This window comes from Cytobacillus dafuensis, assembly GCF_007995155.1.
GTDB lineage: Bacteria > Bacillota > Bacilli > Bacillales > Cytobacillaceae > Cytobacillus > Cytobacillus dafuensis.
The window spans coordinates 4840763-4898433 of record NZ_CP042593.1 but is presented as its reverse complement, the minus strand read 5'-3'; the positions used below and the strand labels follow the sequence as shown (position 1 = coordinate 4898433).

The following is a 57671-nucleotide window of genomic DNA, read 5'->3' as shown; positions in this document are numbered from 1 at the left end:
CATTAACAGTGGCATCAACTGGTTTGGGTACATTTGCTCCAAGAGCAGAAGCGAAAGGAGTAGAGGCAGCATCACATCTTTTTGGATTCCAAAAAAAGGTATCTGGTCTGAATTTTAATCCAATTACCCCAACTGATAAGGATGATCTTGTTCTTGCAAAGGGGTATAAGTATGATGTTGTCGCTGCCTATGGTGATGTCATTAACAAAAATGGGGATACATTTGGCTTTAACAATGACTTTACTTTGTATTTTCCGATTGATGGAGATAATAGAGGTCTTCTATGGGTGAACCATGAATACTCTAGTGAACTATTTGTTCATGGAGCAAGAAACGCAAATGGTAAGTACACACCAGCCCAAATAGAGAAAATGCTATATACTCAAGGAGGTTCTATTATTGAGGTATATAGAGATAAGGACGGCGTCTGGAGAATGGATACGAACTCTAAGTATGCTCGTCGTATTACTGGGCTAACACCATTTCAGTTAACAGGTCCTGCAAAGGGATCAAATACAGTTGGTTCAGCAACTAATGTACAAGGTACATTTGCTAACTGTTCGGGTGGAATGACATTATGGGGAACAGTTTTATCAGCAGAGGAAAACTTTGAGGACACAGCGAAGGATGCTGGATTGAATGATACGCATTATGGATGGATCGTTGAAATTGATCCATTTGATCCAAACTTTAAACCACGCAAGCATACAGCATTAGGACGTTTTAATCATGAAAATGCGGCTGTCGGCTTAACGAATGATAATCGTGTAGTTGTCTATATGGGTGATGATAAAAAAGATGCATGTGTTTATAAGTTTATCAGTAAAAATAAATATGTTGCATCAAGAGGAAAAGCGAATGCGGATTTACTAGAAGAAGGAACATTATATGTAGCGGATATGGGAAAAGGAACATGGGTACCATTAACAATCGATAATGTTCGCAAAGCAGCAAAGGATAAAAAGGAGATTTTAGACAAGTATAAGACGCAGGCTGATGTTGTTGTATACTGTCATGAGGCTGCACTATTAGTTGGTGGAACTCCAACAGACCGTCCAGAAGATGTGGAAATTAGTCCTTTTGATAAGACTGTCTTTATTGCTCATACTAATAACGATAAACATGGAAATTTCCATGGACATATTACTAGATTCCTAGAATCCAACGATGATCTCGGAGCTCTTACTTTTGATTTTGAAATTTTTGCAGCAGGTGGAAAACAAAGTGGATTTAGTGCACCGGATAATTTAACATTTGATAGTTTAGGAAACTTATGGACGGTTACTGATATATCTTCAAGTAAATTAAATAGTGGAATTTATAAGCACTTTGCAAATAATGGAATGTTTGTCATTCCGACTATTGGTGAGAATACCGGAGAAGCCTTCCAATTTGCTTCAGCCCCTAGGGAAGCAGAATTAACTGGTCCAAGCTTCACGCCAAATGAAACAACGTTATTCATATCTATCCAGCATCCTGGAGAAGAGACAGATGACTTAAAAAAACCAACAAGTATGTGGCCGCATAGAAAAGGAGATTCCATTCCTCGTCCAGGTGTTGTAGCTATTACTGGATTTAAGTATTAGGAGGATACTATGCTATCAAATATCGGTATTCCAGGACTAATCCTGGTTTTAGTACTAGCACTTATCATTTTTGGTCCATCAAAGCTACCTGAAATAGGAAAAGCATTTGGGACGACATTAAAAGAGTTCAAGAAATCAACTCGTGAACTTGTTTCAGACGAAAATCAAAACGAAGATAAAAAATGAGATAAAAAGGAAGGGAATTTCAATTTCCCTTCCTTTTAATATTGCAGTATTCTTCGAAATGAATCATCCTTTGATAAAGCTTGTATTTTGAAGTAAAGCATGCATTGCAAAAATGGTTATTATATGCTATAATTTCATCTTGTGAGTAATGAACAATTGCTCCTTGCCCTTTTGAAAAGGGCCGCTTAGACCAAAAGGAGGTGAAAGTGATGAGAAAGTACGAAATTATGTACATCATCCGCCCAAATATTGAAGATGAGGCTAAAAAAGCTCTAATTGAGCGTTTTAACTCAATCTTAACTGAAAATGGTGCGGAATTGAATGAAGCAAAAGATTGGGGTAAGCGCCGTTTAGCTTACGAAATCAATGATTTCCGCGATGGCTACTACCAATTAGTAAATGTTAATGCTGAAGCTACAGCTGTTGACGAGTTCTCTCGTTTAGCGAAAATCAGCGAAGACATTATCCGTCATATCGTAATTAAAGATGAGAAATAATAGATAAACACTTTTAACTATGAGAGTTCAAAAAGGAGGACAACCTGACTTTTTGAACATTCTCTAAAATGTTCCATGTGAAACAATAGTTGGAAGAAAGGAGTTGATTCTGATGATGAACCGCGTTGTTCTTGTCGGACGTTTGACAAAGGATCCTGATCTACGATACACACCAAATGGAGTAGCGGTTGCTTCATTCACTCTTGCTGTTAATCGTACATTTACGAACCAACAGGGTGAACGAGAAGCTGATTTTATTAACTGTGTTGTTTGGAGAAAGGCAGCTGAAAATGTAGCGAACTTCTTAAAGAAGGGAAGCCTTGCAGGTGTTGATGGAAGAATTCAAACTCGCAGCTTTGAAGGTCAGGATGGAAAACGTGTATATATAACAGAGGTTATGGCTGAAAGTGTTCAATTCCTCGAGCCGCGTAATAGCGCTCGAGCAGAAGGTGGAAATTTCGGTGCACCTAGAGATCAGGATTTCCCATTTGGAAATAACAATAATCAGAATCAACAAAATAACAGAAATAATCAAGGGTATACACGTGTAGATAACGATCCATTTGCAAATGACGGTGGCCAAATCGACATTTCAGATGATGATCTGCCGTTCTAACCTGATTTATTTTTGAACGAAATAATCAATAAAGGAGGGAAAACACAATGGCTATGGGAGGACGTAGAGGCGGCCGTGCAAAGCGCCGTAAAGTTTGCTTCTTTACTGCAAACGGAATCACTCACATCGATTACAAAGATGTAGATTTACTAAAAAAATTCATCTCTGAGCGCGGTAAAATTTTACCTCGCCGTGTAACTGGTACAAACGCTAAATACCAACGTAAATTAACTGTTGCGATTAAGCGTGCACGTACTATGGCATTATTACCATATGTTGCAGGTGAATAATCTCTAATAATCAAAAGCACAACAAGGATATAAAGTCCTGTTGTGCTTTTTTTATTTCTCATGTTTTTTTGACACATCAATAAATATATCGGCAATGAATTAGGATAAGGGTGGAGAATGGTATCCCCAACCCAATTATCATACTCCTCATATTACCCTTCCTTTACTCTGCTATAAGAAATCCATTAAAAACCATATATATATTACTCTGATTATTCTCGAAATTAAAAATTTTGAATCAAAATATAAAGCTTTGTTTTTATGTTACTATTATCATGGTAAAAATGTAGGTGTGTTTATTGACAAACTCAAGGCGGCGTAAGCGAATTATAGTCTTTCTTAACTATAAATAAGTTCATGTTTGCAAAGTCCCCACCCTATTTATCATATTTTATACATATTAGTGGAGGAAGGGTATGCTTAAATCAATTAAAGCCAAAATTATTTTATTATTTGTCCTGCTCTTAATTGTCACTTTGTCAACTGTTTCGGTTTTTGTCGGCTACCAAACAAAATCACAGTTCGAAGAAGATGTTGTTCAGCAAACAAAAAGTATTGTCTCAGAAATGAATAATACAATTGAATTATTTGCTAAGTCTTATTCAAATAGCATTCAGTATTTAGCTGCATCTCAGCAAGTATTAGATTTTGTAAAATTTGCAGAAAATACTGAGAACAGCCAAGCATCAGCAGATTTAGAAAAAGAATTTAAAAATTTCATTGATAAGTATGAGAGTGTCACTTCCATTTATGCAGCAAGCGAAAATAATTTAAAAATCATTCCGGCTGCTGATTTAGGCTCAGATTTTGATCCAACAACAAGAGATTGGTATAAAAATGCAGCCGCTAACCCAGGTGAAATTATTTGGAGTGAGCCCTATGAGGACCCAGCTTCAAAGAGTTATGTGGTGACTGCTTCCTATGCTGTCAAAGAAGGCTCTAAAGTCATTGGGGTTGTTGGATTAGATATCCAACTAAAGAATATTACGAATATGATCAGTAAATTGGAAATAGGCTATAATGGCTATCCATTTATTTTTTCAAAAGAAGGAGTAGCAATTGTTCATCCTTCTAAACAGAGTGAAAACCTTTCGGACCTTCCTTTTATTAAGACTATGTACGAGGATCAGGACGGGGAGGGCGTTGTTGACTATGAATTTGAAGACGATGATAAGCTACTTGTTTATCATACGGTTCCAAGTACTTCATGGAAGATTGGAACAGCTTATTCCTATAAAGATCTGCTCGAGAGTGCAAAGAGCATTCAAATAGACATCTTGATTATCTCTATCATTGCGCTCGTTATTGCAGTTGTTGTTACCTATTATGTATCAGCGAAGATTACGAAACCAATTTTCATCTTGAAAAAGGCTGTTAAGCAAGTGGCAGATGGAAATTTAACGGTGAAAGCAAATATCTCTTCTAAAGATGAGATAGGCGAATTAAGCCTCGATTTTAACGATATGGTTGATAATATGAAATCATTGCTGACAGTTGTTCAAACATCCGTTAATAATGTAACCATATCAGCTGAAAGCTTAAGTGCTGTATCTGAAGAAACGAATGCTTCCAATGAGGAAATTGCAGCTGCCATTAATGAAATTGCCAAAGGGGCTACACAGTCTGCAACGGAGGCGGAAACAGCCCATACGTTATCAGGTCAATTAAATAATCAAATTAATGATATTAGTCATCATACAGGTCAAATGAATTCTTTGGCTGAGAAAGCGGATGAAATAAATCGTTCTGGTATCAATCAAATTAGCCAATTAAAAGGATCGTTCGAAACATCGAAGGGCTTCCTTGATTCAATGGAAAATGTTATTCATGACTTAGAGAATAAAATAAAACAAATTGAAATGGTATTGTCCACAATTACAGATATAAGCTCGCAAACGAATTTATTAGCGTTAAATGCAAGCATTGAAGCAGCTCGCGCTGGCGAACATGGAAAAGGGTTTGCAGTTGTGGCTGAAGAGGTTAGAAAGCTTGCAGAGCAGTCTGTTGTAGCAACAGATGAAGTGAAGAAAACGATCACGGATATTCAAAATGGTGCACTCTTAGCCGTGGATTCGATGAGCAAAACAATGGAAACCTTTGATCAGCAATCAAAGGTTGTTCATGAAACCGAAATGAATTTCCACTCTATATCTGATCTAGTTGAGAAAATGAAGAAGTCTATCATCTATATTTATTCTCAGGTTGATCAAGTGACTGAAAATACGGGTGAAGTTGTAAGCAGCATTCAAAGCATGGCAGCCATGTCAGAAGAGGCTGCAGCGTCTTGTGAGGAAGTGAGTGCCTCTACGGATGAGCAAGTCAAAGCCTTCCAAACAGTTGCAGAATCAGCAGAGAAATTAACAGAGCTTAGTAATGAATTAGAAGCAGTAGTGAATAAATTTAAGCTGAAATAGTAGATGAAGGGGTATCGATTAGATATCCCTTTTTCGCTGCTTAGGGAAGTTTGGTGTTAAAAGTTGAATCGAACAATAATACTAGCTAAAATAGATTTTATGGGTGAAAAATCCCGGTTTAAGGGGTGAGATATTGAGAAATGTACATAAGTTAACAGAAGGTGCTGTTTTATTAGCTGCTTTCGCTGTTTTATTGTTAATAACGATCTATATTCCATTTTTAGGAATCGTCAGCAATTTATTTTTAGCCGTTCCTTTTATTTTATTTGGCACAAAAAATACGCGCATGTATGCAATCGTTTTTCTCATTGCTTCTCTCATGATTTCGTTAATCGTGGGAACAGTTCTAGCCATTCCGCTGACCCTTTCCTTTGGATTGACTGGGCTCGTCATAGGGCAATTAATCAAGGAGGGAAAAAGTCGAACCGTCTCGTTTATTGCATCTACTCTTGTTTTCCTCATAACTCTATTATTACAATATGCAGTTGCCGTTGTTTTTTTCAACATAAACTTTATTGAAGACATTATGAGTATGATGACGGAAGCATTCAATCGGTCGAAGAGTATGCTAGAGGCTTTTGGCCAAAATTCAACAGGAGACGTCATGGATCAATTTGAAGCAGCGTTAAAGATGCTTGAGTCACTGACACCAAGCCTGTTTGTATTAGCCTCCTTATTTGCTGTCATATTGATCGAACTAGTTTCATTTCCAGTTGTCAAAAGATTTGGCGTCAAGGTGGAGAGCTGGAAGCCATTCAGAGAGATCGTCTTTCCTAAAAGTATTCTATGGTATTATTTAGTCACTATTTTGGCCTCTTTTGCCATTAAGCCTGAGGAAGGAAGCTATTGGTTTTTAGCGTTAGTCAATATTAGCTTTATCCTTCAGCTTTTGATGGTGCTGCAAGGCTTATCATTTATTTTCTATATTTGTTATAAAAAAGGCATGTCAAAGGGAATTCCTATTATTGCAACAGTCTTCACTTTCATTCTTCCAATTTTTCTTTATATTGTGCGGATATTAGGTATAATTGACTTAGGGTTTGATCTAAGAAAGAGATTAGAAAAGAGTGAGTAAATGTATGTTCAAGAGGAGGACTATTTCCTTAGACGCTGACCATCCTCTAAACACTATTGTTTGGGAGCTGAAAGCATGCCTTCATTTTTAGAAAAGCGGTCCATTCGTTATCCAATCTTTGGATTGATAGGCATTATTGTGGTGCTTCTCGGAGTATTGGCGTATTTTAACTGGATTATTAGTATCATTGGGGTTCTTCTAGCTGTTCTGCCCTTTTACTTTATTTTTAAAATGGACTATAAACAGAAAAAGGAGACCGAGGAGTATATATCCACTTTATCTTATCGGGTAAAAAAAGTCGGTGAAGAGGCTCTCTTGGAAATGCCGATTGGAATTATGCTGATTAATGATGATTATTACATCGAATGGACAAATCCATTTTTAACGTCATGTTTTGATGAAGATACGTTAGTAGGAAGATCTCTTTATGATGTGGCCGATTTGCTTATTCCATTAATCAAGCAAGAAGTGGAAACGGAAATCATTACTCTTCATGATCGGAAATTCCGTGTTATTCTAAAGCTTGAAGAGCGCCTGCTTTATTTTTTTGATGTGACAGAACAAACAGAAATTGAAAAGCTGTATCAAGAAGAAAGAACTGTACTATCCATAATCTTTTTAGATAACTATGATGAATTAACGCAAGGAATGGATGACCAGACAAGAAGCAGCCTGAATAGTATTGTGACATCTATTTTGAATAAATGGGCGACAGATAATGGAGTCTTTCTAAAGAGAATATCTTCTGAAAGATTTATTGCTGTCTTTAATGAACATATTCTTCACCTACTTGAGAAAGGGAAATTTTCCATTCTTGATGACGTTAGAGAGACAACATCTAAGCATAATGTTCCATTAACCTTAAGTATTGGAGTCGGTACAGGTGTATCCTCGCTTCCTGAACTCGGTGTTTTGGCACAATCAAGTCTTGATTTAGCCTTAGGGCGTGGTGGGGATCAAGTGGCCATTAAACAGACAAATGGGAAGGTAAAGTTTTACGGAGGAAAAACAAATCCAGTCGAGAAGAGGACACGTGTGCGTGCCCGTGTAATTGCTCATGCTTTAAAAGAGCTAATCACTGAGAGTGATAAGGTTATAATTATGGGTCATCGAAATCCAGATATGGATGCAATTGGAGCGGCCATTGGAATTCGAAAAATTGCTCAAATGAACCAGCGAGAGGGTTATGTTGTCCTTAATCCAAACGATAATGATACGGGCATTCAAAGGCTAATGACAGAAATTCAAAAGAATGAATCGATGTATTCGAAGTTTATTACGCCTGCGCAAGCGTTAGAAATAGCAACAAACAATACGTTATTGGTCATTGTGGATACGCATAAGCCATCTATGGTTATTGAGGAAAAATTAATTCAAAAAATAGATCATGTTGTCGTAATCGATCATCATCGCCGAGCGGAAGAATTTATTCATAATCCATTGCTTGTATATATGGAGCCATATGCCTCTTCAACGGCGGAGCTAGTGACGGAGCTGCTTGAGTACCAACCTAAATTTGCAAAGGTTGAAATGCTTGAAGCGACTGCTCTATTAGCAGGAATAATCGTCGATACAAAGAGCTTCTCATTAAGGACTGGTTCAAGAACCTTTGACGCGGCATCTTACCTACGTGCTCTAGGGGCTGATACAGTACTCGTGCAGAAATTTTTAAAAGAGGATGTAGATACGTACATCAGACGAGCGAAATTAATTGAAAAGGTGTACTTTTATCGTGAGGGTATTGCGATTGCAAAGGGGCAGCCGGATCAGGAATTTAATCAAGTGTTAATCGCACAAACGGCTGATACTTTATTAACAATGGATGGTGTTCTTGCTTCCTTTGTCATTTCGAAACGATCAGAGCATTCTGTTGGCGTTAGCGCCCGATCATTAGGAGATATAAATGTTCAAGTTATTATGGAAAGTCTTAATGGCGGAGGACATTTAACGAATGCAGCCACCCAGCTTACAGATCTTTCAGTGGATGAAGTGGAAATGCAATTACAAGCTGCTATTGACGAATATTTGGAAGGGAGAAAAAAGGAATGAAGGTTATTTTCTTAAAAGATGTTAAAGGAAAAGGAAAAAAAGGCGAAGTGAAAAATGTAGCAGATGGCTATGCACAAAACTTTCTTGTTAAACAGGGCCTAGCCGTAGAAGCAAATCAGGCAAATGTTAGCACATTAAATGCTCAAAAGAAAAAAGAAGAAAAGCTTGCTGCAGAAGAGCTTGCTGATGCGAAGAAACTAAAGGAAAAAATGGATAAAATTACATTAGAATTCTCAACAAAAGCTGGAGAAGGCGGTCGTTTATTCGGTTCTATTACGAGTAAGCAAATTGCGGAGGAGCTCCAAAAGGCTCACAATATAAAAATTGATAAACGAAAAATTGAACTGCCTGATGCAATCCGTTCATTAGGCTATACAAAGGTTCCTGTTAAGCTTCACTCAGAAGTAACATCTACATTAAATGTCCATGTAAAAGAAGCAAACTAAATTTGGAAGTTCCATTTCCAAATAAACATGATAGAATGAAATAGCATGAAAAAATGTGATCGGTTCTCGCTGGTCACTTTTTTTCTAAGCTTATTAATTATTGGTGAAAGCTACCAACATGAATAGATTACTTGTACAGGATGTGCTGACGTCGATGTTCGCCACAGGACGTGGCGGTCCTTAGTCGATGTTCCATTAGGCGCTTCTGCATTTCTAATAAGGAGGTTAATAAGATGAGTGAATTGTTAGCTGATCGCCTTCCACCGCAGAATTTGGAAGCGGAGCAGGCGGTTCTTGGTGCTATATTTCTTGAGCCATCTTCCCTCACTTTAGCTTCTGAAATATTGATTCCTGAGGATTTTTACCGCGCAGCCCACCAAAAGATCTTTAACGTCATGTTAAAGCTGAATGATGAAGGGAAAGCGGTAGATTTAATTACAGTTACGGAGGAGCTTGGAGCAGCAAAGCTTCTGGAGGACACTGGCGGCGTTAGTTATTTAAGTGAGCTGGCTGGGTCTGTTCCGACAGCTGCGAATATCGAATATTACGCAAAAATTGTTGAGGAAAAATCTTTGCTGCGCAGACTTATCCGTACTGCAACAGGGATTGCTCAAGATGGATATGCTCGTGAGGATGAGGTTGAGGCTCTTTTAGGTGAAGCGGAAAAGAGTATCCTAGAAGTGGCTCAACGTAAAAATGCAGGAGCCTTTCATAATATTAAGGATGTACTTGTTCGCACCTACGATAATATCGAAATCATGCATAACCGCAAGGGCGATATTACCGGAATTCCAACAGGATTTACGGAGCTTGATAAAATGACAGCGGGCTTCCAGCGCAATGATTTGATTATTGTCGGCGCCCGTCCTTCCGTCGGTAAAACAGCCTTTGCCTTAAATATTGCTCAAAATGTTGCCACAAAGACAGGAGAAAATGTCGCGATTTTCAGTCTTGAAATGGGTGCAGAGCAGCTTGTTATGAGGATGCTCTGTGCGGAAGGAAATATTGATGCACAAAGACTCCGGACAGGTTCGCTTACAGACGAAGATTGGGGTAAGCTGACAATGGCGATGGGCAGTCTTTCAAATGCCGGTATTTTTATTGATGATACACCAGGTGTACGGATTACGGAAATCCGTTCGAAATGCCGCCGCTTAAAACAGGAGCATGGTCTGGGTATGATTTTAATCGACTATCTACAGCTAATTCTCGGAAGTGGGCGGTCAGGAGAAAATCGTCAGCAGGAAGTATCGGAAATTTCACGTTCATTAAAACAATTGGCTCGTGAATTACAGATTCCGGTCATTGCTCTTTCTCAGCTTTCCCGTGGAGTGGAGCAGCGTCAGGATAAAAGGCCAATGATGTCAGATATTCGTGAATCGGGAAGTATTGAGCAGGACGCTGATATCGTTGCATTTTTATATCGTGATGATTATTATGACAAAGAATCAGAGAATAAAAATATTATTGAGATCATCATTGCTAAGCAGCGTAATGGTCCTGTTGGTACTGTATCGCTTGCATTCGCTAAAGAATATAATAAATTCGTAAACTTAGAGAGACGGTTTGATGATTCTGCTGTTCCTCCTGGTGCGTAGAGAACTAGTTTAATAGCTAGTTCTTTTTTTATTTTCATAATTTGGAATATTTACGAACAAATTTTCATATTTTCATTGGAAATGTTCGTGTTTTGTTGACTTTTGGTTGTATAAATTGATAAAATGAGAATGTTTGAAATGGATATAAGAAAACACCACTTATTGTGGTGATGCATGAAATAGAACGTTTTGTACATGATAGAGCTGGACAAAATGATTAGGAAATTCGGAGGTGCTTTTAATATGTCATCAGTAGTTGTAGTTGGAACACAGTGGGGAGACGAAGGGAAAGGAAAAATTACCGATTTCTTATCTGAGAATGCTGAAGTTATTGCACGTTATCAAGGTGGAAATAATGCTGGTCATACGATTAAGTTTAATGGTGAAACTTACAAGCTGCATTTAATTCCATCAGGAATTTTTTACAAAGATAAAATAAGCGTAATTGGAAATGGAATGGTTGTAGACCCGAAAGCTCTAGTTAAGGAACTTGCCTACCTTCACGATAAAGGAGTTACAACTGATAACCTTCGTATTAGCAATCGTGCCCATGTTATCCTACCATATCATTTAAAATTAGATGAGGTTGAAGAAGAAAGCAAAGGCGCGAATAAAATAGGAACGACTAAAAAGGGAATTGGCCCTGCTTATATGGATAAAGCTGCTCGTATCGGAATCCGAATTGCCGATTTATTAGATCGTGAAGTTTTTGAAGAGAAGCTTGCCCGTAATCTTGAAGAAAAGAATCGATTATTCGAGCGCATATATGAAACACAAGGATTTACGAAAGAGGAATTTTTAGACGAATATTATGAGTATGGCCAGCAGATTAAGCAATATGTGTGTGATACATCTGTTGTTCTTAATGATGCTCTTGATGAAGGCCGCAGAGTCCTTTTTGAAGGAGCACAAGGTGTCATGCTTGATATTGACCAAGGTACGTACCCATTCGTTACCTCTTCAAACCCTGTTGCTGGAGGTGTCACAATCGGTTCTGGTGTGGGTCCTTCGAAAATTAAGCATGTTGTCGGAGTATGTAAAGCTTATACAACACGTGTTGGTGATGGCCCATTCCCAACAGAGCTTGATAATGAAATCGGTCATCAAATCCGTGAAGTCGGCCGTGAATATGGTACGACAACAGGTCGTCCGCGCCGTGTTGGCTGGTTCGATAGTGTCGTTGTTCGCCATGCTCGCCGTGTAAGTGGTCTTACAGATTTATCTTTAAACTCAGTCGACGTCTTAACAGGCATTGAAACACTGAAAATCTGTGTCGCTTATCGTTATAAAGGGGAAGTGATTGAAGAATTCCCAGCAAGCTTAAAGGTTTTAGCTGAATGTGAGCCTGTATATGAAGAACTGCCAGGATGGACAGAGGATATTACTGGCTGTAAATCATTAGACGAGCTTCCTGCAAATGCCCGTCATTACATTGAGCGTGTATCTCAATTAACTGGTATTCCGCTTTCAATCTTCTCAGTTGGTCCTGACCGCACACAGACAAACGTAGTGAGAAGCCCTTGGCGTCAAAACTAAGAGGGATAAATTGAAAAAAAGCTGTTCATAGAGCAAAACCGCAGTGCAATTCAAAAGAGAATATGCACTGCGGTTTTATTTTTATTCTTTGTAAATGTTGATCTATGCTTAAAGTTTGATCGTTTCCGAATAAGGATTAATCGTTCCTGTGAAAAAGAAAAAAGAGAGAAATCGGTCACAAATAAAGAATAATCGTTTCCGTGAAGAAAAAAAGGGGAGATTTCAGTCACAAATAATGCCAAATCCTACCCATAAATTAGAAAAAAAAGATACCGTGCATGATGAAAATATCTCTCTACCTCTTAATTATGGATACAAGTTGAATGCTAACCTACATGTCTGGTAAAAAATTATTTGGTGGAAAATGAGAATACAAGGTCAAAAAGAAAATAGGACATTCAAATGAGATGCCCTACTCTTATTAATTGTTATTAATTTATTTTTTAAAAAGGCATTGCACTCTTATATAACTCTATGATAATATAAAAAGCGTCGTCATAAAAGTATACGAGCCATTAGCTCAGTCGGTAGAGCATCTGACTTTTAATCAGAGGGTCGAAGGTTCGAGTCCTTCATGGCTCACCATTTTTTTAGGCCCGTTGGTCAAGCGGTTAAGACACCGCCCTTTCACGGCGGTAACACGGGTTCGAATCCCGTACGGGTCATGGCAATGACAAATCAGTAAGCGGCTGGCAAGGACGGCCTCCTTGCTGATTGGTCATAATATACATAATTGGCTCAGTAGCTCAGTCGGTAGAGGATTGCGAAAGATTGCAGTCCAAAGCATAACCTCCCCGAATAGCAAGCTGTAGCAATCTGCGACAAATCACGCAGAGATTTGAAGCACAGTACGACTACAAACATCATTTAGGAAACAATATTATATTGGCTCAGTAGCTCAGTCGGTAGAGCAAAGGACTGAAAATCCTTGTGTCGGCGGTTCGATTCCGTCCTGAGCCATCAAATAACGCAAACAAAAAGGAGTATGATAAAATTCATACTCCTTTTTGTTACAAAAATGTAATAGATCTAATAGTTTTTCATAGTCAGCTTTCTCTCTACTTTACAATCTTCTCTACAATCTCCGTCCCAAAAAAACCTTATAAACCCAATAGTATTAGGATTAATTTACTATTATTCTTCTTTTTTCTGACAAATAACGGCATTGTTTTTTTGGAAAAATGGTAATAAATTGTCATCAATTATACATTTCTGTTACATTATCAAGTCTACTAGTCAATTGGAATCGATTTATGGTAGAATATAGAAGTGTCAAATTTTTCTTGAATTAAAAAATAGTTACATAGCACTATATGAAAGTGTATTTGTTGCCGTAGTCTAGGAGGATGTAACAATGCAAGATTCATCTAATAACTTTACAAAAATAAAAAATCATACATATAAAAATTTTAAATTCGCATTAAAAAAGATTGCAATTACGTCTATTGCTATAGCTGGGATCACATTTGCTGCGGGTGCTTCTGCTCATGCTAGTACCGAAAATCTAACAACTGTCTATTATGTTTATGTAGATGATCAATATATAGGCACCGTTACAGATAAAAGCAAAATTGAAAGCTTAATAGACCAGAAGGTAGAAGAGGAGCAATCTCTTTATCAGAATTTGAATCTATCATTGAATTCAGAAGTGTCTTTCATTCCAGAGCAAGTATTCCATGCTAACTCTGTAGCAAATAATTCACAAGTAGCCGAAGAGATTGTGAAGGAAATTAATGTACAAGCAGATGCTACAGCTCTAGTTATTGGTGGAAAGCCGGTTGCCTATGTTGAAAATAAAGATAAGGCAAAGGAAGTTCTTGATCAGCTTAAATTGAAATATGTTTCAGAGGCTGAATTGAAAGCAGTAGAGGCAAAAAAAGCCGCTGATACGGCTACATTACCACCGTTAAAGGAAAATGAATCTCGTATTTTAGACGTTCGACTGTCTGAAGAAGTTTCAACTTTCGATGAAAAAATTGAACCAGCTAAAATTATGTCTGTTGAAAATGCGGTCAAGCTTCTCGAAAAAGGCTCATTAGAAGAAGTTAAGTATAAAGTAAAAGAAGGGGATGTGCTTGGTGGAATTGCCCAAGCTCATAATCTAACTACGAAACAGCTTCTATCTATTAACCCTGGATTAACAGAGGAATCAACTCTGCAAATTGACCAGGAATTGAATGTGACGGTTTTAAAACCATTTGTTCAAGTTATTGTTGACAAGGAATACTTTACTAAAGAAGTCATGCCATTTGAAAAAGAAGTAGAAGAAACTGAATCTATGTTTAAAGGCGATACAAAAGTAAAGCAAGAAGGGAAAGATGGGGTGCGTGCAGCAACCTATCGCATTTCTGAACAAAATGGACAAGTCATTACGAAGAAATTATCAAAAGAAGAAGTTCTTCAACAGCCAGTTAAACATATTGTTCTAAAAGGGACGAAGGTTATTCCGTCTCGAGGTGATGGCAACTTTATATGGCCAACAGGTGGCGGATATATTTCAAGCGATGTTGGATATCGTTGGGGAAGAATGCATAAAGGACTCGATATTGCAAGGCCGAGTGATCGTACAATTAAAGCAGCTGATAATGGGGTCGTTGTTTCTGCAGGCTATGATGGCAGCTTCGGAAATAAAATTGTCATCGACCATCAAAATGGCTACCGTACCATTTACGCTCATCTTGCATCAATAAGTGTGAATCCAGGCCAGGTCGTATCAAAGGGTTCTAAAATTGGGGTTATGGGATCTACAGGAAATTCAACAGGTGTCCATCTACACTTTGAACTTTATAAAAATGGAAGCCTACAAAATCCATTAGATTATATTCGCTAATTTTTAACCATCCAAGTCTCTAGTTTCGGAACTAGAGGCTTTTCTTTTTCAAAGCAATCCCTAAATTTACCTTGACTTATTGAAGGCTCTGCCATCTAAAATAGATGAATTCACATTTATAACATGTTAAAGTAAAATTGAGAACATACATGGATAAAACGAAAATCTAATAGATCCAAATAAATTAATATATTTGAAAAGGAGAAACCTATGGAAAGAAAAATTCTAGTAGTAGATGATGAGAAGCCAATTGCGGATATTTTGCAATTTAACTTGAAAAAAGAAGGCTTTGAAGTGTTCTGTTCGTACGATGGAAATGATGCGCTAGAGAAGGTAGAAGAAATTAAGCCAGATTTGATTCTGCTTGATATAATGCTTCCGCAAAGAGACGGAATTGAGGTTTGCCGTGAAGTAAGGAAAAAATATGATATGCCGATCATTATGCTGACGGCAAAGGATTCAGAGATTGATAAAGTCATTGGGCTAGAGCTTGGTGCCGATGATTATGTGACGAAGCCATTTAGCACGAGAGAGCTCATTGCTCGAATTAAGGCTAATTTAAGGCGACACTCTCAAATTACTGCAAATACAGCTGAGGAGGAGGAAACAAACGAAATTACGGTTGGCTCCTTGATCATTCATCCTGATGCCTATATTGTTTCCAAGCGTGGGGAATCGATTGAGCTGACTCATCGTGAGTTTGAGCTACTCCATTACTTGGCTAAGCATATTGGCCAAGTGATGACACGGGAGCATCTGCTTCAAACTGTATGGGGCTACGATTATTACGGAGATGTTCGTACAGTCGATGTAACGGTCAGACGCCTTCGTGAAAAAATAGAGGATAACCCAAGTCATCCCACATGGATCGTCACGAGAAGGGGAGTTGGGTATTATTTAAGAAATCCTGAACAGGAGTAAGGACATTCAATGAAAAAAGTTGGTTTTTTTCGTTCTATTCACCTAAAATTTGTCATTATCTATGTGCTGCTTATTTTAATTGCTATGCAGATTATTGGTGTATACTTTGTTAGGCAATTAGAATTTACGCTTAAAGATAATTTTAAGACAACCATCCAAGATCGGGTGAATTTGCTCGCTTATTATCTAGAGGAACAGATGATGAAGGTGCGAGTGCCAGATGAAGACCCGTCTCTTGAGGAGGACGTATATAAATTACTGAGGGATTATTATTCTGAGGATATTAAGGAAGTTCAAGTAATTGAAGCCGATACGTTAAAAATTCTTGGTACCTCAGACCCTGATAATCAAGGCCTCGTAGGTCAACGAACCACGGATAATTTAGTAAGGATGACGATTGCTACAGCTCAGCCAGTAACGGAGGATTTGATCGACCGTAATACCGGCAATAGAATTTGGGTTCTTGTCACACCCATTAAGATAAATGGGGAAGTGAAGGGTGCGATTTATCTCGTTGCAAAAATTGAAAATGTATATGATCAAATGAAGCAGATTAATAATATTTTCATTTCTGGAACAGCGATAGCCCTTGCCATTACAGCTATTTTAGGTGTTCTACTTGCTCAAACCATTACCCGTCCGATGTCAGATATGAGAAGGCAAGCCCTTGCCATGGCAAAGGGGAATTTCTCACGGAAGGTTAAAGTGTACGGAAATGATGAAATAGGTCAATTAGCGATGACCTTTAATAATTTAACGAAGAAATTGCAGGAGGCACAAGCGACAACGGAAGGGGAGCGGCGCAAGCTGTCATCTGTCCTTTCGCACATGACAGATGGTGTGATTGCAACAGATCGTAAAGGCAGGGTTATTTTGATCAATGAGCCGGCTGCTGAGATGCTGAATGTTTCACGTGAAACAGTATTGTCAATACCGATTGTGTCTCTGCTTGGTCTTGACGAGGATTACACGTTTGAAGAATTGCTCTCTGAACCCGACTCCGTTATTTTAGATTTCAGCAAGCCAGCAAACACGTTAATATTACGGGCAAATGTATCTGTGATTCAAAAAGAAACTGGATTTGTTAATGGACTTATTGCCGTCCTCCATGACATAACTGAGCAGGAAAAAATTGATATGGAGCGTCGAGAATTCGTTGCGAATGTTTCCCATGAGCTAAGAACGCCATTAACAACAATGAGAAGTTATTTAGAGGCACTCGCAGAAGGAGCATGGCAGGATGATGAGATTGCTCCAAAATTTCTTGAAGTTACTCAGACTGAAACCGAGCGGATGATTCGTCTTGTTAATGATCTGCTGCAGCTTTCGAAAATGGATAGTAGGGATTACAAGCTTAATAAAGAATGGATCGATATTATCTCTTTCTATAATCGAATTATTGACCGCTTTGAACTTTCAAAACAACAGAATGTCACATTTGAGCGCAAGCTTCCTACTCATTCAGCATTCGTTGAAATCGATGGAGACAAGCTTACTCAAGTCATTGATAACATTATTTCGAATGCCTTGAAGTACTCCCCAGAAGGCGGCAAAATTACGTTCCGTCTTGAAGAGAAGAATGATATCGTCGTGATCGGTGTTTCTGACCAAGGAGTAGGGATACCGAAAAACAATATTAATAAAATCTTTGAGCGTTTTTACCGAGTGGATAAAGCAAGAACGAGGAAGCTAGGCGGTACTGGTCTTGGGCTTGCCATTGCTAAGGAAATGGTGGAAGCACATGGCGGTGAAATATGGGCAACGAGCAAGGAAGGAAAAGGGACGACCATTTCTTTCAGCCTGCCTTACCTTCGTACTGAAGAGGATGATTGGGAATGACTTATGAAAATATTAAATCACTCATATTAGTCATTTTAGTAGGCTTTAGTGTGCTTTTAACATGGAGCATTTGGACGTACCAGCCAAATTATGAAATTATGGAAAAAGCAAAAACGGTTCAGGAAGTAGAAATTAGTGCGAAGAAAGAAGCAAAAGAAATTATTAAACCGGATCGGATTTATTACCATTATGATAAAGACAGGCATTATGGGACGATCGATCCAAATGAAATAGAAAAAGTAATGGCAGAGATTAGCAGATGGAATTTTTCAGATTTTGTCAATATTTCAAGTCAAATAAAAAATTATTCTTCTTTCATCCATAATCCTGGGAATGCGGTTATTCTATTTCCTGATTCGATTCCATTTGAATTTTTTCGAACCATTATTAATACGAAGGAAAAAAAGATCCCTGAATTCTCTTTCGATCGAATTGTCATCAATCTAGAAGAAGTACAGAAGGATCATGGCTTTGTCTATTTTGTTTCTACAGAAAATGAGGAAGTTTACAGAAGTCATGTACCAGCATCGTTCGTGCATAACTTCAAGAATAGCTTCTTTAAAAATGCCGAATACAGTCTAAACTTTGCAAAGTATTTCCCTTATAAGATTGCAAATGATCGAGTTCTATTCTTGCCTGTGGAAGAGACGAAAATGCAGCGCTATCAATATTTATCAACACCCTTAGATTCTGAGAAATTTATGAATGCCTTATTTAAAAACCCAAGTGTCGTTCAGAAAAATGATCCAACCTCGGGAGAAGAATATACGAACGGATCAAGCATAATGCGTGTGAATTATGATGAAAGCACCCTTTCCTATATCAATCCTGTTGAAAACAATGAGAGTTCTTTTATTTCTAATAATCTTTTAAAAAGAAGCATTGATTTCATTAATGAGCATGGCGGCTGGACAGATGATTATAATTATCAATTTGTATCCATGGATGAACTGGATCACCAAGTGCTTTTCCGCCTTTATGACGACAAAGGGTATCCTATTTTTAGCGAAGGCAGCGGCATTTCTGAAATTAGCCTAACATGGGGTCCAAATGAAATCTATAAGTATTTACGCGGTAATTTTTCGATCGGTTTAGAGATGGAAGCGTCAGACACGACGTTAAGCTCTGGGGAGGAAGTCATACAGTTTTTGGAATCGGAAGGATATAACATGGATAACGTAGAGGATCTTGTAGTGGGATACACCATGGAGAAAAATGCAAGGATCATCTACTTAGAGCCTTCCTGGTATTATCGATACAATCATACATGGAATAAATTATCGATGGATGATATAGAAGGAGGGCAAAACCGTGGATTGGAGTAGGATCAAAACTATTTTCATCTTAACCTTCCTTGTCCTTGATATTTACTTAATGTATGAATTCTTTACATTGAAGGATTCGAGTCAGTATGAATATATAACGGAAGCATCCTTTGAAAAGCGGCTTAAGGCTGACGAGATTGAGTATAAAGAGCTTCCGAAAAACCATACGAAAGATATGTATTTAAGTGCGAAACCGAAGAATTTCAATAATGAGCTAATCGAATCGCTAGAGAAAACAAAGTTAAAAGGCCAGGAGCTTGAAGTGAGCTCGGACAATGCCTTAGTGTCTAAGCTTGATAAACCGTATGAGCTCAAAGATAAGTTTGAAGTGGCAGATGTCAATTCCTTTGTCAAAAATAATGTTTTGAATGGAGATCAATATCGTTTTTGGAAGAAGAAAGATAATGTAATTTATTATTATCAGCAATTCAACGATAAGGTTTTTTACCATAATAATAGCGGTCAATTGGCCATCTACTTGACTGATGGAGAAAATGATATTGCATCCTATCGGCAAACGATGCTTGAAGATATTGAAGAGCTATCTAAAGAAGAGAAGATTATTCAACCTTTAAAGGCCATTGAAGCATTGTATGAAAATGGTTCTCTGGAGCCTAAGACTAAAATTACAAAGGTTGAGCTAGGGTATTATACTTTTGTTCAAACGAACACGTCACAGGTTTTGACACCTGCATGGCGATTTGTCATTGACGGTAAAGAGGATTTATTTGTCAATGCCTTCGAGGGTCAGATTTTCCAATTAAACACCGAAGATAAAAATATAGTGGAGTGAGAGAATATGTCTTTACAATTCAGCGTTCTCGCGAGCGGAAGTACGGGGAATGCCGTCTTTGTCGAGACGGAGGACCATTCATTTTTGGTTGATGCGGGATTGAGCGGAAAGCAGATGGAAGCTTTATTTCAAAAGATTGATCGAGATATGGGGAAACTCTCCGGATTATTAGTGACACATGAGCATAGCGACCATATTAAAGGAGTCGGGGTGCTTGCCCGCAAGTATAAATTGCCGGTCTACGCAAATGAGAAGACATGGAAGGCGATGGACAATTTAATCGGACAAGTCCCTGTGGAACAGAAATTTACCTTTGAGATGGAGACAGTGAAAGCATTTGGCTCTTTAGAGATTGAATCCTTCGGCGTATCACATGATGCTGCAGATCCGATGTTCTATGTCTTTCATCACCAAGGCAAGAAGCTTGTCTTAATTACCGATACAGGCTATGTCAGTGATCGGATGAAGGGACTGATTTCTAACGCGGATGCTTATGTGTTTGAAAGCAATCATGATGTTCAGATGCTCAGAATGGGACGTTACCCATGGAGTATTAAGAGAAGAATTTTAAGTGATGTCGGCCATGTGTCCAATGAGGATGCAGCAATTGCGATGGGCGAAGTGGCTGGGGATCGGACGAAGCGGATTTATTTAGCTCATTTAAGCCAGGATAATAATATGAAGGATTTAGCGAGAATGTCTGTATCACAAACACTCGAAAGCAAAGGAATTATTGTAGGAGAGCAGTTCGAATTGTATGATACAGATCCGAAGATTCCGACTGCCTTAACAGCGGTCTAAGGATTGAATGGTTAAAAGAGTACGGATGAGAAAGTCTATAGGGTACACGGACAGAAAATTGATTTGTTTATTGAATCACTTTCTGAACGCGTACCTATAGGCTTTTTTTAGTACGTTAAGAAAGTATAAATTGCCAGCGCAGAAGATGATTCGACGTATTTGCCAATTTTAGGAATTAAGTATAAGTGCAACTACGCCTCTGTCTTCGCCTTTCCAAGGCTCGCCAATCGGCGAGTTTTCTTTATGGATTTTTAGTAGATTCTTTAAAATGATGGATTATAATATTGAATTAGGAGGAAGAATAAATCTTAGCACTTATTTCTTACACCATTAGTTAAGAATGAGGAAAGGAATGGTCCAGTATGGGTTACTATGATCAAGATTATGAAAACAGTAATAAGAAGCAAAAGGGAAATAAGGGCGGTTATTTTTTGGCGAGCCTTGTTGGGGTAATTTTAGGTGCCATTCTTGTCATTATTGCCATCCCGATAATTTCAGGTTCTGATGTTTTTCCATTTTCTGCGCAGCCGGATGAGCAGGTGCAGGAAAACGCCGGTAATAAAGGGAATCTTCCTACACAAAATGTATCCTTAAATGTAGTATCAGATGTGACAAAAGCGGTGGATAAAGCAGGAGATGCTGTTGTTGGAGTAACCAATATTCAAACGACCAGCTTCTGGGGAGAAGGCGGCAGTGTGAATGAACCGGCTGGGACTGGATCAGGCGTGATTTATAAAAAGGCTGGTAACAAAGCGTATGTTGTGACAAATCATCATGTGATTGAGAACGCCAACAAGATCGAGGTTACTTTCGCAGATGGGACTAAGGTGCCCGCTGCGCTTAGAGGCAGTGATATATGGACGGACCTTGCCGTTCTTGAAATTGATGAAAAAAGTGTGAAAAAAATTGCTGAGTTTGGCAACTCGGATGCTTTAAAGCCTGGCGAGCCAGTTATTGCAATTGGAAATCCTCTTGGCCAGACATTCTCAGGTTCTGTTACACAAGGAATTATTTCCGGAGTTGAGCGTACAATCCCTGTAGATATTAATGAAGATGGGGTTGCGGACTGGAACGCAGACGTATTACAAACTGATGCTGCGATCAACCCAGGAAATAGTGGAGGAGCTTTAGTCAATATTAAAGGCCAAGTCATCGGCATTAACTCGATGAAAATTGCTCAGCAAGCGGTAGAAGGCATTGGATTGGCGATTCCGATTAATTCTGCTCAGCCGATCATCAATGATTTAGAGAAATTCGGAGAAGTGAAAAGACCTTATATGGGCGTAGAATTAGTATCAGTGAATGAGATTTCTAGGTATCATCAGCTTGAAACCTTAAAATTGCCAAGTGATGTCAATTATGGTGTGGCGCTAAGAAGGGTTGTACCGAACGGACCAGCTGCTCAAGCAGGATTAAAGGAGCTTGATGTCATCGTTGAAATGGATGGAGAAAAAATCTATGATGTTGTCGATCTTAGAAAGCTTCTCTATAATAAAAAGAAAATTGGCGACCAATTAGAGATAAAATATTACCGTGGTGGAAAGATTCATAAGACAACCATGAAGCTAAGTGAAGAGACGTTATAATTAAATCGTTTTGAGGGGCAGGAAAGCGAAGAAAGTGCTTTCCTGTTTTTTTAACGCCAAGTTTTTCTAATAGGGAAAAAGACGGATATTAACATTGTGCATAACATTGGATAGGGGTCGACACTTTCGATTTAGGTTCTGTTTTGTTAAGATGTAGTGTGGATAAGTGAAAAAAATAAAATTAATAGAAATTATCCACAATTCGAATAATGAGAATAGGTGTATTTTTATATGAAAGGATTGGAGAAAATGATTTATAGTTGTGAGGAACACATTGATATAGCAATAGATACAGTCGTTGACGAGCACGAAACCTTCCCGATTTTAACCAAGATTTCAGAGGAGGAAAAGTTATCAACAGCCTGTGAATATTGTCGAAATTCGGCAGTATATCTTGTGGCGAACGAATGATCCCACACAATATGTGGATAGAAAATGTGGATATGTGTATAACTTATGTGGATATCTTGTTTGTAAAGTGAGGATTACGTGTGAATATCTCCATTATTACCGTTGGAAAACTAAAAGAAAAATATTTAAAGCAAGGAATAGATGAATATTTAAAGAGACTTTCAGCCTATGCCAAAATGGACATTATCGAAGTTCCGGATGAAAAAGCGCCAGAAGAACTTAGCGAATTGGAAATGCTGAAAGTCAAACAAAAGGAAGGCGAACGCATCTTAGCAAAAATCAACCCAGATGCCCACGTCATTGCCCTTGCAATTGATGGGAAAATGAAATCATCAGAAGAGCTGGCTGATGGAATGGATAAGCTAGCCACTTACGGAAAAAGTAAAGTAGCGTTTGTAATTGGTGGATCGCTTGGGTTGAGTGAGGAAGTGTTGAAGCGGGCGGATGAGAAATTAAGCTTTTCGAAGATGACATTTCCGCATCAGTTGATGAAATTGGTTTTGGTGGAACAGATTTATCGGGCGTTTAGGATTATTAGGGGTGAACCGTACCATAAATAGAGAAGAATTAAGCGTTATTAAAAAACAAAGTAAAAAGGATCGATTCGTCAGATCCTTTTTACCTACTAGATGGTTCTATTTAGCTATATCTCAAATAACCCTTTTGTTCATACATTTGAATTATTACGATTTTATTTTCTATTTAAAGCATTTACTGCATTAATAGAACCAAATCCAGATTCTCCATCATATCCCGGCTTAAACCAGTCATCAGCAGAGCTTTGGATAATATGTTTAACTTGAGAAGGACTTAAAACGTCCTTTCCATATTTTGCAATAATTACACCAGCAAGTCCTGCCGTTTTAGGAGCAGCCATGGATGTTCCTGCATAAAAAGCATATCCACCTGGAACAGTAGATAGACATAATTTATTTCGATCTCTTAATGCTGGATCGCCTGTTTCTAGCCAAGCAGTACCATAATCACCACCAGGAGCGATTACATCAATTTTACCTACACCATAGTTCGAATAGTAAGTTAGATTCTTCTCAGCTCCGCCGGCAGATACACGAATCAAAGACTGGCTACTTGGGCTTCTATGTGTTGCTCCCTTATCATCTCCTGAAAGCTTCCCTGGACTTGAAATGTCCACTCCTGCATTTCCAGCTGAGCCCACAACTGTTACTCCCTTTTTAATAGCATATTGGATTGCACGGTTAAATAAACGAACGTCTGCAACAATTTCCTTGGTTGCATATTCTGGATTTTGGAACCAATCATATCCACCTAATGACATGTTTACGACATCAACATTATCATCAGCAGCAGTCATTAGAGCATTGGCAATATCAGAAGTGGCAGCTCCACCATCAGGGCCAAATACTCGATACGCAGCGACCTTTAGTTCAGGACCGATTCCTAATACTCTACCATTGCCTGCAATGGATCCAGCAACATGCGTACCATGACCATCTTCATCCATTGGACTCTCTATACCAGGAACAAAAGACTTTCCGTATGCATAGTTGTCCTTTATATCTGCATGAGTAAAATCGATACCTGTATCTACTACAGCGACTATAATATCTTTATTATTAGTAGATTTTCCTGTTCCTCCTGTCATATTCCAAGATGCACCATTGTTTGTTACTTGCTTTATATCCCATTGGTAGGTGTTATAAAGATCATTTGCAGATGAGGCAGAGAATCCTTCTTGGAGAAATTCAACATCTACAGGTGCTTCGGGATAAATCGTACTCTCAAAACCAGCATCCAAAACATTTGAACTTTTTTGGATTTCAGACAAGAAAGTAGGGTTTTCTGAAGTTACCTTAACAGCACCCAAATTAGGTAAAGCTTTTTTTACTTTACCACCAGATTTTTGAATTACTTCTAAATAGTTTGATGGGAGATTCGTATCTGATTTAAAGACAACTATGTAGTTCTTGTCCACTGATTGAGCATGTCCAACCCCAAAGCTACCAAGAAAGGCAGCAGCACTCAATGTTACCGTTAATGCACCTGCAATGAATTTTTTTTTCATTAATATCCCCCTTTTGTTTTGAGAATTTTCTAACAATTATTATTATATAATTCCCTAATTTATACTACAATGGGGTGATTTTGTTTGATTCTGTCATTATATAGAATTAATTTACAAAAATTTTCGACAAGCTTTGCATACGCATCTATTAACGTATTTTGCAATCTTATTATTAGGCGCTTCAATCCAACAACTTATAATAAGGGATTGGCATGGAATACAATTTGATTATGTTGTAAGTAATACTGAAGAATAAAAATCGCATTTAGAGCAGTCACGGAGAACCATATCATAAGTAAATTAGTTTTTTAATTCCTATTATGATAGCATTTAATGAGATATTGAAAGAGGAAGTGAACGTAAATGATAAACATAACGATTCCAAAACCAAGTGTGACCATTACGAAACAGAAGAATCCTGAGCTAAGTAATATCTATGGGTTTACTGATTTTCATCTTATCCCTAGAGATAAGGGTGGTATTTTTATGTTTTATAACAATAAACATGAGCTATTATTTGTTGGGAAAGCAAGGAAGCTGAGACCAAGAATTAAAAAGCATTTTGAGGATACTGTATCCCCAATCAAAATGCATAGAGATGAAGTCACTAAAATTGAAGTTTGTGTTATTGAAGACCCTGTACATAGAGAAATTTACGAAACGCATATTATTAATGAATTAAAGTCTAAGTACAATATCGATAAAGTGTTTTATAAGTAAAGCTTCGTCAGGAGAGGCAATAGGTGTAGTCAAATTAGATCATACCTATTGCCTTTTATCATTAGATCGATTAAAGGATGAGAACTGTTGGGTAGTAAAGACAAAAAATTAACGACCTATATATATACATACAACTGTTATGAAGAGGAACGCTCATTATGTGCTTTGGAAATGCGTTCATTATTTGGGCGTGAGCCTCAAACTAGCATTGTGGAAAGTCATGTAAAGATTGATCCTAGTCGAAGTCCGTTTATTAAGGAAAGAATTTCTGTCATTTATGAGGAGGAAAGCCTTCAAAATCTCCTCAAACAAGTAGAATCCTTACAAGTGACTGGTGAAACGTATAAAGTAGTATATGTAAAAAATGGTGATCGTTCAAAAACGGAAAAGGCAGGATTTGAAAACCGGCGTGCCATTGAGAAGGATATTGGATTACATATTAACGGTGTGGCTGATCTTCATCACCCAGATCGATTGTTTGGCGTCATGGTAGTAAACGGAAGATGGGTATTCGGTGACTATGTTAAGAGTGAGCCTGTTTGGTTGCGGCATCAACAGAAGCCACATAGTTACTCTACTGCGCTTAATACACGTATGGCAAGAGCTGTTGTAAATATCGCTGTTCCTAATCCAAGTGGGATAAAGGCCATTGACCCTTGCTGTGGAATTGGAACCGTCCTAGTGGAAGCTTTATCAATGGGAATTGATATAGTGGGGAGTGACAGAAACCCTCTTGTTCTTGGTGGAGCAAGAGAAAATATCGCACATTTTGGGCTGTCTAGTGAAGTGAAACTAGCAGATATCCGTGACGTCACAAATCAATATGATGTAGCGATAATCGATTTACCCTATAATTTGTGTTCTGTCATCACGCTAGAAGAGAAGACTGAAATGCTCCAAAGTGCGCGTAGGTTTGCTAAAAAAGTCGTAGTGGTAACCGTTGAACCAATTGATGAAATCCTCGTAAATACGGGATTTGTCATTATGAACCGGGCTGCCGTTAAGAAAGGTTCATTTACTCGCGAAGTGATTGTATGTAAGTAAATTCTTTTAAAAAATATGTCAATTTGAAAGAAACCATTACACAAACCTAAATAACTCATTTTTCATCCATTGATAAACAGCAACAATATTTCCTGTTTATTAATGGATAAAACTAAAAAAGTATTTCCAAAATAACATCTCTATTGGAAGATCTAGTTAAAAAGACATCCTCTTACGTTTAATCATTCTGCTTTAACCTCTGTTATTTAATGGAATTCCTCTGCTTCTTTTATCCTTATATTCCATGTTGGAAATTAATCCTAATCTATCATTTTTATTCGATTTACATATATTTTACAAAAAGTTCAAATTCTACATACAATTAGAGCCTAAACTTTTCCATGAACGCAAAAGGAGGATGAATATGAGAGAATTTGACAATAATCGTAGAACATTCTTAAAAAGCACGGGAAAGGGAATAGGAATTGCTCTTGGTGCGACTATTGTGAGTTCGTTGCCTATCGGGACGGCGTCAGCAGAAGAGAACAACAAATCTAACAAACTACAATATCCCTTTACATTAGGGATTGCTTCTGGCGACCCGCTACCAGATGGGGTTGTCTTATGGACAAGACTTGCGCCGGATCCATTAAATGGGGGCGGCATGGATAACCATCCATACCCAGTCCATTGGGAAGTCTCACTTGATCCCGATTTTGAAAAAGTCGTCAAAAGAGGAACTGAACTTTCCAAGCCTCAACTTGGCCACTCTGTCCATGTAGAAGTTGAGGGCTTGAAACCTTCCACATGGTATTATTACCGATTTACAGTACGCGCTGAAGTCAGTCCAACAGGCAGAACAAAGACGGCACCGGCCAATAATAGCGAGGTTGATCAGCTTAACTTTGCCTTTGTTTCTTGTCAAAACTGGCCTACCGGCTTTTTCACAGCCTATCAACACCTGGCCCAGGACGACTTGGATTTGGTCGTCCATCTTGGAGATTATATTTACGAAGGAAGTGTTAATTCAAAGGTTCGTCCATTGAATTATACTGCTCCTGAAATCTATACGATTGATGATTATCGTAATCGTTATGCTCTGTACAAAATGGATAGCGATTTACAGGCTGCCCATGCTAATTTCCCATGGATCGTGACATTTGATGACCATGAAGTGGATAATAACTTTGCGGGGGATATTCCGCAGGATCCAGACAAACAACCAACTGAAGAATTCTTGAAACGGAGAGCTGCTGCTTTCCAAGCTTATTACGAACATATGCCGCTTCGCCGTACATCGTTTCCGCAAGGTAGTGATATCCAAATGTATCGCCGTTTGTCATTTGGTAATTTAGTAGAATTTAATGTTTTAGATACTAGGCAGTACCGAGACGATCAGGCAAATGGAGATGGATGGAAACCCCCAACCTCTGAATCTGAGGATCCAAGCCGTACCCTTTTAGGTGAGGAACAGGAACAATGGTTATTAAATGGATTGGCTGTATCACAGGCCAAATGGAAAGTACTCGCTCAACAAGTCTTCTTCGCTCACCGCGATGGTGATTTTGATCCTGACGAAGAGAGTGTAAGTATGGATGCCTGGGATGGATATCCTGCCGCACGCCAACGTATTGTGGACTTTATAGCTGAAAACGATATTAAGAATGCCGTTGTTCTTACCGGGGATGTTCATACCAGCTGGGCAAATGAAATCAAGGTAGACTTCCATGACCCTGATTCAAAAAATGTGGGGGTTGAGTTTGTTGGAACTTCTATTACTTCCAATGGAGACGGATCTGATGTAAACAGCAATACACCTCAGTACCTGAAGGAAAATCCGCATATTAAATTCTTTAATAACTATCGTGGATATGTGCGCTGTAAAGTGACACAAGACATTTGGCAAACAGATTATCAGGTCGTTAAATATGTAACAAGACCAGGTGCCTCAATCAACACACGTGCCTCTTTCGTTGTGGAAGATGGAGTACCTAGCTTGAAGCAATTAGTATCGAATCCAGTGTAGAGTTGAGAATCTAATTTACTTTTGATAATTGAATCTATGACTTTCAAAAAGAGAGTGATTGAATGGAAATTTGATCATTCTCTTTTTCTATGGGGGCTACTATCCTTGAATTCGCCTTGTAGGTTATCCAATAATAATGTCTCTCATCCAATCTTTCCTTTCCTATATATAAATCTCCTATTATAAATAAAAATACGGACCTTTTTATTCTGTCATCATACATCTCCTTCCATAATGTGTAATTATATAAAGGGCTAGTAACTGGATATATAAACAAAAAAGTAGAGAAAAAATAGCCGTTACTATTTTGTCATAACGGACATAAAATAAATCAATGATAACAGGATTTAATGGAAATCAACTGGATAGAGGTGATTTTTGAATGGACGATACCAAGATAACTGGGAGGCCGATCATTGCGATTACTGGAAGTGCAGGGAAAACGACAACAAAAGAAATGATCGCTTCTATATTGCAAAATCGTTGGAAAACATTTAAATCTTTTGAAAACGGGAATGACGTTTGGTTTACATCTCAGTATGCAAAACAACTAGATCCATCTTATAATGCAGTTGTTTTAGAGTACGGTATGAGATACTCGGGTGATATCACTAAACATTGTAATCTGATCCAACCCAACATAGGGATTATAACTAATGTAGGAAGTGCTCATATTGGGAATTTCAATGACCAGGGAATAGATGGGATAGCTACCGCAAAGTCAGAATTGATTTTAAACATTAAGCCGCCAGGGATGTTGCTATTAAATGGGGATGATATCAATTCAAAACTATTAAATATTAAAGGGTTTAAGGGTGAAATAATAACAGTTGGTTTCACAAAGGAGGCCAATTACTATGCTAGCCAAATTGCTTACACCAAAACTGGTATGATCTTTCAAGTTCCTATTAATGGAATAGATTATACCTATAAAATCCCGGTTTTTGGGAAACACAATGTTTATAATGCTTTATTTGCTATTGCGCTTGCACATCGGTTAGGATTTACATTTAATGAGATTATGGTTGGGTTAGAAACCTATGGTAAAAATTATCCTGACTATTATAAGTTGGATGTTCAACGCTTTAAAGATGAAATTACATTAATTTCTTACACTTATGATGCAAAGCCAAGTGCAGTGAAAGCAGCAATTGATGTTTTAGTTAATATTGGAGAAGGGAAAACTATTGCATTCTTAGGGGATATGGTTGAATTAGGAAACTATTCGATCGAAGAACATAAAAAGGTAGGCAGATATTTAGCCGCCCAGAAAAATATTAATTACCTTTACACTTTTGGAAAAGATGGAAAGTACATTGGACAAGAAGCTGTAGAATCAGGTTTTCCAAATGATAATGTTGTAAATATTTCCTCTATTGATCAATTTGTTAACACCATAAAGGAATCCTTGACACCGAAAACTACACTTCTGTTGATGGGTTTTATTTATGATAAAGAATCAAACCAAATAGAATTATATGAAACGGTAAAATATATATGTAGTATATTATCAAAGTGATGATAAAGTTTGGGTAAATCGCCGATAACCGTAAGCCAGATTTTTTTCCTACATTCACTTGACCATACTAAAACAAAACCCCCTAAGTTGAGATTCTAGTCCAACTTAGGGGTTCACTTCAATTCTGGTTTTCTTCAGAAGGTGTTTTTAGTCTACAATTGGAATAAGAAAAAACCGTTTGAACATACTCCCGAGTTTCTTCAATTGGAGGGATACCACCATACTGTTTTACTTTATCAGGCCCGGCATTGTATGCAGCAACTACTAATTCCCAATCCTTAAACTCATCAAAAAGCTCTTTTACATACCTGGCCGCCCCATCAATCGATTGAATCGGGTCACAAGGATTGACAGACAACCAATTGGCGGTTTGTGGCAATAATTGCATTAATCCAATGGCTCCTTTTTTTGAAACTACATAGGGGTCACCACTACTCTCAGCCAACATAATACCAAATAAAATTGGAAAAGGAATTTCGTATTGTAGTGAAAATTTTTTTATGGGTGTTATCCAATTTAAGATCCGATCATTATTTATTAAATCTGGAGGCAGAATGATGTCATCTATTTCGGGGAATTCTTTAATTCTTAGTACCTGATCGATAAAAATGGTATCAGAAGAAAGATTGTTAAGTTCTTTCAATTGACTGAAGGTGACTCCAAATTTTTTTGATAAGCCCCATAAAGTATCTCCTTCTCTCACAGTGTAATGTGTAAATTTTCTATTATCGTTTTTGCTCACTGTTCTACTCCTCTCGGGTAAAAAATAAGGATTTCCCTTTAAATCTTTAATATCTCATTTATGCTTCCTATTTTTAACTTTTTATCCAAAGCTTTTTCAATTAAATATGGAAGTGCTTTAAGCGAGGATTCAGTTGGGTGCATCAAAATGATTGAGCCATTTTCGATGTTAGGAGCAATATTATTAATGATCTCATTGGGATTTTCAATCTTCCAATCGAATGTATCCAGTGACCATAAGATCGTTACCATATTCTCTTGTGCAGCTGCTTCAATGACTCTTGTATCAAATGATCCATATGGAGGGGTGAAGTATTTAGGTTGCACTTCTAATACTTCGTTTATTATTTCATTGGTTTTAGTAATCTCCAAACGAATTTCTTCTGCCGATAGGCTTCTCATATCCTTGTGAGAATAGGCATGATTTCCAATCTCATGATTCGAATCTTTAATCATAAGGGCTAATTTAGGATGCTGTTCAACCCACCTTCCTTCGAGAAAAAAAGTAAGGCTAATATTCCTTTTCTTAAGTAAATCTAACAAATTTATTAGATGCTCATTTCCCCAAGCTACATTTACTATAAAAGAAATCATTGGAATGGCTTCATTGCCATAATAAATAGGCATCAAGAATTTATTTTCCATGTAGAACCCCTTCTTGCTGTTGATGATTATTTAATATATGTACAAACCAAATAAAAGGTATACATAGATATCATAGTTTTTAAAATAGGACTCTAATAATTTTTCAGTAAAACACATTTTTGTTAAAGTGGGCCAACTCCCTATACATCTTTCTAATAGAGACATATCATATTTTCAAGGCTCTTTTAATATCAAAATAAAATGGGTACTGGCAGTTGGTGAGAAAGATAATGAATGTACAGAAAATGGATATTTATGTTGATGGCTATAAGGTTCAGTGCAATTACTATGAAGATAATGGATATATTATGATTCCAGCATTATTTTTTAAGCATACTTATGTTTTAGTAGACTGTGATAGGGAACAACAGTCAATAACACTGAAAAAAAATAACCTTACAATAACATTCTATAAAGAGCAATTTGTGGTCTTATTAGAAGAAGAAAATCAAACAAAATACGACACTTTAGTGGTTATGCCTTTTGAGTATGATGAAAAAATCTTTGTCCCGTTTCAATATGTCAGTCAAAAACTAGGAATGTCTATTTTAGAATGTTCAAATTCCCATACAATAAAGTTACTAACCAACCTTTCTTTTAAAAATGATGAAACTGTTTTTTATAAGGGACGGGCAAATAAAAAAAGGGCAGCATTAACTTTTGATGACGGACCAGATATTATTAATACTCCTAGGATATTAGACATCCTCTACGAAAAAAAAGTTCAAGCAACTTTTTTTGTAATTGGTCAACAAGTTCGTTACTATCCCGAAATATTTAAAAGAATTATTAATGAAGGACATGAGGTAGGCAACCATAGCTGGAGCCATCCAAATTTTATAGAACTAACAACTGCTGAGATTAAAAATGAAATTGAATCCACCGAAGAGGTAATTAGGTCACACATGGGAAGATCGACATCAATCCTTCGTCCCCCATATGGTTTTTTTGCTAAATCGGACATTCAAATAATCAATGAATTAGGCTATAAGGTAATTTTGTGGTCAGTAGATACACTGGATTGGTTTGGATTAACAAATGAAGAGATTATTTCAATTGTAGATAGAGATTTAACAGAAGGGGCAATTATTTTACAGCACTGCTTTCATTCAACAACAGGTAGGCTTGATGGAACAGTTAAGGCTTTACCTAAGATTATTGATAAGTTAATAAATGAAGGATATGAAATTGTTACGGTCTCGATGTTACTGGAATAACGATTAAATTAAAAATTTTTATCAACCAAGAGTAGTAAGGAGTGATTTAATGCGCATTTTATTCTTGGAAAGTCATCCAATGTGGATTCATGGATTACCAAACGGATTTATCGATGCGGGGCATCAAGTAAGAATTTCTGGTCCATTAGATGATCTGGACATTCCTAAACTGATTTCAGAATTTCAACCAGATTTAATTATTACAATGGGATGGGGTCCTGAAAATTCAACGATAGACAAACAAAATAAAATTTATGAAGGTACCAAAAATGAAAATGTTCCACATGTATATTGGGCAACAGAAGATCCGACATCCACTGAAATTTTTACGATGCCTTATATTCGTCGAACCCATCCGGACTTTGTGTTTACCATTTGCCGGGATCAGGTAAAGTACTACAGAAATTTGGGAATCCCTTCGGATCATTTAGATTTTGGATATCATCCAAAAGTTCATTTTCCTGTAGAGATTGATTCTCAGTTCTATTCTCCTGTAGCCATTGTTGCGAATGGCTATCCAAAAAAGCTTTCTTATTTCCCAGGTCACTTCCGTCATCAATCAATGAAAAACTTAATTAAACCATTATTAGAGAATAATATTCGTATAGATTTTTATGGAACCAATTGGGAACATATGGGTCCGCATTTGGGTGTAGAAATCCCCAAGGATTGGATTCGTGGATATATTGATTATAAGAGTGCTAATAAAATATATGGTTCTTCTGATATCATAATAGGTTTGCAAAACCTGCCGACACAATTAACGCAGCGAACATATGAAGTACTGGGATCTGGAGGATTCTTACTAACAAACAGCACATCCGAAGTCAATCGGGTCTTTACGGCGGGACGAGATTTAATTACATCATCATCCCCTGAAGAAACTCTTGAAATGGTTAATCATTTCCTTCATCAGCCGAAGGACAAGCAAAAAATTAAAAAGCAGGGCCTTGAAGCAGTACAGATTCACTCTTATAAAGTTAGAGCCCAATATATGTTAGATGTTTTAGAGAAAAATGGGGTCTTTAAAAAAGGGAAAAGTGTTTACAGTTTAAAAATGGAAAAAAGAACTACTTATCAACAGGGTGAATTTGAATATTATAAAGTTCAAAATGGGGATACGCTGTATCGAATATCTAAGGAATTTGGTGTGGCCATTGATCAGTTAAAGCAGTTAAACGGATTAACTTCAAATATCATTGATACGGGCTTACCTTTGAAAATTAGATTACTAGAAAAGAAAATGAAGGATGTTATAGATAATAAATACGATTACTATACCATTTGTCATGGAGAAACGTTGGGAAAGATTTCAAAAGAGTTTGGCATTCCAGTAGAAAAACTTAAAAATGATAATCATTTAGTAACAGATTATATTTACGCTGGTCAACCCTTAAAGATTGATAGGGAGTATACCAACTCAATACCATTACCTTCTGTTCTCATTTCTAAAGGTTTAAAAGATGACAAAATGATTTCCTTAACATTTGATGCTGGCGCTAGTGCAGAACATACGGAAATGATTTTAGATGTTTTAAAAAGTAATAATGTACAAACAACAATGTTTTTAACGGGGAAATGGGTAGAGAAATATCCACTTCTTGCGAAAAGAATCGCTTCTGACGGCCATGAAATTGCAAATCATACGTACAATCATCCGGACCTGACGAAATTGACTAAAAATGAAATCATATTAGAATTAAAACGGACATTTGCTTGTTTTGAAAAGGTTCTTGGTGATAAGGGGAGCCCTTTTCTTCGTCCACCATATGGAAATTGGAATAAGAACGTTCTGGAAGCAGCAGGTCAGATCGATATCCCTTTTACAATATATTGGAGCATAGATACGATTGATTGGCAAGAACCGACTGTAGATACCATTTATAAACGTATTTTGTCCAAGCTTACAGGTAATGACATTGTATTAGCCCATCTAAATGGGAAACCTACTGCAGCTGCTATAAATCTAGTCATACCAGAACTCAAAAAACAAGGATATAAAATAGTAAAAATAAGTGAAATGCTAAAAAACTGAGTTTTTAATTAATGAGGGAAAATTATGCGTGTATTGTTTTTAGAAAGTGATCCAATGTGGATTTATGGTCTTCCAAATGGATTTTGCGATGCTGGACATTTCGTCATGGTTTCGGGTCCTCTGACTGAAGATAGTATTGTTGATATACTATCAAGTTTTCAACCAGAGTTAATCATTACGATGGGTCACACAACTGAACATACAAAAGAAAAACAAAAAATGATCAGAGAGTATGTTACGTGTACAAATATTCCCAACGTCTATTGGGCAACAGAAGATCCAGGGTATACGCTGAACTTCTCACTTCCTTTAATTCAAACAATTGAACCTGACTTTGTTTTTACCATTTGTCCCTCCAGAGTTGATTTTTATCGGAAAGAAAACATTCCTTCGGCACACTTAGATTTTGGATATCACTCAAGTGTTCATTCTCCTTCCGAAGTTCATGAAAAATATAAGGTATCTATTGCAATTGTAGCGAATGGTTATCCAATGCTTTATGAAAAAAGGCCGGATCACTATCGTTTTAAAGCACTTCGTTCACTCCTCAGTCCATTTCTGGAAGAAAATATAAGAATTGATTTTTGGGGCCGATACTGGGACCAAATGGAGCAAATCCTTGGTAAGAAAATTCCCGATGAATGGATTCATGGGTTTATCCCTTATACGGAAGCAAATAAAGTGTACAGCTCTGCGGATATTGTTTTAGGTGTACAAAATCACGATACCCAATTAACTCAGCGTACCTATGAAGTGCTTGGATCAGGAGGTTTTTTGCTTACAAATGATACATCTGAAATTAGGAGATTATTCTCGCCAGGTCAAGATCTTATCGTTAGTAATTCTTCTGAAGAAACGATTGACCTTGTAAGATACTATTTAAGTCATCCTGAAGAACGTATGAAAGTAAAGAAAGCGGGTATGGAATCCGTAAAAAAATACTCATACGAGCAACGGGCGAACTATATAATTGAAACACTCATCGGTGCTAGTATTCTTTCGAGCAGTACGAAAAACAATGGAGCAGGAAAATTAATTCATTATGTTGATACATTAAAGGAAAATTATGAGGTTTATGTAATTCAGTCAAATGATACTTTATGGAGTATATCAAGAAAATTTGGGGTAAGTATTGACGAAATTAAGAAGTTAAATAGACTTAATTCGGACATTATTGAAGTTAACCATTTTTTAAAAATAAAAAAGAAATAACTAAAATTGTAAATTCTATTAGATAAAAAAAGAGGTGAAAAAATGCGTATTCTCTTTTTAGAGAGCGGGGAAATATGGAGTAATAATTTAGCTAGAGGATTTACTGCCAATGGGCATGATGTTTTAATTTCAGGTCCGATTAATAAAGAGAATCTATCCAACATGATTGAAACCTTTAAACCTGATTTTGCTATTACCATCGGGTGGGGAGAAGAACACACAAAGGACAAGCAGAATCTAATACGACAACAGATGGAATCAAATAAAATTCCTCTAGTTTATTGGGCTGTAGAAGACCCTGCTTATACAGAAGTTTGGTCTATTCCATTAATAAAGACTATTAAACCCGACTTTGTTTTTACTATAAGCCCTGATAAGGTAGATACCTATATACAATTAGGTATTCCTTCGGATTATTTAGATTTCGGATATGAAGAGACTATCCACCATCCAATTGATAGCAATTCCAAATTTGAGTCACAAATTGCAATTGTTGCAAATGCATATCCCAATATTTTAGAAAACTATCCGGAACATTTCCGCCATAGGTCTTTAGATATCTTAATTCGGCCACTTCTTAAGGAAAATATTCGTATTGATTTTTGGGGTAGAAATTGGAGTGAAATGGGTGAATATTTTGGCGTTAAAATACCGAAAGAATGGATCCATGGTTTTCTTAATTATGCAGATGCCAATAAAGTGTATTGCTCCTCAAAGATTATATTAGGTTTACAAAACTATCCTAACTTATTGACTCAACGAACCTATGAAATTTTAGGATCGGGCGGCTTTCTCTTAACAGTAGATACACCTGGCGTTAGGAAAATGTTTACACCAGAAAAAGATTTAGTTGTCTCTTTAACCCCGGAAGAAACCATACAGAAAGTTAATTACTACCTTAATCAATCCGAAAAAAGATCCCAAATCCAAATACAAGGCCGTAAATCGGTTGAAGTACATTCATATAAATTTAGAGCAAACCAAATAATCAACACATTAATTGAAAATGATATTCTAAAAACTCGTTTAAAAGAAACTAAAGGAAAAGGAGAAATTTTATATTTTAGTCCAAATAATCATTACGAAACCTATGAAGTTCAAAAAGGAGATACTTTATATAAAATTTCTAGAAAATTTGATGTATCCATTGAGGAATTAAAAACTTTAAATGTGTTAACCTCTGATTTGATAGTTGAAAATCAAATACTAAGAATAAGAAAAAGCTTTTTTAGTACATGCACTAATCCATTTGACTGTTAATGCCAACGGAGATGTCACGGCAATAATCAGTGAATTAAAAACCTCATTTTGATATGTTATGGAGAACCATATCATTAGTAAATGAGGTTTTTAATTCCTGTTATAATAGCATTTAAAGAGATATTGAAGAAGGAAGTGTTTTATAAGTAAAGCTTCTATTCCGGAGAGGCACTAGGTGTAGTCAAATTAGATCATACCTATTGCCTTTTATCATTAGATCGATTATCCGTTTATTAAGTAAAGAATTTCTGTCATCTATGAGGAGGAAAGCCTTGAAAATCTTCTCAAATAAGTTGAATCACTTACAAGTGACTGGTGAAAAGTTTAAAGTAATATATGTAAAAAATGGTGGTCGTTCAAAAACGGAAAAGGGGCTGTCGTTAAGAAAGGGTCATTTACTCGCGAAGTGATTGTATGTAAGTAAATTCTTTTAAATATAGGTTTATTATTAAAGCATTCTATCCTAGTTAAGTTTGAATAAATCAGTAACGATCACTCAACTATGTAGTTTTTTTGCCTTGCTATACTTATAATAAGAAAAAATAGCTGGATTAGAGATAAATTTTCTTAAAAGTTTTATTAAAATAAACACCAAGGAGATTTTAATGATGAAAGTGGGATTTATTGGGACAGGGAATATGGCAAGTGCGATTATTAAAGGAATGATTAATAATGAGCATACAAAAGCGGAAGATATTTTTGTATTTGATGTAGATACAGAAAAGATGCATCTGTTTGCTTCTGAAACTAAAATGAATGCATGTGCATCTAGCGAAGAGGTAGTAAAACTGACAGACATTTTGATTTTAGCGGTTAAACCAAATCAATTTGAGGTGGTTTTGTCGCCATTGAAAGAATTGATTAAAGACAACAAACCGCTGATCGTTTCAATTGCAGCAGGTACTTCTATTGAAAAAATTCAAAAGCTTATAGAAGCAGGAAATGACCAGGCGATCATTAGGGTAATGCCAAACGTCAATGCCATGATTGGTGAAGGTGCTGCAGCTGTATGTGGAAATAAAGCAGCTAGTAAGGAACAAGTGAACTTTGTTTTAGGAATGTTTAATGCGATTGGTATGGCAATTGAATTACCTGAAAATCATTTCAGCACCTTTACGGCCATTGCAGGCAGCTCACCAGCTTATGTGTATTTATTTATTGATTCATTGGCTCGTGGGGCTGTAAAAAATGGATTACCGAAAGATTTAGCAAATAAAATTGCAGCACAAGCTGTTTTAGGAAGTGCTAAGATGATTCTTGAAAGTAACGAGGATCCATGGGTGCTGATTAATAGAGTTTGCTCTCCTGGTGGAACAACGGTTGCAGGATTAGTGGCATTAGAAGATCAAGCTTTCATCTCAACCGTGATCAAGGGTGTTGATGCTACGATTAAAAGAGATGAGGAATTAATGAAAAAATAATTCTAGCTGGTGTTCCGAATTTATAAGTGTTCCGAAGGACATAACCATTAGTATTAGAAGAGTAGAATATGAGAGCATCTTAATCTAGGATAACTCTTTGATTATAAATTATTAGGCATGATTCGACATATAATTGAATCATGCCTAATGTATTAATAGAAAGTAATGCTAAAAGAAAAATAATACGTAAAACATTACCATAAGTAGATGAGGTTATAAGCTGAGTTTTTTTGCTAGATGAGGAATTCCGGCAGTAGCCACCGTAAGGGCTATGAAGAATTAATAGATTTAAAGTGGATGTTTTGTCAAATAAAGTAGTTTAAAAAATAATAAAGTTGTTTAATTTTCTTGTTATGTTAACGAGGGTACTTAATCCTCTTGACATCAAGAAACAATTACCATACAATTTAATTCGAATTCTAACTAATATAAGAGGGATACACATGAATAGTCATCTGAACACATCAAACTGGGATTGGGAACAGGGGCCAATCGGACGAATGACCAAAGTAGCTTATATCACCTTAAGGCGTGAAGTTGAAGAGCATCTTAAGCAAATCGGACTTACACACACTCAATGGAGCGCATTAGGTATTCTTAATCACTTTCCAGGAATCACTTCATCGGAGTTAGAGATAATCCTCATGATCGAACGCCCAAGTGTAACAAGTCTTATGAATGGTTTAGAAAAGAAGAAGTTAATTATTCGTAAGAACCATCCAGACGACGCACGCTATAAGCAAATCTTCTTGACGGATGAAGGAAAGAAGATGGCAACGGAGACGCAGCAGATTACGCACCTTGTTGAGGAACGGGTTAAAGAAGGTTTCTCAGCTGATGAATTTGAAACGTTTAAAAAGTTACTCATCAAATTGGTTAACTTGTTTGAGAAGAAGTAAGCCTAATTTTTTTTAAAATATTAGTTAGAATTCTAATTATATTCATCAAAGGGAGTGAATTTTCATGAACAATGAACAACAGAAAGAACAGAACCCTAAAATATCATCGTGGAGGGGATTTCATCATATAGCTTTAATAACACGGAATCTAGATGAGACGATACGTTTTTATAAGAATGTGTTAGCGATGCAGGTTGGGACTGTTTATCCGGCGTTTAAGAAAAGGGGAAGACATTGTTTTATTAGGCCCGGCAACGTAGAAACGTGGGGCATTCATTTCTTCGAATATCCGGACGCACAAATTTTCCGAAGCGACGAGGAACTTAAGCGTTTGTCCAAGAATCCAGCGGCAACGGAGCTATACAGCTTTTTGCCGGGTGCCCTTCAGCACATCGCATTTGCGATTCATTCTGAAGAGGAGGGGCTTACTTTGAGAGCAAAACTATTGAGCGAAGGTATTATCATGACTGATATTTACGATCAGGGCAAAATAAGAAATTTTATTTTCACGGATAACAATGGAATTCAATTAGAGGTGGCGTGGCCGAAAGCGATTACTAATTGAGAGTCAAGTGTTTGTTTAGCTAACTGGTTCGTTAGTTGCCTTACTAAAAGCAGCAACCGCCAGTATAGATCAATAATTATGAATGACATTGTTATACATGGTAGATAGATTTGGTTCTTGAAAGGAGTGGATATCTTATGAAGTTCATGAAATCGCAAATGAAACAATTTGTCAAAGATAATAAGGAATTGCAAAAGCGTTTAAAAGAGTTGATGGAAGAACACGGCCTTGAGAAAAACTTTGCACTTAAGGCTTTGTATCATTCAGATGTTGCTGACGGAGGAAAGTATCAGTTAAAATACCAAGCACTAGACTTGCCAAAATCGAAGGAGTAACAGGGGAGAAATTGGCATTATTACAATACTAGTAGATTTTAAACAGAAAGGGGGAAGTAATTATGCACTTGATTGAGAAGATTGGTAAGCGGTTTTGGTATATGACTCCAATATCGGAGACCGACCGGCCCATTCTTGGGATGGTTGTTGGGAATCACAAGACATTAATGATTGATGCGGGTAATTCGGAAAAGCATGCCCAATATTTTCTTGATGAACTTTCAAAAAGGCAAGTCTCCCATCCTGATATGGTCGTACTTACTCATTGGCACTGGGATCATATATTTGGTCTAGCAGCTTTAACTAAGACTGTATCTATTTCTTCCAAACAAACTAAAGAGGAAATGGAGAAATTAATCCATCTTTCGTGGTCAGACGAGGCATTAGCTGAAAGAGTTAAAGAAGGAAAGGAAATTGAATTTTGTGCGAATGCAATTAAGAAGGAATTCACGGGTCGGCGAGATATAACCATTGTCTTACCTGATTTAACCTTTGAAAATCAATTGGAAATCGACCTTGGAGGAGTAACTTGTATCGTACAGCATGTTGGAGGGGACCATTCCTTAGACTCTGCAATTGTGTATATTAAAGAAGAAAAGATTCTATTTTTAGGAGATTGCATTTACCCTGATATTTATTCTGAAAAAAGAAATTATACAATCAAAGGAATACTTCCGCTTTTAGATAAACTAGAAATGTTTGATGCAGAAACATATATCCTTTCCCATTGGAAGCCGATTTCAAAAGAGGAATTTAATCAGGAAGTTACCCTGCTTAGAACCATTGCAGGATACACAGATATTTTTAAAGGGGATAAACAGAGAATAATAGAAGAATATGAGAAATACACAGAGAGGGAACTTACAGAAGATGAAATGGCAATAATAACCGAGTTTGTAAATGGATATTAAAATGGACTAAGTGAGGTTATTTTTTAGTTGGAAATTCCAGTATGATAGCATTTTAAAAATCAAAAAAGAAGGAGAAAGCTTGATATATAAAGCCTTCTCCTTTTTTAGCTATATAAAATTGTTGTATAGTTGTGCTTGAATAATTATTTAAAAACAGGAACCTTTTTCAGAACAACACAAAGAGGAATGGCTACACAGATTCCCACAACGATCTGAGTTATATTTCCCGGAATGGAGGCCAATGGTGCAATCCAACTACCATATAGAACCCCTTCACAAATGTAATAACCCGCTAACATCACGGGGACTGAAATGATAATAGCTAGTAGATTGAAGGGAACACTTTTACCATTGCGGCCATTCGACCAAGCGATTTTTCCAACGATATACCCTTGTAATCCCCGAACCACAAAGGTGAAGGGTGCCCACAATGTCCAACCAGAGATTAAGTCGAATAATCCCATCCCAATAGCACCAGCCATAGCTCCTTTTTTAGGACCAAACAAGATGGAGGCGGTAAAAAGCATAGCTGTTCCAAGATGAACTAAACCACCATTTGCCGCAATCGGTAATCTGATATTCAAAAAGAAAGTAGCAACGAATACAAGTGCAATTAACATGGATGTTAGAATCAAATCAAAAGTTTTTGTACGTGGTCTTGCATAACTTTGTGTAGTTTGCATAGTCATAAATCTTCCTTACTTTTTTAGAATTTATTGATAACATTAGCAAAGGACTGGCCTTTTTAAAAGTATCACTTTAGAGTAAATGGAAGGGGTCAGTTTGTGGTAAAAAACGGACAAGTTTATTTTTTATTTGTAAAAATCATATGAAGTGCTAGAAATCTATATTAAAATAATTCTATCAAAGGGAGAGAAGGATTATTAATGTGGATTGTAGCAGCAGTACTGACGATGTTTTGCTTTGGAATCAATAATATGATTTTTAAGTTCACGTCAGGAAAAGGACTATCAAAGGTTCATATGCAGTTTTTCTTTTATCTTATCGCGTTTTTATTAATGCTTGGCTATGGAACAGTCGTAGGGTTTGCACCATTTAATGGATTAACAATTGTACTAGGTACGGTCATCGGAATATTGAATGCAAACGGTAATATTCAAATGTCAAAGGCGTTTGAAAAAGGACCTGCGAGTTTAACGGCACCGCTTATTAGCACAAATACGGTTATTCCCATACTAAGTGCGGCACTTATTTTCCACGAGAATATTACACTCATTCAGTGGATTGGCATTATTGTAATGCTTGCTTCTGCAGCTATCATTCAATATGTACCAGGTAGTGATATTAAAATGGATAATAAGCCGTGGATGTACCGCGTTTTATTATCGATTTTATCGTTTGGTGTACTCGGTGTGCTGATGAAGACGTCTTCGCATTTACATATTGATTCAATCAATACGCTTGTTTGTATGTATGGTGGCGGTGCGGCTTATTTAATCATTAATAGCTTTATTATGAAGGAAAAATGGCAGCGTACAGAGCTGAAATTTGGGGCAATTATTGGATGTATTAGTGTTGTAGGTTATAGTAGCTACTTTTTTGCTATTGATACAGGAGTAGCGAGTATTGTATTCCCAATCGTTAGTTTAAGTTGTTTAGTGGTTGTTCTCGGCAGCTGTTGGCTATATAAAGAAAGACTTAAAATGTATCAAGTCATCGGGATTATCTCCGCACTAGCGGGTATTGTGCTAACAAAAATTTAACTAACTATAACGTTATTTTTTCAGAGGAGGGGAGCCTATTGAAGTGGATTTCTAAAAAGAATAAGAAACCCCTTTTATTATTAATCATTATTATTTTTATTATTGCTGGTCTACTTGATATCAAATACGAAGGATTATTCTTTCAACTATTACCTGAATCGATTCAATCCTATTTAGCTGATATTTTTTAAAGAAGTGGATTGGATCTTATAGAATACCCAAAAGGGTTAGTTCCACTTGATTAACAAGATAACTCATATAGATTCAATGTGGTGAACCGTATCATAAGTATAGGTAAAAGATGGATTCTTCAAAGATATCGAAATTTACATCCAATTCTATTGAAAAGGTAGGTCTTACCTCAAGTCAAGGGTCATGTACGGAAGTAAACGAAGTGGTCACTTGCAATTTAGTTACGATCATGAACGGGGGATACAGCGACAGTTACTATAAAGGTCAAACCTAAAACCACAGGCATTAGAATTTGTGTAAAAGTTACTTGTAAAGAATTTACACGTGAAGAATGCTTTACTTTTTCCAAAACTGTGACCCTGAAATCTTCTCCCGGTACAGAAGTAAAGTGCCAAGTCAAAGACTCCGATTGCACCTGTACCAGAATAGCAAAAAATAAATTACGCTGTAACTTAACCTTTACAGTTCTAACTTAGTCGGTACAAACTCTCCAGCTTAACATCCCTTTCATAGGAGATTGTAATCCAAGAAATTGTAATGGTTAAGCATAAAAGATGAAATACAAGAATGGACATTATCGTTAGTCTATTCTTTTATTTCTTTAATCTAAATAATTCGCCCCTTGTCACTTTTCATTTAGTTTAATTAAAGAATAACTCCACATTTCTCCCGCATCTATTACCCGAATGACTAAATCTACTAAACAAAGAATAAGAAACCCCTTTTAATATTAATGTTACATTATTTATCATAAGGACAGAATAGGACCGAATATTTTTACCTTGAAGGTCTGTTTAAGCTAATAGGGAAATTTAAGTTTATTAACGTACTAAAGTAAAGTGTGTGTTCAATTGAATATCTGCTAATAAGATCGCATAAGAAAAACTAAGGCATTCGCCAAAAAGGACTTGGCGAACGCCAAGTTTTTCTAATGAGAAAGGGGAAGTTCGGTAAAAAAGGGGGGTTATTTTTGAATTTGGGGAGTAGTCAGTGGAATGGTTATCTTGATGCGATAGATTCTGCTTTAGAGAAAGGGATGGCTGCAAAGGAAGTGGTTTGCTCCATTACGACTGGCTTTCGTCAGATATCTTCGTTACGGAATGCACCGGGGTTGAACACGTATCATGCTACTGTAGCTGACATTGGCTACGGTTTTGATGCTGTAAGAGGAACGATTGAACGGCTTCGTAAGGGTGAAACGATTTCTCTTGGAAAAGAAATGCTTGTTTTTGATCTAGATACTTTGCGAATTAGCGAAATTCAATTGCATCCCAATTTTGAGCTAGTAGCAAAGGAAGAGACTCCGGATACCCATTATTTAATTGAGCAAAGTCGGCTTTTGAACCAGCAAATCGCTAAAAGAATTAACGAGGCCAACCGGTTTGGCAAGGCTCTTTTGGATTCTGAAACGTGTCCAGAACGTTCAAGCCATTCCACGCCTTTAGTAGACTAAGTAAAGGGAGAGAAGGGAATGCCGCAACAATCTTCCGTTCATATGACTGAAGAGGAACAACAGCGTTTAATAGAATGGTGGGAAGCGATGGAGCGAGGGACAGTAGTGGTTAAGCGCTTAGTTTCGTACATTACGGAACTAAGGTTGCACCCTGAATCAAGCCGTGCAGACGGGATGATTTTGTTTTATCGGGCTGCATCGGAGATTTCCTATGGTTATGCAGGGATGAGGGGCTGCATCCGGCGCGCTTTCACACCTGAATATTCCGAGTTTCTCCGCAATAATATCGTTAGGTGCCATAGCTTTGCACGGAGGTTTTCTGTTGATACAAAGGTTCTTCTGGAACGAGTCGCTAAAGAAATCACTGGGGCAAACGCGATGCAGATTGTAGATAGAATCCGCGAAACACTTCGTGAAAATGACGCAATGCTAACAGAAATAGAGAATAAAGCGGATGCATTTTTTGGTAAGAAAACCTTTCAAGCTTTGCAAACAAGTCTTATGCAATCTATTACCATGCTTTCTTCTCAATAGGAAAAAATGCCTGTCACTCCCTGAGAAATGTCGAAGCTGCAAAGTTCATTCGACATTTCCAGGGCGATGACAAGGGATCATTTATCATAATTCTATTTCCTGGTCGCCACGTTTTTCTAGATTTTTAGCCGTTTTACTTTGGGCAACATCCTTTTGGTCTTTAAAAGTGCCCATGAGAAAATCATAGGCTGGGTTCGTAACACCATACCAGTAATTTTCATTTTTGAAGTGATGCCATAAATGAACCTTTTTCATCCAACGCCCCCATGGTGATATTGGTTGAAGGGGGCGGTGGGCGATATAATGCTTCCACTCATAAAATAATAAAAAGAGCATGATACCTGCAATAAATGCGTTTGTCATGACAAAGCTGGATGAAAGAAAATAAAAAATGGCTCCTGCAATCGCAATGTTTGGCACACTATACCATATGGGCAAAAATAATAAATGTAATTCGTTCGGATTTGTATGGTGGTCATAATGTAGGCGCTTAAGCATTTTTAACAAAAATGCATTCTTTGGTGGCTTCAGATGAAAAAGAAACCTGTGTGTAAAATACTCAGCTAAGGAATACATAATCATTCCCAGAATAAAAGCACCCCAAATTCCGATAGAGGTTAAATGAAGAATCATAAATCCGAAGCTAATGAGGAATAGACAGCTCATGATTAATATATCAGGGTAGGAAAAATATTCTTTAAAATATTTCATTCATCACGCCTCCAGCTTTCTTTATTTTTTTCTATCTTTCCAGAGAGCCAAGCTTTTCTCCATTGTTGTCTTAGACAATCTCTCCGCTTCCATTGCATCTCCCTTTAATGAAGCTTTTAATAGGTCTTGGTAATAGTTGAACGACAACTCACGATGTTCTTTTATAGAAAAATATCTTTTTGCCATATCTACATAAATGGAATCGAAGCTATTTAAAATGAGTAGAAAGATCGGATTGGCAGCAAGGCCAGCACATCTTTTTTGCAAATCCCAATCAAATTTTGCGTAGCTTTCTGCACGATCTTCCAGCTGCTCTAGATTGGCAAGGAGAGCAACCACTTTAGGTTGATTACATGTAACAGCATCACGAATATAAGTCGGAGTTAACGAACTTCTTACTTCTAATAAGTACTTGATAAATTCATCTGTAACGGATTGATGATTCTCAACAATGTTGACAAGTGTCGTTAGATTCCCATTGCTCCAATAATCATTAACAATCGCTGGCATTCCTTTTCTCCCTGTTATCCATCCACCCCTTCCTAATCGTTGAAGTGCCTCTCGAATAGTTGGGCGACCAACACCAAATTCTTTCGCAAGCTCTCTTTCTGGCGGTAAAGTACTCCCTACAGAATAAACACCAGACAATATGGATCTAATTAATTCATTCTCAATTTTATCGGAAGAGCGTTCCTTTTCTTTCAAGCCATCGTCTCCTTTATATTATGGTAATACATGTTAAAGACAGTGGTAATACCAAAAATTATATATTAGGTTTGAATTTTCTGTCAATAAAAGTGGCAAATTTTTATGTGGACGGACTTCTCACTTTTACCAACTATTTAAAAGCTTAATAACTTATCAAAATAATAGTAAATATTTTAATCTACTAATAATAGTGATACACTATAATAAGGTTATAATTGATCCAGAAAAGGTGTGTGACTGTCGAGCCCTGGCTTGCTGTGATGCCTAAGCAGGAGCGCCTACATCCTTTCTGTAAATCTTAGGATATAAGGATGGTAAAAATGAGTAACAGACAAACTAAAACAGACGTTATCTTAATTGGTGCCGGAATTATGAGTGCCACTTTGGGAACACTCTTAAAAGAATTAGTACCGGAATGGGAAATTACAGTGTTTGAGAAGCTCGAAAACGCAGGTGAGGAAAGCTCTAACGAATGGAATAATGCGGGAACGGGGCATGCTGCACTGTGCGAGCTTAACTACACGGTCGAAAAACCGGACGGTTCTATAGATATAAGTAAAGCGATTAAAATTAATGAACAGTTTCAGGTATCAATGCAGTTTTGGTCTCATCTTGTAAACAGCAATCTGATACAAAATCCACAGGATTTCATTATGCCATTGCCTCATATGAGCATGGTACAAGGAGAACAAAACGTAACGTTTTTAAAGAAACGTTTTGAAGCGCTGTCAAACAATCCCCTATTCCAAGGGATGGAATTTTCCGATGATCCGAAAAAACTGATGGACTGGATTCCGCTTATTATGCAAGACCGCTCATGGGATGAACCGATAGCGGCAACAAAAATTGACTCTGGAACGGATGTCAACTTTGGTGCTTTAACGCGCTTGTTGTTTGAGCACTTAGAGAATAAAAATGTCAATATAAATTACAATCATAGTGTTAATAATATTAAACGTACTAGCGATGGCTTGTGGGAATTGAAAGTGCAGAATACCTTTAGCGGTACTGTCGAACGCCATACTGCAAAATTCGTCTTTATCGGAGGCGGGGGAGGAAGCCTGCATTTACTACAAAAATCAGGTATTCCTGAGGGAAAACATATTGGCGGTTTCCCGGTAAGCGGAATATTTATGGTGTGTAATAATCCAGATGTTGTAGCGCTGCATCATGCAAAAGTATACGGCAAAGCTAAGGTCGGTGCTCCGCCAATGTCTGTTCCGCATCTTGACACAAGATTTATCGACGATAAAAAATCGTTGCTATTTGGACCATTTGCCGGCTTCACACCAAAGTTTTTAAAAACCGGTTCAATGTTGGATTTGGTCACTTCCGTAAAACCAAATAATGTCTTAACTATGTTGGCTGCTGGCGCAAAAGAGATGTCATTAACAAAATACTTGATTCAGCAAGTTATGTTATCGAAAGAAAAGCGCATGGAAGAGTTACGAGAGTTTATCCCGAATGCAAAAAGCGAAGATTGGGATTTAGTCGTAGCGGGCCAACGTGTACAAGTTATCAAAGATACTGAAGCTGGCGGCAAAGGTACACTTCAATTTGGTACGGAAGTTATTAGTGCTGCTGATGGCTCGATTGCAGCATTACTAGGTGCTTCTCCAGGTGCTTCTACTGCCGTTCACGTTATGCTTGAAGTCATTAAAAAATGCTTCCCGCAACATATGAATGAGTGGGAACCGAAAATTAAAGAAATGATTCCTTCTTATGGCGAGTCACTATTGGAAAATCCAGAGCTTCTGCACAAAATTCATACTTCAACAGCAGAGACGCTTGGTTTAAGCGAAAAAGAGGTAGTCTATAATTAATTCTTTGGATGTAGAAACAAAGGAATTTAATAAATAATAGAACATCATTAAAAAAACATAGAATCTTTGATCTATCTATAGATTGAAGGTTCTTTTTTTTATAAATTCGCAGTTAGAGAGGCTATGGAGAACCGTATCACCTCAGGCTGTTGACAAACGCTCGCTTTCTTCGTTACTCACCTTCCTTTGGTGCTCATTACCCATCCACGGTAACTCCGCTCCTCGTAAGGCTTCGTGCCTCGAAAGTCAAACGTTTTCAATCAGCCTGGAAAGGTGACGAATTATACTTTGTCTACACTCTCAGGTGATACAATTTTGTATCACCTTTTTAACACATTAAGAAAGTATAAATTGCCAGCACAGAAGATAAATCGACGCAGTTGCCAATTTTAGGAATTAAGTGTAAGTGCAACTACGCCTCTGTCTTCGCCTTCCAAGGCTCGCCAATCGGCGAGTTTTCTTTATAGATTAATTTGTTTTGTTATTGCGTAATCATTGCCATTTCGGGTCACAATGATTGACCATTTGGAATTAGCTAACAAGACTTTTGGTTTGGACTTCCCTTCGATAATCCAATTTCCGATAAACAAGTGCAAGCAACATCGCTGGTATAGTGCAAATGATCATCCCAATAAAGGCGTATCTTGGTTCAATTTCGTATAAATACCCGCCGAAGATGGTGAACGCCGCTGTGCTCCAGCTAAGTGCCAGAGCAGAGTATATCCCTTGTGCCTTCGGAATCTGTTCATGTGGAATATGTTTGATTAAGTATTTCATAAAGGCATAATGCGCCATAGCAAATGAGCATGCATGTAATGCTTGTGCGATAGAGAACACAATGACATTTGGAAAGGCAAATACTAATATCCAACGAACGGTTGAACCAAGAGCTGCTAGTGTCAGTAAGGAGCCTACTGAAAATTTTCGGAAAGTCCGATCAGCAATGGAAAAGAAAAGAATTTCTGCCATTACGGCAATGTTAATAATTACACCAATTAAATATTGGGGTGCGTGGATTTCTTGTAAATATATATAGCCATAGTTGTAATAAGAAGCGTGTGCCGCCTGCAGTAAAATCACGATGACGAGCACCAATCCAAAGTGTTTGATACGAAATAATTTCAACATGCCATCTTTTTTTGTTTCACCCGCTTGTGGTTTTTTAGATAAAGCAGCGGGTGCATGCATAAAACCCAGACATACGAATACCAATGTGCCGAGTAACAGCGCCCATAAAATCACGTCGTCCCCAAGCGCCCCTGTAAAGAAGGTTAAGATCATGCCAGCCGCGACAAACCCGATGGATCCCCAAGAGCGGCTCTTCCCGTAATGTTTTAATTGTTTACTCTGTACAAGAACGCTTGCTGCACTATCTAATGCAGGCATCAATGTAGGATAAAAGAAATGCAAAAATAACGTTACAATAAGTAAGCTAGCAAAAGAATCTGCCGGAATATAACACAGAATGGCTATCAGTGTGCCGATTGACATTCCATTTAGTAAAGTTTTACTGCTAAATTTCCCTGATAAATAAGGAAATGCAAATAAGGTAGAAAGTCCTCGTGCAGCCAACCCTAAACTCATAATCAAACTCGCTTGTGAAACCGTAATTCCTTTTGTATGAATCATCCAACCAGTCCAATAGGGTAGAAAAACACCCCATGTCATATAGAAACTGAAGAACTGTCTGTTCATCCAGCGTTGTGTATTCATTGTGAATCCCCCCAATATTTGCATAATAACAAGAAGATACGTACAATAATATGAGATATCTCATATTTTGGGTGTGGATGATGGAAATATATAAAAAGCAGAAAAGGCAACATTATTTGGAGGAACACTCCATTTCGCATTTATTTTCTTTTCCGATTGAAGAGTTTATAGAAGTACGCGAATATAAGCGTGATGAATGGATTATTCGAGAAGGCATGCGGCCGGATTATTTCTTTTATGTCATTGAGGGAAAAGCTAAAATTTACGTAACGTACCAAAATGGGAAAGTTTCCTTGATCAATTTTATCAGTGCACAAGATTTTATTGGGGAAATGGAACTATTAAATGAGGTGTACTATACAAAAGGGATACAAACCTCCACAAAGACTATTTGTTTTGCAATTCCTTTTCATCAATGCCGCACACAAATGCTCGAAGATACGACATTTCTTCGAGCGCTAACCAAATTTTTAAGTATAAAAGCAACACGAATGTCTGCAAAGTATTCACAAAGTCTTGCCTTTCCGCTTGAAAACCGGCTAGCGGATTTTATATTGCAAACCGCTGATGCAGGTGTATATAAGGAGAAACATGTAACAGTGTGTGATTTTCTAGGTGTATCCTATCGCCATTTATTGCATGTATTTGCACAATTTTGTGATAAAGGGTATTTGGAAAAGGAAGGACATCACTATCGCATTCAACAGCATAATAAATTAAAAGAACTTTCTGTGATATTGAAGAATGAATAACGGATCTATTACTGATGTTTGCTGCAACAAACAGAAACAATGGGAAATTTCGAGTCAAAAAAATTTATTAAGTTATAGAGCCATTTGGAGGAGAAAACTAATGAAAGTATATAAAAAATGTCAAAGCTGTTCCATGCCATTAAAGAAAGAAGAAGACCGTGGGACTGAGGAAAATCTAGAAAAAAGTTCTATGTACTGTATGCATTGTTATCAAGAAGGGGAATTCACACAAAAAGAAATAACAATAGGAGAAATGAAAGAATTTGTTAAACAAAAATGCATTGAAATGGGGGTTCCGAAATTTTTAGCTGGCATGTTTGTCAAAAACATTCACAAGCTTGAGAGATGGAAATAGAATGCATTTTAGGTATGGCAGTGTTTAATTTAATAAAAGCTGAAATATACAAGATTTAATGAATATTGTATATTTCAGCTTTTTTATTTTCCTCATTTAGTTATCTATACGCATGGCATTTTTAGGGATAATCCCCATTTTATTGGTTAAATTAATAAAAATTGAATGGAACCTAGGAGAAGTATAATGATGGATCTTTTTAGAAAATTATTTTCGAACAAACGTGCAGAAAAAAGCCCGTCCATTAACGTGTTTCCTTCCTTGCAAAAAAATAAGGAATACATTCAAAACCAGCTGTTTCATTCAAGTGATCTGAAGTGGCGGAGCATTAGGTTTAATCAATTGGAGGGGCTCATTGTCTTTTTTGAATCCCTGTCTGATCAACAGAGAATTCAAAATGAGATCATTCGTCCGTTAGAAGAAAAAAAAGAAGGAACCGTAGATGCAATCATTGCTTCTGTGGATATTGCGAAGAAATCGGATCTCAGCCAGTTGCCCCAATCGTTAGTTCAAGGAAATTGCGTATTGTTATTTGAAGGGACAACAGAAGCTTTTATTGTTGGCATGGCGGCAGAAAATAAACGAAATATTTTAGAGCCAGAAAACGAAGGGGCCATTCGAGGCGCTCATGATGGTTTTATAGAGCACCTCATCACGAATCTGTATCTGGTTCGAAAGCGTATTGAAAATCCGTCCCTGGTCGTCCGTTACTACCAGGTCGGAAAGGCAACCAAAACAAAATTGGCTCTTCTCTATATGCAGGATCTGGCGAATCCGGATTTGGTTGAAGAAGTGGATCAAAGACTTGGTTCCATTGTGATGGACACCGTGATTTCACCTGGATTCATTGCCGAAATGATTGAGGATAACCCATCTTCTCTATTTCCGCAAATTTTATTTACAGAAAGGCCAGATCGGGCAGTAGCCCATTTGATGGAAGGTCGTGTCGTTATATTATCTGATGGAGATCCAACTGCGCAGATTTTGCCGGTGACTTTCTTTGCGTTTTATCAAAGCCCGGATGATTATCACAGCAGGTGGATTGTCGGATCGTTCATTCGATTGCTTCGTTTGGTGAGCTTTATCATCGCATCTCTAGTACCTGCTTTATATATTGCCATTATTGGCTTTCATCCCGAAATTCTTCCTGTAAATTTGATTTTTACCGTGAAAAGCAGTATAGACAAAGTTCCATTTCCACCTATTTTGGAGGCTTTGCTTATGCAGATTACTTTAGAAGTGCTGCGTGAAGCAGGAATTCGTTTGCCGAGCCGAGTAGGTCAAACTATAGGGATTGTTGGCGGCTTGGTCATTGGCGAATCGGTCGTACGAGCTGGATTGATTTCGTATCCCATGGTTATCGTTGTCGCTTTAACCGCTATTTCTTCATTTGTGGCGCCGTCTAATGAAATAAGTACCGCAACGCGTATTCTGGGTTTCCCGCTTATGATCCTGGCCGCGATGTTCGGTTTGATCGGAATCATGTTTGGTATTCTTTTTATTTTAATCCATTTATGTAAATTAGAGAGCTTTGGTACAGCCTATTTTGCGCCTGTTATGCCTCTTCGAATCAAGGATTTGAAGGATACTTTTACACGCTTTCCAATTTGGAGCTTGAATCAGCGTCCTCATGATCCTCATCCGAAAAGGGTAAATCAAGAAAGATATTCAAGGGGGTGGCTACATGATGATCCTGAAAAAGAGTAAAATTACTCAGGGTCAGCTCATGTTTTTTGTTATACAGTCTCAAGTGGGGGTTGGAATCTTATCCCTTCCGAATAAATTGCAGGCAACTGCTAAAGGAGGAGCGTGGATCTCTAGCTTAATTGCCGGATTGGCCGTACAAGTGATTATTTTGATTCTTTGGGCTCTTTGCAAACGGTTTCCTTCTGATACGATATACAGTTTCTTGCCGAAAATCACTGGAAAGTTTCTTGGAAAGCTGCTTGGTTTTGCTTATATTGTCTATTTTCTGTTTTCTGTTAGTACGGTCTTAGCCTTTTTTGCTGATGTCGTTGGAAGGTGGGTGCTGCAAACAACACCAAGATGGGCATTATTAATTCTTACTCTTTTCACCTGTGCATATTTGGTTAAAGAAAACCTTCGAGTAATTGCCAGGCTTTTTGTCATATCTTCATTTACGATCATAGTAATCGTGATATTATCCTTGTTCGGTTATGCCCATGCAAATATTACATATGTATTTCCTATCATGGAAGCTGGGTGGGGGGAGATCATCAAAGCTTCGAATGCAGCATTGTTTCCTTTAGTCGGGTACGAAGTCATATTAGTCATTTATCCTTTTGTTGAAGGGAAAAGCAGTGGGAAATTAAAGGCAGCATCTTTAGGGAGTTTGGTGATTTCACTTTTATACACATTTGAGGTGTTTACAAGTTTAATCATTTTCAGCCCGGAGGTTATGCCTGCCATTTCGGAACCTCTTCTTTATATGCTAAAGGGTTTCTCTTTCCAGATTATTCAACGGATTGATTTAATCTTTTTATCCTTATGGATTTTTATTGTTAGCACTGCAATTGTTTCTTGGTTATACATGGCAACAGCAGGTTTAGGTCACTTCTTTCACCGGGGTGAACATAAAAAAGCAGTCCCTTATGTCGTTTTCATTGTCTTTATTCTGGCTATGATTGCTCAAGATCCAGCAATTACTGACCTTTACGATCGAATGATTAAGATACTCCATTATACCTTTGTGGTTGGGCTTCCTTTGATCCTGCTCATCTTCTCATATCTTTTAAGAAAAAAGGAGGCCCAAGCCAGGTGAAAAGAATTTACTTATTAAGTATTTTTATTTTTGTTCTCCTATTGATGACTGGATGTTGGGATCAAGATCTTTTAAAGGATGCTCGTTTGATTTATGGAGGAGGGGTTGATCTCGAGCCGAATGGAAAGATTCTATCCACCTATGTCATAAGGGACGTACCTGTTTCCGAACAACAGAGCCCTAAAAACGAGTTGATATTCACGGTTGGCAGTACGCCAAGGGAAACCCGCCATAGAGCGGATGAGAGGATATCCCGAAATCTTCGTGCGTACAGAAATCGGATCATTGTTATTGGAGAGGAGATGGCAAAACAAGATATTCATCAGCTCCTCGATATTTTTTACCGCGATCCTAAAAGCGCTTTCAATGCTAGGATTGGAGTAGCGAAAGGGAGAGCGGAAGACATATTTTCCCTTAAAAAAGTAGGGAATGTCTTAATTGAAGAAGAAATTGATGAATTAATCAAGAGCAAAGAACAAACTACAACCGTTCCTAAGGTAACCGTTGAAACGATTTTCCCTGTGATGATGGACCCCGGAGAAGATTTTGTTCTTCCATACATCATGGAAAATGGGAAACGAGTGGACGTTTCGCATAGTGCCATGTTTCATAAATATCAATTTACAGGGATACTAAGCCAGGATGAATCTACTATGTATTTACTTTTAAAAGATAAAAAAGGGAAATCGGCGACCTTCACCCAAAAAATAAGTTCCGAGAAGGATCAAAAAAAAGTCTATAATTTTATGACCTTTAATGTAGAAAAATCAAAGCGAAAGAGGAAAGTGTTGATTCAACCAGACGGTCAAATTACGGTTAGGCTGGATCTAAAATGGAAGGTGAGTGTCCTTGAATATCCTAACGATCTCTTAAATGATAAAAAAACAGTTGCCCGATTAAACAAGCTTCTATCCAAAGAGATGACGGATTTAGCAAATAAAACGCTAAAAAAAATGCAAAAAGCCCGCTGCGACGGATTAGGTATCGGCAGACAACTCATTGCGTTCCATCCCGATACTTGGAAGAAGCAAAAGGAAGACTGGGGAAGCAACTATCAAAAGGTGCATTTTGTTCCAAAGATTCAGGTAGAAATTATAAAGAAAGGGATTATAAACTAACGAGTGAAAGATCACTTTCCCCTTTATGACCTTTGGCCAAATCCCTCAACTAAGAGGATTTGGCCAAAGGGGATAGTGATCGTAATTTTTGGCTAATAGGAGTAGAAGGGGCAATAGAATATTGCTAAAATAGTAGTAAATTAAACTGAAGGATTTTAAATATGATTATGAATAAATGGATGTCTAAATTATCATTAAAAAAAATGACGACATTACTAGTTTTAATGTCAGTCATCGTTTCGTTGATCGCATGTGCCACTCTTTTAAATTTATATGTGTTGGAACGAGAAAACAATGTTGTAAAAGAAAAATTAAAGAATATTGGTAGAATGGTTGCAAAAGATCCCCGTGTCATAAATGAGGTTGAAAATGATTCATCTAGTTCAGCTATACAGGACTACACATTGGAAGTGATGGAATCGACAGGTGTTAGCTTTGTTGTTGTGCTCAATAATGAGCTTATTCGAAAATCACATCCAGATGAAAGTGTCATAGGAAAACCTTTTTCAAATATAGAGGATGCCAAAAAATCATTAGACGGTTCTGAGCATTTTTCAAGGCAAGTTGGTGTGCTAGGAGAGGGTACGCGTTTCTTTACACCTATATGGAATAAAGAAGGCCAGCAAGTTGGAATTGTTTGTGTTGGTTATGTTCAGAAAACAATCAATAAAGAACTATGGAATGCACAGAAAAACCTGTTATTGGGATTAGGATTTGGGCTTTTTGTGGGAATATTGGGGGCACTATATTTAGCACAGCAATTAAAGAAAATTTTATTAGGACTTGAACCTAAGCAGATCGTGGCCAATATTAAGGAACGCGATATTATTATCGATTCAGTAGGTGAAGGGATCATTGCTGTTACGCCAGATCGAAAAATCCTTTTACAAAATTTAAATTTTACAAAACTCATAAAGAATGCCAAGTTTACTGGGGACAATATGAAAGATGGATATCTCGATAAAGATATCTTTTCAACGTTTTTTTGTGAAGTATTTACAACAGGAAAGTCCATTTCCAATCATGTCATTGTAGTGAATCAGTTTGAGTTCATCGTTAATATTCAGCTTATCTATATAGAGAATAGGATCTATGGAGCGGTAGCAACTTTACGTGATCAATCAGAAATGCAACAGCTTATTCGAGAGCTTAGTGGAACTGAACAATATATTGATACCCTGCGTGCTCAAAATCATAAATTTATGAATCAATTGCATACGATTTTAGGATTAATTGAATTGGAAAAATATCAAGATGTCGCTCACTTTATTCGTGTATTAAATGCTGATTATCACCGAGAGATAGGGTTTGTATCAGATAAAGTTAAAAGCCCAGCCGTTGCAGGCTTCTTACTTGGGAAAACAAGCGAGTTAAAGGAGCAAGGTGTCAAGTTAACAATAGATTCAGATTCTTATTTTCCAAATATAAAAATGGGTGAGATGCTTCATGATTTGCTTTTATCAATGGGGATCTTACTAGATAATGCCAAAGAGGCTATGGCGTTAACATCCATAAAACAATCGACGATCTTTCTTCACTATGATGAGGAGGAGGAAGTGATCTTAATTGAAGTGAAGGATACAGGAATAGGCATGGATGAAGGGTTGATGGAAAGGATTTTTGAGAGAGGTTTTTCAACAAAAGGCGGGGCTAGGGGTTATGGATTGGATGCAATTCAATCAATTGTCAAACAATATCATGGTCTAGTTGATGTACAATCAGAAGTAGGGAATGGAAGTATCTTTCGAATGGAAGTACCTTATAAACGGAGGAACATAGATGATTAAAGTTATCATAGTTGAAGATGACCCTATGGTTGCAATGATCAATCAGCAATTTATTGAGCGGTTTGAAGGATTTCATATTGTGGCTACTGTCGGCAGTATTGGGGAGCTATGGAATGTCATTAATGAGGATATTCCTGATTTAATCTTACTGGATGTCTATTTACCAGGAGAAACGGGGATTGATTTTTTACAATCAGTACGTCAAAAACAGCTTTCAATACCCATTATTATGATTACAGCCGCTCACGACATACCAACCATTAAGAAAGCGCTAGAGTATGGTGTGATTGATTTCTTAATTAAACCCTTTTCATATGAAAGATTTGAACTAGCCATAGAGAATTTTCTCCAATACCACTCACTAACTACTAAGTTAGAAAAAACGGATCAGGATACGTTAGATCAAATATTAATAAAAGAGAGAGGTCCTTCATGTTTACATCCTGCCGGAAATGAATTGCATTCAACATTGCCTAAAGGATTATCAAAACTAACCTTAAAAAAAATTCTTCATGTGGTAGTGGATCAAAAGGGGTATTTTTCAACAGAGGATATTGCGAAAACCGTTGATTTATCACGTATTTCAACCAAAAAGTACTTGCAGTATTTAAATGAGATTGGTTATTTAAGTGAAGAATTAAAGTATTTAGCAGTTGGACGACCGATTATGGTATTTCATATCGTTC

At 37.3% G+C, this 57671-nt stretch carries 53 protein-coding genes and 3 tRNA genes (2 of these 56 running past the window's edge); 49 read left to right on the top strand and 7 right to left on the bottom strand.

Annotated elements, in window-relative coordinates:
* The 23 genes from FSZ17_RS23150 to rlmH form a co-directional block, all read left to right on the top strand.
* On the top strand, positions 1 to 1586 hold the 3' portion of the coding sequence (locus tag FSZ17_RS23150) for a PhoX family protein (protein ID WP_057772414.1). The gene continues 55 nt to the left of window position 1, outside the view; the window shows 1586 of its 1641 coding nt (coding positions 56-1641); its start codon lies off the left edge, out of view; its stop codon occupies positions 1584 to 1586.
* Positions 1587 to 1595: 9 nt separating this feature from the next.
* Entirely contained in the window at positions 1596 to 1772 is a 177-nt protein-coding gene (locus FSZ17_RS23145; protein ID WP_082625259.1) for a twin-arginine translocase TatA/TatE family subunit, read from the top strand.
* A gap of 209 nt (positions 1773 to 1981) precedes the next feature.
* Positions 1982 to 2269, top strand: a complete 288-nt coding sequence (gene rpsF / locus FSZ17_RS23140; protein ID WP_057772416.1) for a 30S ribosomal protein S6 — start codon at positions 1982 to 1984, stop codon at positions 2267 to 2269.
* A gap of 112 nt (positions 2270 to 2381) precedes the next feature.
* Positions 2382 to 2885 carry a single-stranded DNA-binding protein gene (gene ssb / locus FSZ17_RS23135; RefSeq protein ID WP_057772417.1) on the top strand — a complete coding sequence of 168 codons (504 nt, stop codon included), beginning with the start codon at positions 2382 to 2384 and terminating at the stop codon, positions 2883 to 2885.
* Between the two features lie 53 nt (positions 2886 to 2938).
* Positions 2939 to 3175 carry a 30S ribosomal protein S18 gene (gene rpsR, locus FSZ17_RS23130; RefSeq protein ID WP_057773170.1) on the top strand — a complete coding sequence of 79 codons (237 nt, stop codon included), beginning with the start codon at positions 2939 to 2941 and terminating at the stop codon, positions 3173 to 3175.
* Between the two features lie 416 nt (positions 3176 to 3591).
* Positions 3592 to 5589: a methyl-accepting chemotaxis protein gene (locus tag FSZ17_RS23125; protein WP_057772418.1), complete on the top strand. Its 1998-nt coding sequence runs from the start codon at positions 3592 to 3594 to the stop codon at positions 5587 to 5589.
* A gap of 133 nt (positions 5590 to 5722) precedes the next feature.
* Positions 5723 to 6664 carry a YybS family protein gene (locus FSZ17_RS23120; RefSeq protein WP_057772419.1) on the top strand — a complete coding sequence of 314 codons (942 nt, stop codon included), beginning with the start codon at positions 5723 to 5725 and terminating at the stop codon, positions 6662 to 6664.
* A gap of 75 nt (positions 6665 to 6739) precedes the next feature.
* Positions 6740 to 8713, top strand: coding sequence for a DHH family phosphoesterase (locus FSZ17_RS23115; protein ID WP_057772420.1), 1974 nt, complete (start codon positions 6740 to 6742; stop codon positions 8711 to 8713).
* Positions 8710 to 9159 carry a 50S ribosomal protein L9 gene (gene rplI / locus FSZ17_RS23110; protein WP_057772421.1) on the top strand — a complete coding sequence of 150 codons (450 nt, stop codon included), beginning with the start codon at positions 8710 to 8712 and terminating at the stop codon, positions 9157 to 9159. The genes FSZ17_RS23115 and rplI overlap by 4 nt, the downstream gene beginning before the upstream one ends.
* 233 nt (positions 9160 to 9392) lie before the next feature.
* Positions 9393 to 10757 (top strand): replicative DNA helicase, encoded by a 1365-nt coding sequence (dnaB, locus tag FSZ17_RS23105; protein ID WP_057772422.1) that lies wholly within the window; start codon positions 9393 to 9395, stop codon positions 10755 to 10757.
* Between the two features lie 243 nt (positions 10758 to 11000).
* A complete protein-coding gene (locus tag FSZ17_RS23100; RefSeq protein ID WP_057772423.1) occupies positions 11001 to 12293 on the top strand; it encodes an adenylosuccinate synthase in 1293 nt (430 codons plus the stop codon).
* A 509-nt stretch (positions 12294 to 12802) separates the two neighbouring features.
* A tRNA-Lys gene (locus FSZ17_RS23095) sits at positions 12803 to 12878 on the top strand.
* 8 nt (positions 12879 to 12886) lie between these two features.
* Positions 12887 to 12958 (top strand) — tRNA-Glu (locus FSZ17_RS23090).
* 222 nt (positions 12959 to 13180) lie between these two features.
* A tRNA-Phe gene (locus FSZ17_RS23085) sits at positions 13181 to 13253 on the top strand.
* Positions 13254 to 13647: 394 nt separating this feature from the next.
* On the top strand, positions 13648 to 15123 hold the full coding sequence (locus tag FSZ17_RS23080) for a M23 family metallopeptidase (RefSeq protein ID WP_057772426.1): 1476 nt from the start codon (positions 13648 to 13650) through the stop codon (positions 15121 to 15123).
* Between the two features lie 210 nt (positions 15124 to 15333).
* The gene (yycF, locus tag FSZ17_RS23075; protein WP_057772427.1) at positions 15334 to 16044 is read left to right on the top strand and encodes a response regulator YycF; all 711 of its coding nucleotides are present in this window, start codon (positions 15334 to 15336) and stop codon (positions 16042 to 16044) included.
* A 9-nt stretch (positions 16045 to 16053) separates the two neighbouring features.
* Positions 16054 to 17883: a cell wall metabolism sensor histidine kinase WalK gene (walK, locus tag FSZ17_RS23070; RefSeq protein WP_057772429.1), complete on the top strand. Its 1830-nt coding sequence runs from the start codon at positions 16054 to 16056 to the stop codon at positions 17881 to 17883.
* A complete protein-coding gene (locus FSZ17_RS23065) occupies positions 17880 to 19208 on the top strand; it encodes a YycH family regulatory protein (RefSeq protein WP_057772431.1) in 1329 nt (442 codons plus the stop codon). Before walK ends, FSZ17_RS23065 begins: the two co-directional genes overlap by 4 nt.
* The gene (locus tag FSZ17_RS23060; RefSeq protein WP_057772433.1) at positions 19195 to 20001 is read left to right on the top strand and encodes a two-component system regulatory protein YycI; all 807 of its coding nucleotides are present in this window, start codon (positions 19195 to 19197) and stop codon (positions 19999 to 20001) included. Before FSZ17_RS23065 ends, FSZ17_RS23060 begins: the two co-directional genes overlap by 14 nt.
* 6 nt (positions 20002 to 20007) lie before the next feature.
* Positions 20008 to 20802 (top strand): MBL fold metallo-hydrolase, encoded by a 795-nt coding sequence (locus tag FSZ17_RS23055; RefSeq protein WP_057772435.1) that lies wholly within the window; start codon positions 20008 to 20010, stop codon positions 20800 to 20802.
* A gap of 362 nt (positions 20803 to 21164) precedes the next feature.
* Positions 21165 to 22388 carry a S1C family serine protease gene (locus tag FSZ17_RS23050; RefSeq protein WP_057772437.1) on the top strand — a complete coding sequence of 408 codons (1224 nt, stop codon included), beginning with the start codon at positions 21165 to 21167 and terminating at the stop codon, positions 22386 to 22388.
* Positions 22389 to 22619: 231 nt separating this feature from the next.
* Positions 22620 to 22799: a CxxH/CxxC protein gene (locus tag FSZ17_RS23045; RefSeq protein ID WP_057772439.1), complete on the top strand. Its 180-nt coding sequence runs from the start codon at positions 22620 to 22622 to the stop codon at positions 22797 to 22799.
* 80 nt (positions 22800 to 22879) lie between these two features.
* On the top strand, positions 22880 to 23359 hold the full coding sequence (gene rlmH, locus FSZ17_RS23040) for a 23S rRNA (pseudouridine(1915)-N(3))-methyltransferase RlmH (protein WP_057772441.1): 480 nt from the start codon (positions 22880 to 22882) through the stop codon (positions 23357 to 23359).
* Between the two features lie 131 nt (positions 23360 to 23490).
* Here rlmH and FSZ17_RS23035 read toward each other — a convergent pair whose 3' ends face one another.
* Positions 23491 to 24843 (bottom strand): S8 family serine peptidase, encoded by a 1353-nt coding sequence (locus tag FSZ17_RS23035; protein ID WP_228460260.1) that lies wholly within the window; start codon positions 24841 to 24843, stop codon positions 23491 to 23493.
* A 363-nt stretch (positions 24844 to 25206) separates the two neighbouring features.
* Between FSZ17_RS23035 and FSZ17_RS23030 the strand changes: the two genes are divergently transcribed.
* From FSZ17_RS23030 to FSZ17_RS23015, 4 genes are all read left to right on the top strand, one after another.
* Positions 25207 to 25563: a nucleotide excision repair endonuclease gene (locus tag FSZ17_RS23030; protein ID WP_057772443.1), complete on the top strand. Its 357-nt coding sequence runs from the start codon at positions 25207 to 25209 to the stop codon at positions 25561 to 25563.
* A gap of 87 nt (positions 25564 to 25650) precedes the next feature.
* Complete coding sequence (locus FSZ17_RS23025; RefSeq protein ID WP_057772445.1) at positions 25651 to 26607, top strand: TRM11 family SAM-dependent methyltransferase; 957 nt, start codon at positions 25651 to 25653, stop codon at positions 26605 to 26607.
* Positions 26608 to 27052: 445 nt separating this feature from the next.
* Positions 27053 to 28573 (top strand): alkaline phosphatase D family protein, encoded by a 1521-nt coding sequence (locus tag FSZ17_RS23020; protein WP_228460259.1) that lies wholly within the window; start codon positions 27053 to 27055, stop codon positions 28571 to 28573.
* 382 nt (positions 28574 to 28955) lie between these two features.
* Positions 28956 to 30092 (top strand): UDP-N-acetylmuramoyl-tripeptide--D-alanyl-D-alanine ligase, encoded by a 1137-nt coding sequence (locus FSZ17_RS23015; RefSeq protein ID WP_057772447.1) that lies wholly within the window; start codon positions 28956 to 28958, stop codon positions 30090 to 30092.
* 118 nt (positions 30093 to 30210) lie between these two features.
* On the opposite strand, the gene FSZ17_RS24045 is transcribed toward FSZ17_RS23015, so the two are convergent.
* Together FSZ17_RS24045 and FSZ17_RS23005 are read right to left on the bottom strand one after the other, a co-directional pair.
* Positions 30211 to 30834 carry a lytic transglycosylase gene (locus FSZ17_RS24045; RefSeq protein WP_057772449.1) on the bottom strand — a complete coding sequence of 208 codons (624 nt, stop codon included), beginning with the start codon at positions 30832 to 30834 and terminating at the stop codon, positions 30211 to 30213.
* A 38-nt stretch (positions 30835 to 30872) separates the two neighbouring features.
* Complete coding sequence (locus FSZ17_RS23005) at positions 30873 to 31478, bottom strand: polysaccharide deacetylase family protein (RefSeq protein ID WP_057772452.1); 606 nt, start codon at positions 31476 to 31478, stop codon at positions 30873 to 30875.
* Positions 31479 to 31708: 230 nt separating this feature from the next.
* Here FSZ17_RS23005 and FSZ17_RS23000 point away from each other — a divergent pair, with 230 nt between their 5' ends.
* The 10 genes from FSZ17_RS23000 to FSZ17_RS22960 all read left to right on the top strand — a co-directional run bounded on the left by FSZ17_RS23000 (position 31709) and on the right by FSZ17_RS22960 (position 41333).
* Complete coding sequence (locus FSZ17_RS23000) at positions 31709 to 32695, top strand: polysaccharide deacetylase family protein (protein WP_057772453.1); 987 nt, start codon at positions 31709 to 31711, stop codon at positions 32693 to 32695.
* 49 nt (positions 32696 to 32744) lie between these two features.
* Positions 32745 to 34730 (top strand): DUF3880 domain-containing protein, encoded by a 1986-nt coding sequence (locus tag FSZ17_RS22995; protein ID WP_057772455.1) that lies wholly within the window; start codon positions 32745 to 32747, stop codon positions 34728 to 34730.
* A 24-nt stretch (positions 34731 to 34754) separates the two neighbouring features.
* Positions 34755 to 35942, top strand: a complete 1188-nt coding sequence (locus FSZ17_RS22990) for a DUF3880 domain-containing protein (protein WP_057772457.1) — start codon at positions 34755 to 34757, stop codon at positions 35940 to 35942.
* 42 nt (positions 35943 to 35984) lie between these two features.
* Positions 35985 to 37202: a DUF3880 domain-containing protein gene (locus FSZ17_RS22985; protein WP_057772460.1), complete on the top strand. Its 1218-nt coding sequence runs from the start codon at positions 35985 to 35987 to the stop codon at positions 37200 to 37202.
* A gap of 272 nt (positions 37203 to 37474) precedes the next feature.
* Positions 37475 to 37612 carry a hypothetical protein gene (locus tag FSZ17_RS23585; RefSeq protein ID WP_156416241.1) on the top strand — a complete coding sequence of 46 codons (138 nt, stop codon included), beginning with the start codon at positions 37475 to 37477 and terminating at the stop codon, positions 37610 to 37612.
* Positions 37613 to 37807: 195 nt separating this feature from the next.
* Complete coding sequence (proC, locus tag FSZ17_RS22980; protein WP_228460258.1) at positions 37808 to 38623, top strand: pyrroline-5-carboxylate reductase; 816 nt, start codon at positions 37808 to 37810, stop codon at positions 38621 to 38623.
* 443 nt (positions 38624 to 39066) lie between these two features.
* The gene (locus FSZ17_RS22975; protein WP_057772463.1) at positions 39067 to 39522 is read left to right on the top strand and encodes a MarR family winged helix-turn-helix transcriptional regulator; all 456 of its coding nucleotides are present in this window, start codon (positions 39067 to 39069) and stop codon (positions 39520 to 39522) included.
* A 64-nt stretch (positions 39523 to 39586) separates the two neighbouring features.
* Positions 39587 to 40087 (top strand): VOC family protein, encoded by a 501-nt coding sequence (locus tag FSZ17_RS22970; protein WP_057772465.1) that lies wholly within the window; start codon positions 39587 to 39589, stop codon positions 40085 to 40087.
* A 137-nt stretch (positions 40088 to 40224) separates the two neighbouring features.
* Entirely contained in the window at positions 40225 to 40422 is a 198-nt protein-coding gene (locus FSZ17_RS22965) for a hypothetical protein (RefSeq protein ID WP_057772468.1), read from the top strand.
* A gap of 62 nt (positions 40423 to 40484) precedes the next feature.
* Positions 40485 to 41333 (top strand): MBL fold metallo-hydrolase, encoded by an 849-nt coding sequence (locus FSZ17_RS22960; protein ID WP_057772470.1) that lies wholly within the window; start codon positions 40485 to 40487, stop codon positions 41331 to 41333.
* A 143-nt stretch (positions 41334 to 41476) separates the two neighbouring features.
* Here the strand turns inward: FSZ17_RS22960 and FSZ17_RS22955 are convergent, their stop codons facing one another.
* On the bottom strand, positions 41477 to 42016 hold the full coding sequence (locus FSZ17_RS22955; protein ID WP_057772473.1) for an ECF transporter S component: 540 nt from the start codon (positions 42014 to 42016) through the stop codon (positions 41477 to 41479).
* A gap of 204 nt (positions 42017 to 42220) precedes the next feature.
* Here FSZ17_RS22955 and FSZ17_RS22950 point away from each other — a divergent pair, with 204 nt between their 5' ends.
* The 4 genes from FSZ17_RS22950 to FSZ17_RS22940 all read left to right on the top strand — a co-directional run bounded on the left by FSZ17_RS22950 (position 42221) and on the right by FSZ17_RS22940 (position 45236).
* Positions 42221 to 43057 carry a DMT family transporter gene (locus tag FSZ17_RS22950; RefSeq protein ID WP_057772475.1) on the top strand — a complete coding sequence of 279 codons (837 nt, stop codon included), beginning with the start codon at positions 42221 to 42223 and terminating at the stop codon, positions 43055 to 43057.
* Between the two features lie 38 nt (positions 43058 to 43095).
* On the top strand, positions 43096 to 43248 hold the full coding sequence (locus FSZ17_RS23580) for a hypothetical protein (RefSeq protein ID WP_185150652.1): 153 nt from the start codon (positions 43096 to 43098) through the stop codon (positions 43246 to 43248).
* 971 nt (positions 43249 to 44219) lie between these two features.
* Positions 44220 to 44702 (top strand): hypothetical protein, encoded by a 483-nt coding sequence (locus FSZ17_RS22945; RefSeq protein ID WP_228460257.1) that lies wholly within the window; start codon positions 44220 to 44222, stop codon positions 44700 to 44702.
* A gap of 18 nt (positions 44703 to 44720) precedes the next feature.
* Entirely contained in the window at positions 44721 to 45236 is a 516-nt protein-coding gene (locus FSZ17_RS22940) for a hypothetical protein (RefSeq protein WP_057772476.1), read from the top strand.
* Between the two features lie 84 nt (positions 45237 to 45320).
* Here FSZ17_RS22940 and FSZ17_RS22935 read toward each other — a convergent pair whose 3' ends face one another.
* Together FSZ17_RS22935 and FSZ17_RS22930 are read right to left on the bottom strand one after the other, a co-directional pair.
* Entirely contained in the window at positions 45321 to 45947 is a 627-nt protein-coding gene (locus FSZ17_RS22935) for a sterol desaturase family protein (protein ID WP_057772479.1), read from the bottom strand.
* 21 nt (positions 45948 to 45968) lie between these two features.
* Complete coding sequence (locus FSZ17_RS22930) at positions 45969 to 46652, bottom strand: GntR family transcriptional regulator (RefSeq protein WP_057772481.1); 684 nt, start codon at positions 46650 to 46652, stop codon at positions 45969 to 45971.
* A 323-nt stretch (positions 46653 to 46975) separates the two neighbouring features.
* On the opposite strand from FSZ17_RS22930, the gene FSZ17_RS22925 reads away from it, so the two are divergent.
* The gene (locus FSZ17_RS22925; protein WP_057772483.1) at positions 46976 to 48478 is read left to right on the top strand and encodes a malate:quinone oxidoreductase; all 1503 of its coding nucleotides are present in this window, start codon (positions 46976 to 46978) and stop codon (positions 48476 to 48478) included.
* 531 nt (positions 48479 to 49009) lie between these two features.
* Here the strand turns inward: FSZ17_RS22925 and FSZ17_RS22920 are convergent.
* Entirely contained in the window at positions 49010 to 50191 is a 1182-nt protein-coding gene (locus FSZ17_RS22920) for an MFS transporter (protein WP_057772486.1), read from the bottom strand.
* A gap of 80 nt (positions 50192 to 50271) precedes the next feature.
* Here FSZ17_RS22920 and yeiL point away from each other — a divergent pair, with 80 nt between their 5' ends.
* From yeiL to FSZ17_RS22885, 7 genes are all read left to right on the top strand, one after another.
* Entirely contained in the window at positions 50272 to 50943 is a 672-nt protein-coding gene (yeiL, locus tag FSZ17_RS22915) for a transcriptional regulator YeiL (RefSeq protein ID WP_057772489.1), read from the top strand.
* A gap of 100 nt (positions 50944 to 51043) precedes the next feature.
* Positions 51044 to 51298, top strand: a complete 255-nt coding sequence (locus FSZ17_RS22910) for a zinc ribbon domain-containing protein (RefSeq protein ID WP_057772491.1) — start codon at positions 51044 to 51046, stop codon at positions 51296 to 51298.
* Positions 51299 to 51487: 189 nt separating this feature from the next.
* Complete coding sequence (locus FSZ17_RS22905) at positions 51488 to 53005, top strand: spore germination protein (RefSeq protein WP_407643458.1); 1518 nt, start codon at positions 51488 to 51490, stop codon at positions 53003 to 53005.
* Positions 52983 to 54080 carry a GerAB/ArcD/ProY family transporter gene (locus FSZ17_RS22900; RefSeq protein WP_057772495.1) on the top strand — a complete coding sequence of 366 codons (1098 nt, stop codon included), beginning with the start codon at positions 52983 to 52985 and terminating at the stop codon, positions 54078 to 54080. The genes FSZ17_RS22905 and FSZ17_RS22900 overlap by 23 nt, the downstream gene beginning before the upstream one ends.
* Entirely contained in the window at positions 54077 to 55198 is a 1122-nt protein-coding gene (locus FSZ17_RS22895) for a Ger(x)C family spore germination protein (protein WP_057772497.1), read from the top strand. The genes FSZ17_RS22900 and FSZ17_RS22895 overlap by 4 nt, the downstream gene beginning before the upstream one ends.
* Before the next feature lie 161 nt (positions 55199 to 55359).
* Entirely contained in the window at positions 55360 to 56985 is a 1626-nt protein-coding gene (locus FSZ17_RS22890; protein ID WP_082625261.1) for an ATP-binding protein, read from the top strand.
* Positions 56978 to 57671, top strand: partial view of a response regulator gene (locus tag FSZ17_RS22885; RefSeq protein ID WP_057772499.1) — the 5' portion only. The gene runs 35 nt beyond the window's last position; only the first 694 of its 729 coding nucleotides appear in the window; its start codon is at positions 56978 to 56980; the stop codon falls past the right edge of the window. The genes FSZ17_RS22890 and FSZ17_RS22885 overlap by 8 nt, the downstream gene beginning before the upstream one ends.

Coding starts and splice junctions, on each gene's coding strand:
- FSZ17_RS23145 (WP_082625259.1), top strand. CDS start 1,596: ATGCTATCAAATATCGGTATTCCAGGACTAATCCTGGTTTTAGTACTA.
- rpsF (WP_057772416.1), top strand. CDS start 1,982: ATGAGAAAGTACGAAATTATGTACATCATCCGCCCAAATATTGAAGAT.
- ssb (WP_057772417.1), top strand. CDS start 2,382: ATGATGAACCGCGTTGTTCTTGTCGGACGTTTGACAAAGGATCCTGAT.
- rpsR (WP_057773170.1), top strand. CDS start 2,939: ATGGGAGGACGTAGAGGCGGCCGTGCAAAGCGCCGTAAAGTTTGCTTC.
- FSZ17_RS23125 (WP_057772418.1), top strand. CDS start 3,592: ATGCTTAAATCAATTAAAGCCAAAATTATTTTATTATTTGTCCTGCTC.
- FSZ17_RS23115 (WP_057772420.1), top strand. CDS start 6,740: ATGCCTTCATTTTTAGAAAAGCGGTCCATTCGTTATCCAATCTTTGGA.
- rplI (WP_057772421.1), top strand. CDS start 8,710: ATGAAGGTTATTTTCTTAAAAGATGTTAAAGGAAAAGGAAAAAAAGGC.
- dnaB (WP_057772422.1), top strand. CDS start 9,393: ATGAGTGAATTGTTAGCTGATCGCCTTCCACCGCAGAATTTGGAAGCG.
- FSZ17_RS23100 (WP_057772423.1), top strand. CDS start 11,001: ATGTCATCAGTAGTTGTAGTTGGAACACAGTGGGGAGACGAAGGGAAA.
- FSZ17_RS23080 (WP_057772426.1), top strand. CDS start 13,648: ATGCAAGATTCATCTAATAACTTTACAAAAATAAAAAATCATACATAT.
- yycF (WP_057772427.1), top strand. CDS start 15,334: ATGGAAAGAAAAATTCTAGTAGTAGATGATGAGAAGCCAATTGCGGAT.
- walK (WP_057772429.1), top strand. CDS start 16,054: ATGAAAAAAGTTGGTTTTTTTCGTTCTATTCACCTAAAATTTGTCATT.
- FSZ17_RS23065 (WP_057772431.1), top strand. CDS start 17,880: ATGACTTATGAAAATATTAAATCACTCATATTAGTCATTTTAGTAGGC.
- FSZ17_RS23055 (WP_057772435.1), top strand. CDS start 20,008: ATGTCTTTACAATTCAGCGTTCTCGCGAGCGGAAGTACGGGGAATGCC.
- FSZ17_RS23050 (WP_057772437.1), top strand. CDS start 21,165: ATGGGTTACTATGATCAAGATTATGAAAACAGTAATAAGAAGCAAAAG.
- FSZ17_RS23045 (WP_057772439.1), top strand. CDS start 22,620: ATGAAAGGATTGGAGAAAATGATTTATAGTTGTGAGGAACACATTGAT.
- FSZ17_RS23035 (WP_228460260.1), bottom strand. CDS start 24,843: ATGAAAAAAAAATTCATTGCAGGTGCATTAACGGTAACATTGAGTGCT.
- FSZ17_RS23030 (WP_057772443.1), top strand. CDS start 25,207: ATGATAAACATAACGATTCCAAAACCAAGTGTGACCATTACGAAACAG.
- FSZ17_RS23015 (WP_057772447.1), top strand. CDS start 28,956: ATGGACGATACCAAGATAACTGGGAGGCCGATCATTGCGATTACTGGA.
- FSZ17_RS23005 (WP_057772452.1), bottom strand. CDS start 31,478: ATGGAAAATAAATTCTTGATGCCTATTTATTATGGCAATGAAGCCATT.
- FSZ17_RS23000 (WP_057772453.1), top strand. CDS start 31,709: ATGAATGTACAGAAAATGGATATTTATGTTGATGGCTATAAGGTTCAG.
- FSZ17_RS22995 (WP_057772455.1), top strand. CDS start 32,745: ATGCGCATTTTATTCTTGGAAAGTCATCCAATGTGGATTCATGGATTA.
- FSZ17_RS22990 (WP_057772457.1), top strand. CDS start 34,755: ATGCGTGTATTGTTTTTAGAAAGTGATCCAATGTGGATTTATGGTCTT.
- FSZ17_RS22985 (WP_057772460.1), top strand. CDS start 35,985: ATGCGTATTCTCTTTTTAGAGAGCGGGGAAATATGGAGTAATAATTTA.
- proC (WP_228460258.1), top strand. CDS start 37,808: ATGATGAAAGTGGGATTTATTGGGACAGGGAATATGGCAAGTGCGATT.
- FSZ17_RS22975 (WP_057772463.1), top strand. CDS start 39,067: ATGAATAGTCATCTGAACACATCAAACTGGGATTGGGAACAGGGGCCA.
- FSZ17_RS22970 (WP_057772465.1), top strand. CDS start 39,587: ATGAACAATGAACAACAGAAAGAACAGAACCCTAAAATATCATCGTGG.
- FSZ17_RS22965 (WP_057772468.1), top strand. CDS start 40,225: ATGAAGTTCATGAAATCGCAAATGAAACAATTTGTCAAAGATAATAAG.
- FSZ17_RS22960 (WP_057772470.1), top strand. CDS start 40,485: ATGCACTTGATTGAGAAGATTGGTAAGCGGTTTTGGTATATGACTCCA.
- FSZ17_RS22955 (WP_057772473.1), bottom strand. CDS start 42,016: ATGCAAACTACACAAAGTTATGCAAGACCACGTACAAAAACTTTTGAT.
- FSZ17_RS22950 (WP_057772475.1), top strand. CDS start 42,221: ATGTGGATTGTAGCAGCAGTACTGACGATGTTTTGCTTTGGAATCAAT.
- FSZ17_RS22940 (WP_057772476.1), top strand. CDS start 44,721: ATGCCGCAACAATCTTCCGTTCATATGACTGAAGAGGAACAACAGCGT.
- FSZ17_RS22935 (WP_057772479.1), bottom strand. CDS start 45,947: ATGAAATATTTTAAAGAATATTTTTCCTACCCTGATATATTAATCATG.
- FSZ17_RS22925 (WP_057772483.1), top strand. CDS start 46,976: ATGAGTAACAGACAAACTAAAACAGACGTTATCTTAATTGGTGCCGGA.
- FSZ17_RS22920 (WP_057772486.1), bottom strand. CDS start 50,191: ATGAATACACAACGCTGGATGAACAGACAGTTCTTCAGTTTCTATATG.
- yeiL (WP_057772489.1), top strand. CDS start 50,272: ATGGAAATATATAAAAAGCAGAAAAGGCAACATTATTTGGAGGAACAC.
- FSZ17_RS22910 (WP_057772491.1), top strand. CDS start 51,044: ATGAAAGTATATAAAAAATGTCAAAGCTGTTCCATGCCATTAAAGAAA.
- FSZ17_RS22905 (WP_407643458.1), top strand. CDS start 51,488: ATGGATCTTTTTAGAAAATTATTTTCGAACAAACGTGCAGAAAAAAGC.
- FSZ17_RS22900 (WP_057772495.1), top strand. CDS start 52,983: ATGATGATCCTGAAAAAGAGTAAAATTACTCAGGGTCAGCTCATGTTT.
- FSZ17_RS22890 (WP_082625261.1), top strand. CDS start 55,360: ATGATTATGAATAAATGGATGTCTAAATTATCATTAAAAAAAATGACG.